Below are 55,675 nucleotides of genomic sequence, written 5' to 3'. Positions count from 1 at the left end.
CCTGCCGTGCGCCACGCAGAACGAGCTGGGCGCCGAAGACGCCCGCACCCTGCTGCGCAACGGCTGCATCTGCGTGGCCGAAGGCGCCAACATGCCGACCACCCTCGAAGCTGTGGATATCTTCCTGGACGCCGGCATCCTGTATGCCCCGGGCAAAGCCTCCAACGCCGGCGGCGTGGCTGTGTCGGGCCTGGAAATGTCGCAGAACGCCATGCGCCTGCTGTGGACTGCCGGGGAAGTGGACAGCAAGCTGCACAACATCATGCAGTCGATTCATCATGCTTGCGTGCACTACGGTGAAGAAGCGGATGGCCGTATCAACTACGTCAAAGGTGCGAACATCGCAGGCTTTGTGAAAGTGGCTGATGCGATGCTGGCCCAAGGCGTAGTCTGACCTGAAGTTTTTGGGGGCCGCACGGCGGCCTCCTCAGGGCTCACCCTCGATCCCGACCACTTCAATCACCTGATCCCCCACCGGCCGCCGCCAAACCACTTCATCCCCAGGCCCCGCGCCCAGCAACGCCCGCCCCAGCGGCGAACCCCAGTTGATCAACCCCCGCCCGGCATCCGCTTCGTCCTCGCCCACCAGTTGCACCACCTGCTCCTGGTCCTGCGCATCGACAAACCGCACCCGGCTACCAATCTGCACCTTGCTGTGTGAGGTGGCTGGCGGCACCACCTGGGCACTCTGCACTCGCGCATTGTAGTAACGCAGGTCCCGTTCGGTATCGGCCAGCCGCTGCTTGTCGCCCCGTTCGCCCTGCGCCTGCAGTTCGCTGCGCAAGGCATTCAGCTCGGCCACGCGGGCCTGGAGCTGGCGCAGGCCGTTGGCGGTGACGTAGTTGGGTTGTTCGCTGACGCGACGCTCGACCGGCTGGTCGGCCTGGGCGGCAGCCTGGTCTTCGTTGACGAATGCTCGGCTCATGCAGGGCCTCCTTGTGCAGGAGACCATCATGGCAGGCCGCCGGTTTCAAGGAATGTCCGTTTGCGACTCAGTTGTGGCGATAAGCCTTGGCGGCGTCACGGTCCTTTTCCTGCTCCCACTCGCGGTCGCGCTGGTCCCAGAAGCGTTCGTGGTACTCACGCTGTTCTTCACTGTTCTGCATGGCATGACACTGGCGGAAGCCGTCGTCCCAGCCGGTTTCGTACTGGCGTTCGTGCAGGTAGCGCGGCACGTTCTTGCTGAAGCCGCCCACCATCAGCCCGGCCGCCTGGCGGCCGCTGCTGCAGCCGTCCTGGAAGCCATCGGCATAGGCAGGGGGATAACCGTGGTTGAGCATTTGCTCGTGGGTGGTTTCGCAACCTGACAGCAATAACGCAATGCACACGCCGAACCAGTACCGCGACATGGCCACCAGACCCTCCCGTAGATAGTGGAAAGTCTAGGTGGCCATTTGTCGAGGAGCTGTCAAAACGGTGTCAAAGAGTCGATTGGATCACTCAGTAGTGGTACCACTTCAATTCGAGCATTACCTCGTTCTGTGCGGTAGCCAGGTGGCTGAACTCGCGCGAAGCGCTCAACCGCAGCCCCAGGTTCTGGCTGATCTCCCACTGCTGGTTCAGGCTCACGCTGCGCCGCACTTCGCCATTGGTGAAGTAATCACCCTTGGCCTCCAGCGTCAGGTTGCCCAAGCCGTTGCGCCACAGCAGGCCGCCATTGAACCCTGCCGCCGGGGCGATGAACTGGGCGAAGTCGTTGTGATGCTCGACCCGCACCGTACCGAGGGCAAAACCCAGCAACCCGTCGGCCAGTTGCCAGGTGCCACCGGCGCCGCCGTTCACATGGCTTACCAGCACCTCGTCATCATGTTTGCCCGGCACCCGCTCCAGGCCGCCAGCCACTTGCCACGACCACGGTTTGAGCAGCTCGTTGCGGGGTGTCAGCGAGCGAATGGTGGCCAGGTCCAGGCGCTGCACCTGCCAGTCATTACCCTCGTACTGGCGCACCTTCAGCTGCAGGATCTCGATTTGCGCACCCAGCGGGAAGCCGTAGGCATTGTCGTTCAGGTCGTGGTAAGCCATGCGCAGGCCGTACTCGGCGTAGGCGCGGTCTTCACGGGTGCCCACGCCCAGTTGCCAGGTGCGTGAGTCATGGCCGTCTTCAGGCAGGCCGGGGCGCTCGATCTGCAAGGGCGGCGGCGGGTTGCTGTTGATCGCCCGCAGCAGCTCGAAGCTGCGCTTGGCTTGGCCGGGGTCGCGTTCCTGGCCGTTGGCCCGGTAGCGCTCAAGGCGATACGCGGCATCTTGCACCAACGCCTGGCGTTCGCGGGGCAGGGCCTTGAATTCGGGGCTTTGCAGCTGTGCGGTGTTGGCACTCACGGCCAGCACCTGACGCTTTTCGCCATGGTCGAGGGGCTCCGCCCGGGCCAGCAACTCACGTTCGCGGGAAGGGCGGTAGACCTCGCTGGCGACCAGGCCGGACTGTTTCACGGCCTTGACCGTATCGGTCGGGATGGCGGTCAGCGGGAACTGCGAGGTCAGGTCCAGGCTTGGCCGAGCCACTTGCAGCAGTTCCAGCAGCCGATAGGAGCAGTTTTCGTCGAAGAAGAAGTAGTCGAACTGGATCTGCTTCAACTCCCACACATGCTCGACCATGCGCCCGGTTTCTTCGGGGGTGAGGTCCAGCTGGTATTCCCACAGGTCGCGGTTTTCCAGGCTGCGGTATTCGGACAGTTTTTCCTGGTAGGGCATCAGCGCGAACAGCCCTGGGTAGCCGCCCATCAGGCCCTTCCAGGCGTACAGGATGCTGTTGTCGCTGCCTTCGATGTAGGCGCCGAAGTTGATCGCGTAGCTCAGCAGCGTGGTGTCGTCGTTGCGGGTGCTGGACTGGTCGATGCGCAGCAGGGTGTGGCCGAACATTGACGAGGGGCTGTTAAGGTAGGCCGCCGGGAAGATCAACGCGGCGCTGTGCGGGTCGATGGACTGGTACCAGGTCTTGAACTCCTGGCAGTCCGGCTGCGGCAAGCCTTGCAGGTCGAGCTGCTCGCGCAGCCAGCGGGTACGCGCGGGGAACACACACTGCGCGTGCTTGTCGCCGAGGCTGGCCGGGGCATACAGCGCTTCGACCGTGGCTTGCAGCTCTTGGTCGGGGTGGTGCGCACCGTCCTCGGCGAGGAAGAAGGCATCATCATCCACATAGCTACGCCAGCCGCCGAGCTTGGCGGTTTCGTAGTGACCAATGGCGTGCCAGTAAGGGGTATTGGCCAGTTGCTGGAGACGGCCTTGATCCAGCACGGGCGCGGCATGAACAGGGGCGCAGGCACACAGCGCCAGGGAAGCGAGGCGTTTGAGCATATCGGGCAACTACTTCTTCACGATGCCGAAAAAGGCGAAACCCGCCCCCGTGGGGGGCGGGAACAGCAGTGCTTAGGCCTCGGTAGCGTATTTGGCCAGGCGTGGGTCGCTCTTCAGAACGGCCAGGGTGTTGGTGTGGACAGTTTCGGCAGTGACATCGGCGCTGCTGAAGATCTGGTTGAAGTGCTGGTGGGTAACCGAGTTGAAGTAGACGCGGTCTTCCGGGGCCACGCCAAGCACTACGGCATAGGTGGTCAGTGCTTCGCCCTGGCCCATGGCCATGTCTTCGGACAGCTCGTTCATCATGCCATTCATGGCAAACCAGGACTTGCCGCCGTAGGTCAGCGAAGCCTTGGTCGAGCAGCCGTTGGTGCCGGAGGTCATGCCGAAGGTGGCGTTACCGGATGTGCCGTTGGTGGTAGAAGCCAGGAAGTGTGCCGGAGTGCCACGCTGGCCTTCGAACAGCATGTTGCCCCAACCGCAGTTCGGGCCGCCTGGCGCTTCGGCCATGGCGTTCAGCGAGACCACGGTGAACAGAGTACCCAGAAGAATCCGTTTCATAGCATTTGTTCTCTTTGTCTTAACCAAGGGTCAGGGTTTCTGGCAACTCGGTTGCCAGGTCGGGAAAGCTTTTCACCCACCCGCGCAGCTTGGAGTTTAGGCACGATCTAAAGGTTGCGTTGTTGATTGCGAAAAATTTGCTGTGACATGACCTGCACCGGCTGCGACATAAAGTCCCATGGAGCCTTGCAAGGCGCGCGCGGGCAGCGCCAGAATGCTGCTCATCTGCCCCGCCGAAGTAAGGAAACCCAATGCCCGATCCTGTCGCTGCGCGCCTGCGTCTCGCGCCTGAAGCCCTGACCCGGCGTTTCTCCCCCGAGCAGTTTGCCTTTACCCATACCGACGATCTGGAGCCGTTTCGCGGAGTACTGGGCCAGGAACGTGCTGTCGAGGCCCTGCAGTTCGGCGTGGCCATGCCGCGCCCCGGTTACAATGTGTACGTGATGGGCGAGCCCGGCACTGGGCGCTTCTCGTTCGTCAAGCGCTACCTCAAGGCTGAGGGCAAGCGCCAGCAGACCCCGGCCGACTGGGTCTACGTCAACCACTTCGACGATACCCGGGAACCCCGCGCGCTGGAGCTGCCGTCTGGCAGCGCTGCCGAGTTCATCAGCGACATGGGCGGATTGATCGACAACCTGCTGTCCACCTTCCCGGCAGTGTTCGAGCACCCCTCGTACCAACAGAAGAAAGGCGCTATCGACCGTGCCTTCAACCAGCGCTACGACCGTGCCCTGGATGTAATCGAGCGGGCCTCGCTGGAAAAGGACGTGGCTTTGTACCGCGACGCCAGCAACGTCGCCTTCACGCCGATGGCCGATGGCAAGGCGTTGGATGAAGCCGAGTTCGCCCAGTTGCCGGAAGCGGTGCGCGAGCAGTTCCACCAAGACATTGCCTCGCTCGAGGAACAGCTGAACGAAGAGCTGGCCAGCCTGCCGCAATGGAAGCGCGAGTCGAACAACCAGCTGCGCCAGCTCAACGAAGAAACCATCACCCTGGCCTTGCAGCCGTTGCTCGCGCCGCTGTCGGAAAAGTACGCCGAGAACGCAGCGGTGTGCGCCTACCTGCAGTCGGTGCAGCTGAACCTGCTGCGCACCGTGGTCGAGCAACTGGTCGACGACAGCAAGACCGACGCCGCTGCGCGCAAGCTGCTTGAAGAGCAGTACGCTCCAAGCCTGGTGGTCGGCCACCATGCCGCCGGGGGCGCGCCGGTCGTGTTCGAGCCGCACCCGACGTACGACAACCTGTTCGGCCGTATCGAATACAGCACCGACCAGGGCGCGCTTTACACTTCGTACCGCCAGTTGCGCCCAGGCGCGTTGCACCGTGCCAACGGCGGCTTCCTGATTCTTGAAGCCGAGAAAATGCTCGGCGAGCCGTTCGTGTGGGATGCGCTCAAGCGTGCGCTGCAGTCGCGCAAGCTGAAGATGGAGTCACCCATCGGTGAACTGGGCCGTGTGGCCAGCGTCAGCCTTCAGCCGCAGATGATTCCGCTGAACGTGAAACTGGTGATCATCGGCTCACGCCAGCTGTACTACGCGCTGCAGGACCACGACCCGGACTTCCAGGAGATGTTCCGCGTGCTGGTGGACTTCGACGAAGACATGCCCATGGTCGACGAGAACCTGGAGCAGTTCGCCCAGCTGTTGCGCACCCGTACCAACGAAGAGGGCATGGCGCCGCTGACAAGTGACGCGGTAGCACGCCTGGCCACCTACAGCGCCCGCCTGGCAGAGAACCAGTCACGCCTGTCGGCGCGTATCGGCGACCTGTTCCAGCTGGTCAGCGAAGCCGATTTCATCCGTCAGCTGGCCAGTGACGAAATGACCGACGCCGGGCATATCGAACGTGCGCTCAAGGCCAAGGCCACCCGCACCGGGCGTGTTTCGCAGCGGGTGCTGGACGACATGCTGGCCGGCATCATCCTGATTGATACCGAAGGGGCGGCCATCGGCAAGTGCAACGGCCTGACCGTGCTGGAAGTGGGCGATTCGGCGTTCGGTATGCCGGCCCGTATCTCTGCCACCGTGTACCCGGGCGGCAGCGGCATTGTCGACATCGAACGCGAGGTCAACCTTGGCCAGCCGATCCACTCCAAGGGTGTGATGATCCTCACCGGATACCTGGGCAGCCGCTATGCCCAGGAGTTCCCGCTGGCGATTTCCGCGAGTATCGCCCTGGAGCAGTCCTACGGTTATGTGGACGGTGACAGCGCCTCGCTGGGCGAAGCGTGCACGCTGATCTCGGCCTTGTCGCGCACGCCGCTCAAGCAGTGCTTCGCCATCACCGGTTCCATCAACCAGTTCGGTGAAGTGCAGGCCGTGGGCGGGGTCAACGAGAAGATCGAGGGCTTCTTCCGCCTGTGTGAGGCGCGTGGCCTGACCGGCGAGCAGGGGGTGATCATTCCGCGTGCCAACGTAGCCACCCTCATGCTCGACGAGCGCGTGCTGCAGGCTGTGGAGAACGGCATGTTCCACGTTTACGCGGTCAGCCAGGCCGATGAGGCGCTGAGCCTGCTGGTGGGCGAGGAGGCCGGGGTACTTGATGACCAGGGCCTGTTTACCGAGGGCAGCGTCAACGCCCGGGTGGTGGAACGCCTGCGTGAAATCGCCGAAATGATCAGCGAGGAAGACATCGAGAAGGCAGAAAAAGAACGCCTGGAAGAGGTGATTGCCCAGGCCAAACCGGCCTGAGTCAATAAACCGGCGCTGGCGGCGATGTGCTACCGTTCAGCGCCGGTTTTCCATCTTTTTGTGCTGTTATTCTATGCTGGAACTTAAGGACGGTATCAGCGTTCAGGATGGAAACAGCCTGGTGTTCAGGCTGAACAAGGCTTATTGGAGGGGACGCGGCCATGCGCAACCTCAGCCTCACACGCCAGTGCCTGGGCCTGGTGACCCGCATCGAATGCAGCATTCGCCCACTGGCCGGGGATAACGGCATGTGGACGCTGCTGTTCGCCGCCGGCATGGCCGGTGAGCAACCTTCCGCGATCAAGGCTCAAGGGCCGTTTCATGGGCCGTTGGTGGCCGAATCGGTGCTTAACGCCATTGTCGACAGCCTGACCTTGCATGGCTACCAGGTATCCGAAGACCCGCAGATCTGGTGCTTGCACCTGCAGGCCCAGTTGCGCCGGATCAATGGCGAGCGGTGCCGGAATCTGGGGGATTATCAGTTTCATCCTGAGACCTGATTGATGCCGGGGGCCGCTTTGCGGCCCATTCGCAGCACAAGGCTGCTCCTACAGGAGATCGCGGTCGCTTGTAGGGGCCGCTTTTCGGCCCATTCGCAGCACAAGGCTGCTCCTACAGGAAATCGCGGTCGGTTGTAGGAGCAGCCTTGTGCTGCGAATGGGCTGCAAAGCAGCCCCCACTCACCGGGCTTTTGCTGTAACAGGTGGCTGGCTATACTCGCTGTCGTTTTTTTAGTCACCTGACGAGTCCCAAACCCTCCATGGAACGTATTCTCGAAAACGCGATGTATGCCTCGCGCTGGCTGCTCGCCCCCATCTACTTCGGCCTGTCCCTCGGCCTGCTGGCCCTGGCGCTGAAATTCTTTCAGGAAGTGGTCCACGTCCTGCCCAACGTCTTTGCCTTGAGCGAAGCTGACCTGATCCTGGTGATCCTCTCGCTGATCGACATGTCGCTAGTGGGTGGCCTGCTGGTGATGGTGATGATCTCCGGCTACGAGAACTTCGTCTCGCAACTGGACATCGACGACAGCAAGGAAAAGCTCAACTGGCTGGGCAAGATGGACTCCTCGTCGCTGAAGATGAAGGTGGCTGCGTCGATCGTGGCGATTTCGTCCATTCACCTGCTGCGGGTGTTCATGGATGCGCAGAACATCTCCACCGACTACCTGATGTGGTACGTGATCATCCACATGACCTTTGTGGTTTCGGCGTTCTGCATGGGCTACCTGGACAAGCTGACCAAGCACTGAGCCCCGTTGTTGCCTGCACCGCCCGTCTGTTGCAAAACGGACGGGCGGTGTCGTTTCTGGCTTGTGCTTTCGGCCCGCCTGTACGAAAAATGAGCACTCATGCGTGGTTCTCATCGCGAGGTGCTTACATGAACCTGCATCAGCTCAATCTCGAGGCCAGGGCTGGCCATGTCGACGAAGTGAACCTGATCGCCATCGAAGGCGGCGATTACCTCATTGAAGCCCGGCTCAAAGGCCGCGCCCACCCGCTGTCTGACACCCGTGGCGAGCGTTTGCGCGTGCACTCGGTGGAGGATGCCCGCAAGTTGCTGCAAACCATCCCCATGGTCTCGATGAACCTGGTGCACTGGTCGGTGCAGGATGAAATGTGCGGCATGGGTTCGCACCCGGAAGAAGACCTCAAGGTGCCGATTTCCCAGCGTTCGGCCTGGTAGCTGCTCGCAGCTCATCAGTGTGCTAGGCTGCTCGCCCTTTTCATCAAGGGCGCGGCTGCACTGCGCCCTGCAGTGGAGCACGACAATGTCCGAACTCAATCTGTCTACCGACGAAACGCGCGTCAGCTACGGTATCGGCCGTCAGCTGGGCGGCCAGCTGCGCGACAACCCGCCACCAGGCGTAAGCCTGGAAGCCATCCTGGCCGGCCTGACCGACGCCTTCAACGGCGCCGACAGCCGCGTCAGCGAAGCCGACCTGTCGGCCAGCTTCAAAGTGATCCGCGACATCATGCAAGCCGAAGCGGCTGCCAAGGCTGAAGCAGCTGCTGGCGCTGGCAAGGAATTCCTGGCTGAAAACGCCAAGCGTGAAGGCATCACCACCCTGGCTTCGGGCCTGCAGTTCGAAGTACTGACCGCAGGTGAAGGCGCCAAGCCGACTCGCGAAGACAACGTGCGTACGCACTACCACGGCACCCTGATCGACGGCACCGTGTTCGACAGCTCCTACGAGCGTGGCCAGCCGGCTGAATTCCCGGTTGGTGGCGTGATTGCTGGCTGGACCGAAGCCCTGCAGCTGATGAATGCCGGCAGCAAATGGCGCCTGTACGTGCCGAGCGAGCTGGCCTACGGCGCCCAAGGCGTTGGCAGCATCCCGCCGCACAGCGTGCTGGTGTTCGACGTCGAGCTGCTCGACGTTCTGTAATACCGCTTGGGGCCGCGTTGCGGCCCATTCGCGGCACAAGGCCGCTCCTGCAGGGGTACGCATGTCCATGGGAAAATGCGTACCCCTGCAGGAGCGGCCTTGTGCCGCGAACGAGGGCGAAGCCCTCGCCAGATCTGTCAGTTCCAGTCTGTTCCCATCGGGCGCAATGCCCGCGCATAGCAGAACAGAAACAGATTGCGCACCAGCTCCTTGAGCACCCCCGGTTCACTCGAATTCAGCCCGCTCATGTCCAGGTCGCCTTGGTCACGCAGTTCGTCCAGCGCTTCTTCTTCGAGCACCGCGCACACTTCGCCGGTTTCGCGATGAAGAATGCGCAGGTAGGGGTGAGGGCGGTCAAGCCAGGCGTCAATCAGATAAGTCATGGCTATTCTCCTTGGATATCAGTCCCAATGAGAATAATTCTTATTATCAGAATAGCAAGCGCCTATTGGCCTTTTTTTCTGTAATCAGACTTTGCGAACGAACTCGGACTTCAGTTTCATGGCGCCGATGCCATCGATCTTGCAGTCGATATCGTGGTCGCCGTCGCACAGGCGGATGTTCTTGACCTTTGTGCCGACCTTCACCACCAGGGACGAACCCTTGACCTTGAGGTCCTTGATCACGGTGACAGTGTCGCCATCCTGCAGGACGTTGCCGACCGAGTCTTTCTTCACCGCCTCGTCGCTGGCCGCTTCGGCGTCGCCACTGGCAGACCACTCGTGGGCGCATTCAGGGCAGATCAGCTGAGTGCCATCCTCATAGGTGTACTCGGAATTGCATTTTGGGCAGGGTGGCAGAGTGCTCACTTCGGTTCCTCAAACAAACAGACGGGCGGTTAAAAACCCACATTGTAAAAGGTATTTTTCCAGAAGTGATTATGTCCGGACAAAAAGCATCGCGGGCAAGTCCGCTCCTCCAGGTGACGCAATCCTGTAGGAGCGGGCTTGCCCGCGAATGAAGACGACTCGGTCTGTCAGTGAGTACGCGCGACCGCAAACTCGCTCAGCTCGACCAGGGCATCCCGGTATTCACTGGCCGGCAGCACTTCGAGGCATGCAATGGCGCGCTTCACATAGTCGCGCGCCAGCTCTGCTGTGTACTTAAGCGCGCCCGACGCTTCGACCGCCACGCGGATCTGTTCCAGATCCTCAAGGCCACCTTTCTGGATCGCCTGGCGTACCAGCGCAGCCTGCTCGGCAGTGCCTTCGCGCATGGTGTAGATCAGCGGCAGGGTAGGCTTGCCCTCGGCCAGGTCGTCACCGACGTTCTTGCCCAGGGTTTGCGAGTCGCCCTTGTAGTCCAGCAGGTCGTCGACCAGCTGGAAGGCCACGCCCAAGTGGTCACCGAAGGTGCGCAAGGCTTCGCGCTGCTCGTCGGTGGCTTCGGCCAGCGCGGCGGCGCTGTGGGTCGAGGCTTCGAACAGCATCGCGGTCTTGCCGCGGATGACCTCCATGTAGATTTCCTCGGTGGTGCTGGCATCGCGTACCCGCGACAACTGCAGCACTTCACCTTCGGCAATCACACGGGTGGCCTTGGACAGGATCTGCATGACCGGCATCGAACCCAGTTCGACCATCATTTCGAACGAGCGCGAATAAAGGAAGTCGCCCACCAGCACGCTCGGCGCGTTGCCCCACAGGGCGTTGGCGGTGGAGCGGCCGCGGCGCATGCCGGACATGTCGACCACGTCGTCGTGCAGCAGGGTGGCGGTGTGCAGGAATTCGATGGTGGCAGCCAGCAGGCGCAGGTCGTCGCCTTCGCGGCCCAGGGCCTTGCCACACAGCAGTACCAGCAGGGGACGCAGGCGCTTGCCACCGGCCGACGTGATATAGTCGCCGATCTTCGATACCAGCGGCACGCGCGAGGTCAGCTGCTTCTTGATGATCTCGTCGACGGCGCTGAAATCATCAGCCACCGCGCGGTAGAAGGTTTGGGGTTGCATCGGCTGCTCCAGTGAGGTTGCGCGGCATGCTAGGTCGCGGGTACCGGTGTGTCAAGGCGCGGTGCCAGCGGGCCGGGGGCGGCACTTGCAAGCAAAACCAGGGTTGCGTACAATCGCGCACCCTAACTTCCTGGGCAGCACCTGCCTTACGCAATTGCGCCGGGCCGTTCCAGCCTTGTGCAGCCATGCCAGCCAATACTCATCATATAAAGCGCTGGGTGAGCAGGATTATCGGAGAAATACCATGTCTTACGCAGTAATCGTTACCGGCGGCAAGCAGTACAAAGTCGCTGAAGGTGAATTCCTCAAGATCGAAAAACTGGAAGTCGCCACTGGCGAATCCGTGACTTTCGATCGCGTTCTGCTGGTCGCCAACGGTGAAGAAGTCACCATCGGTGCTCCAGTTGTTGCTGGCGCTAAAGTAGTGGCCGAAGTCGTTTCGCAAGGCCGCCACGACAAGGTTCGCATCATCAAGTTCCGTCGTCGTAAGCACCACATGAAGCGTATGGGCCACCGCCAGTGGTTCACCGAGATCAAAATCACCGGCATCCAGGCTTAATCCCCTAGATCCCCTGAATTTATTTGGAGAATTGAACCATGGCTCACAAGAAGGCTGGTGGTAGTACTCGTAACGGTCGCGACTCAGAATCTAAACGCCTTGGCGTGAAGATGTATGGCGGCCAGGTTATCAAGCCAGGCAACATCATCGTCCGTCAGCGCGGCACTGAATTCCACGCTGGCTACGGCGTTGGCATGGGCAAGGACCACACCTTGTTCGCCAAGATCGAAGGCGTGATCAAGTTCGAGAAGAAAGGCGAGTTCATGCGCCGTTACGTGAGCATCGTCGCCGCTTAATCGCGACGTCGCTCCAGAAGCCCCGTCATGCGACGGGGCTTTTTCGTTTGTGGTGAGCCTCTTGCAAAGCTGTTTGTCTGGGTTGCCGGCGTTGGTTTCTACGGTCGTACGGGGCCGCCGCGCTCATTTTTGCAAGAGCCTCATGTTTTTGATTCATTCAACTCGTCTACCGACGAGAGGCGGTTTTAATGAAGTTTGTTGACGAAGTATCGATTCGGGTCAAGGCCGGTGACGGCGGCAACGGTTGCATGAGCTTCCGTCGCGAGAAGTTCATCGAGAACGGTGGCCCTAACGGCGGTGACGGCGGTGACGGCGGCTCGGTGTACATGGTCGCCGACGAAAACCTGAACACCCTGGTCGACTACCGCTACACCCGTCACCACGAAGCCCAGCGCGGCTCCAATGGCGGCAGCACCGACTGCACCGGCAAGAAGGGTGAAGACCTGTTCCTGCGCGTGCCGGTCGGTACCACCGTGATTGACGCTTCCACCCAGGAAGTGATCGGTGACCTGGTCACCCCTGGCCAGAAGCTGATGGTCGCCCAAGGCGGCTGGCACGGCCTGGGCAACACCCGTTTCAAGTCCAGCACCAACCGTGCACCGCGCCAGACCACGCCAGGCAAGCCGGGTGACCAGCGCGACCTGAAGATGGAAATGAAGGTGTTGGCTGACGTTGGCCTGCTGGGCCTGCCCAACGCCGGCAAGAGTACCTTCATCCGCTCGGTCTCGGCCGCCAAGCCGAAAGTGGCCGACTACCCGTTCACCACCCTGGTGCCAAACCTGGGCGTGGTCAGCGTCGACCGCTGGAAGAGCTTCGTCATCGCCGACATCCCCGGCCTGATCGAAGGTGCTTCCGACGGTGCCGGCCTGGGTATCCGCTTCCTCAAGCACCTGGCGCGCACCCGCGTGCTGCTGCACCTGGTGGACATTGCGCCGCTGGACGAAAGCAGCCCGGCCGATGCTGCCGAAGTGATCGTCAACGAGCTGACCCGCTTCAGCCCGTCGCTGGCCGAGCGTGAGCGTTGGCTGGTACTGAACAAGTCGGACATGGTCATGGACGACGAGCGCGATGAGCGTGTTCAGGAGGTGATCGATCGCCTGGAGTGGGAAGGCCCGGTCTACGTGATCTCGGCGATCTCCAAGCAGGGTACCGACAAGCTCAGCCACGACCTGATGCGCTACCTCGAAGACCGCGCCGACCGCCTGGCCAACGACCCGGCCTACGCCGCCGAGCTGGCCGACCTCGACCAGCGCATTGAAGACGAAGCCCGTGCCCAGCTGCAGGCCCTGGACGACGCGCGTACCCTGCGCCGTACTGGCGTCAAGAGCGTGCACGACATCGGTGACGATGACGCTTGGGACGATGATTTCGAGGACGACGAAGACGGTCCGGAAATCATTTACGTGCGCGACTGACCGGTTGCAGTACACTAAACGCCGCTCTCTGGAGCGGCGTTTTTGTATCCACGGTATCTACAGATTCGACATAGGTTGGAAGAAGATGCGAAGCAAGGTGACGGGCGCCAAGCGCTGGGTCGTGAAGATTGGCAGTGCTCTGCTGACCGCCGATGGCAAGGGCCTCGACCGCGGTGCCATGGCCGTTTGGGTCGAGCAGATGGTCGCGCTGCGTGAGGCAGGCGTGGAGTTGGTACTGGTCTCCTCCGGGGCCGTGGCTGCCGGCATGAGCCAGCTGGGTTGGACTACGCGACCGAGCGCGATGAACGAGCTGCAGGCCGCTGCCGCGCTCGGCCAGATGCGCCTGGTGCAGGCCTGGGAGTCGAGCTTCGGCGAACACGGCAAGCACACCGCGCAAATCCTGCTGACCCATGACGACCTGTCCGACCGCAAGCGTTACCTGAACGCCCGCAGCACCCTGCGCACCTTGGTCGACCTGGGCGTGGTGCCGGTGATCAACGAAAACGACACCGTGGTCACCGACGAAATCCGCTTCGGCGACAACGACACCCTGGCAGCGCTGGTGGCCAACCTGGTCGAGGCCGACCTGCTGGTGATCCTCACCGACCGCGATGGCATGTTCGACGCCGACCCGCGCAACAACCCCGAAGCCCAGCTGATCTACGAAGCCCGTGCCGACGACCCGACGCTGGATGCCGTGGCCGGTGGTACCGGTGGTGCCCTGGGCCGTGGCGGCATGCAGACTAAACTGCGCGCCGCGCGCCTGGCCGCCCGTTCCGGTGCCCACACCATCATCATCGGTGGCCGCATCGAGCGCGTGCTGGACCGCCTCAAGGCGGGCGAGCGCCTGGGTACCTTGCTTTCGCCCGAGCGCGGCATGCTCGCTGCGCGCAAGCAGTGGCTGGCTGGCCACCTGCAGACCCGTGGCACCCTGGTGCTGGATGCCGGCGCCGTGCAGGCGCTGCGCCAGGCCAACAAGAGCCTGTTGCCGGTTGGCGTGAAGACCGTGCAGGGCAGCTTCCGCCGTGGCGAGATGGTGGTGTGCGTTGGCCCGGACGGTGTTGAAGTGGCCCGTGGGTTGGCCAACTACAGCGCCCTGGAGGCGCAGAAGATCATCGGTCAGTCGTCCGATGGTATCGAGTCGATCCTTGGCTATAGCGCTGAGCCCGAGCTGGTACACCGTGACAATCTGGTGCTGGTATGAGCCTGTTCAAGCGAGTGATTACCGTAGTGGCGCTGGCGCTGCCAATGCTGGCCGGGGCCGAGGAAGTCGGCCAGGTGTCCACTGTCTTCAAGTTCCTGGGGCCGAACGACCGCATCGTGGTCGAAGCGTTTGACGACCCCAAGGTGGAGGGCGTGACCTGCTACCTGTCGCGGGCCAAGACTGGCGGCATGAAGGGTGGCCTGGGGCTGGCGGAGGACCGTGCGGAGGCGTCGATTGCCTGCCGTCAGGTCGGGCCGATCAACTTCAAGGGTGAGTTGAAAGACGGCGAGGAAGTGTTCAAGGAACGCACCTCGCTGGTGTTCAAGACCATGCAGGTGGTGCGCTTCCTGGACAAGAAGCGCAATACGCTGGTGTACCTGGTGTACAGCGACCGCATGATCGAAGGCAGCCCGCAGAACGCGGTGACCGCGATTCCGATCTTGCCTTGGGCGCATTGATAGCCTGGTAGATTGCCGGGAGGCCTTCGGCCTCCATTCGCGGCACAAGGCCGCTCCTACAGGGATATGCGTCCCCTTGTGCCGCGAATGGGCCGCAACGCGGCCCCATACACAAATGTCAGGCCAGTTCCTCGGCCTTATCCTCGCGCACAACCGCCTTCACCTCATCCAGCCGGCTGATGAACTTCCAGTCCGCCTCGTCGATGTAGATGCCGTTCGGGCCGCTGCCGCCTTCCAGGTCGATCGCCACGTGCGCGGATACCTGGGGCTTCACACTCGCCAGAATCGGTACGAAGCCCAGCTGCAAACTGGTCTCCAGCAGTGCGGCCTGGTTGCGTTCGTCGATGTCCGCTGCTTCGTCCAGGTAGTACGGCAGGCGAATGCGCCCGGCCAGGTCGCGGTCCATCAGGTGCAGCAACAAGTACATGTTGGTCAGCGCCTTGATGGTCATGGTGGTGCCGTTGGACGCAGCGCCGTCGATGTCGGCGTGGATGATCGGCTGGCCGTTGACCTTGGTGATCTCGAACGCCAGCTCGAACAGGTCTTTCAAGCCCAGCTGGTTGTGGTTGGCTGCCACAAGGCGTGCCAGGTATTCCTTGGCCTCTTCGTTCTTGTTGTCCTGCTCGGCGCTTTGGGTCAGGTCGAACACCGACAAGGTTTCGCCTTCTTCGTACTGGCCGGCACTGTGGATGATCTGGTCGATGTGCTTGAGCGCTTCCTTGTTCGGCGCCAGCACCACGCGGAAGCTCTCCAGGTTGGAAACCTGGCGCTTGTTGATCTCGCGGTTGAACAGCGCCAGCTGGTGCTCGAGGCTGTCGTAGTCACTGCGGATGTTGCGCAGGGTCCGGGCGATGTCGGTGACCGCGGCGCGGCGTGCCTTGGCGAGGGTCAGGGCTTCTTCGGTACGGTGCGCATAGGCGTTCACCAGCAGCTGCAGACGGCGCTCCATGTCGTCTTCGCTGTCGAATTTGGCCACGCCTTTCAGGCGCACCTGGGCATACAGCGCCTCGATCTGGTTGTCTACCCGTTGCAGGCCTTGCCAGCTGTCCTGGTAATCGTTGAGCAGGGGCAGCAGGTTGTCCATCGAGTCGTCGATGGCTTCCATGAACGGGGTGCCGTAAGGCAGGTCGGCCGGCAGCAGCTGGCGACGGCGCAGGGCGTCTTCCAGGGTGCGCTGCTTGGACTCGAGGTCGCCGATCTGGCGGCCGACCAGCTGCAGCTTGGCCGACAGCTGCTGGACGCGCTCGGTGAAGGCATCACTGGAGCGCTTGAGTTCGTCCTGGGCGGCTTCCAGTTGCGACAGCTGTTCCAGCTTCTCGGGCTCTTCGGCTGCCAGGGTTTCGCTGCGGCGGAAGTCTTCCAGCGCCTTCTGCGCGTCCAGCACTTGCTGGTACAGGGTTTCGGTCTGCGCCTTCGAGGCGGTGCGGTCGGCGGTTACAGCCTGCTGGGTCTTGAGCTGTTTCAGCTCCTTTTCCAGGCGCTCTTTCTGGTCGCGCAGGGCGGCGCGGTCGGCCAGGGCCTGCAGCGCCGGTGGGTCGATGTGGGTGAGGTCGATGGACAGGCCCGGGGCTTCGAAACGCTCGCCCTTGAAACCGTCCAACACCGCTTCCAGCGATTTTACCCAGAGGGCGCTGTCGTCCAGCTCGATGCCACGGTCGCCCAGCGGCAGGCTGAACAGTGCACCGTTGAACAGGCGCATCAGGCGGTCGACGTCCTGCTGCGAGAACTCCTCGCGCAGGCGGGCGTAGCTGTTGTTGTCAGCGTGGTCCAGTTGCTGCTTGACCTGCTTCAGGCGTTTTTCCAGGTCGCGTACGCGCTCGTCCAGGTCTTCGGCACTGAACTGGCGCGACTGCGCCAAGGCGCCGGCCAGTTCGTCGTGGGCGTCCTTGGCCGCCAGCAGCTGCTGCTCCAGTACCTTGACGTCATCGACCAGGGCAAAGCGGTGCTTGAGCACCGACAGCTCGCCCAGCCAGCGCTGGATGCCGGTGATTTCACGCTCCAGGCGCATCAGCTCCTGGGTGCCGCCGCGCTGGTCGTTCTGCAGGCGGTCCTGCTCGCCACGGTAGTGCTCGGACTGGATGACCAGCTCTTCCTTGCGCGCCATGGCGTATTCCTGCCAGGTGCCCAGCAGGGTGTCGAGCACTGGCGAAATGCGGTGCAGCTTGCCACGCAGGATGTCGCGCTGGGCTACACCACCGGCCAGGGCCTCGACCAGCGGGCCGGCGGCGACCAGGGCGTTGTAGTCCTGCTCCATGCGGCGCACGTCGCGGAAGGCTTCCTCGCACGCGGCGATGTAGTCGACGCTGCCCGAACGCAGGCTGTGCTCGAAGGCGTCAAGGAACAGTTGCTTGAGCTTGGCCGCAGTGATTTCGCGCATGTGCAGCAGGTTGATGAACAGCGCGCGGAAGGTTTTCAGGCTTTGCTCGCTGGTGGAGCGCAGCGGGATCATGGTCAGGTCCAGCGGCACCGAGGTGTGGCCGCCAACCAGCAGGCGGCGCAGTTCGTCCGGCTTCAGCTCGTAGGCTTTGATGCCCAGCCGCTCCAGGTTGGTGAACAGCTCTTTCTGGCGCAGGCAGGTGTCGTTCTTCTGGTAATGGGCCAGGTCCAATTCGCCTTTGTAGGCGAAGAACTGGTGACCGAAACCGCCGCCCGGGCCGCGGCCGACCACGCCGATCACGTGCGGGCCGTGGGGCAGGCTCAGCTCACAGAGAATGTACGAGGTGTCGCTGGCGAAGTAGAAGCGGCGCGACTGCTCGAGGCTGTACTTGCCGAAACTCATGTCTGACATGCGTGCCAGGATCGGGAACTGCAGGGCGTTGATCGACGCCGACTTACCCAGGTTGTTGGCACCGTAGACCGACAGCGGGTGTTCCAGCGGGAACAGGCCAAGGCTGTAGCCGGCGGTGTTGAGCAATGCAAAGCGGCGGATGCCGTAGCGTTCCTGGCTCATGCGTCAATCTCCTGTTGCTCTTCGCGGATGGCCTGGGCCAGGGCGTCCTCTTCGCTTTCCTCGCCCTCGAAGGGCGTGAGGTCGAGCGGATCGTCGGTGCGGTTGAGTTCTTCGGGGCTTTCTTCCTCGACCAGCACCGGGGTCGGCAGCGGCAGCACGCTATGCAGGGTGGCGGCCAGGTCGCGGTCCTGCTGCACCGAAAGGCACACATCGAGGAAGCGGTGCATCGGCGGCAGGAAGCGGTAGATGCCGCCTTCTTCATGGGCGAAGCCAAGTTGGGTCATGCGGCGCAGGATTTTTTCTTCCAGCTCGTCCACGGTTTGCACTTCGGCCTGCAGGAACAGGTCGCGGTACTTGTCCAGCAGCGAGGGGAGTTCGTCGCGGCCGATGCTGCCGCCGTCCAGCACGGCCATCGGGTCACGGCCCTGGTCGGCCAGGTGCTCGACCAGGATGAAGGTGAACAGCGACAGGCGCTGCGCGGTCTTGTTGACCTGCGCGGCGGTCATGTCCGGCACGAAGTAATAGAAACCGCGGGTGTCGCACACCAGCTCGAAGCCCAGGGCCTTGAACAGAGTGCGGTACTGGTCCTGGAAGTTTGACAGCTGCGCGTACAACTCGGGATCGCGGCGGCTGACGTGGAAGCCTTTGAACAGCTCGCGGAAGATCGGCGCGAGCTGGGACAGTTCGGAAAGATCAAGATGCATGGGCTGGGCTCGCGTTGGGTTCGGTAGTCGCGCTGGTGGCGTCTTCGCGGCTGGAGGTCAGGGCGTACGAGCGCAGGCTGACCAGGTGTTCCTGGGTGGTGTATTCGCGGCGGTCGAGGCGTTCGCGCTTGAAGCGCTTTTCCCGCGACAGGCGTGAGAACCAGTACAGCAGTTCGTCGGTGGCGCCTTCGGGTTCCTGCTCCAGCAGCCAGACCATCAGGTCGGGCAGCGGCAGGGCCTGTTCGCAGCGTTCGGCCATTTCCTTGACCGTGCGCGGTGCACGGGGCAGGGCGCCGGACTGGGTCTTGTGGGCCTTGGGGAAGCGCGCCGGCTTGGGCTCGAAGCGCGCCAGGGCGTACACATAGGCTTCGACCTGGCTGGCACTGCCGAGGAAGGTGCTCTGCGGGCGGGTGAACATCGGCATGGCCGCCTGCGGCACGGCGTCGATGCCCTTGCGCCGGATCACCGACAGGGCCAGCGCGGCGCCACGGGTCACGGCGTTGTGACGGCGGGCTTCTTCGCGCAGCGGCAGCAGCAGTTCACGGGCGTGGCGCAGGGTCAGCTGGGCGCTGGTCTGCATTTCCAGGATACGTGCGTGGGTGCGCAGCAGCATGTCGTCGTCGACCAGGTGGCCCAGGCGCGCCTGTTCGCCCAGCAGCTTCAGCAGCACGGTCTCGACCTTGCGCACGCCTTGTTCGAAGGCGCCGTCGGCGTTCACCAGCTGGATCATCGGCTCGACGTATTCGTCCCAGGTGGCCAGTACTTCGGCATAACGCTGGCGCAGCGGGATCTGGCGGTTGCTGGTCTTGGCCCGCTCGGCCACGGCGACCAGTGCCTGTTCGTCGTTATCGAGCTTTTTCAGCACATCGCGCACGCGCATGTCGAGCAGGCGCAGCTGGCGCGCCAGGTCGTCGCTGTCGCGGTTGTCGAAGGCGTCCTGGATATGGCCGGCGAGGCGTTCGAGGTGGCGCAGGTAGGCTTCGATCTCCAGGCACAGGCCCAGGCGGTGTTCGCGGCGCAGGTACGCAAGAAAGTCGTGGATCTGCGCGTTGAGCTCGAAGCGGTTCGGGCTCTTGGCCACCGGGACCAGGATGTCCAGGCGGATCCATACGTCGAGTAGCTGGGTGATGTCCTGCGGGGTGCTTTCGAGCTGCTGGCGGCCCACATGCTGGCGCAACTCGACCAGGCTCAGGGTGCCCTGGTCGAAACGCTCGCACAGCGGCTCGATCAGGGCCCAGTGTTCGGCTAGGGCGCGCAGGACGCGCTTGGGTTCGATCATTGGCTTCGACTCGTTGCCAAGAAAAAGGGGGCGATTGTACTGCATCCGGGGGGGAGGTTTTCACCCCTTGGTCTGTAATGAGAGATAACCTTATGGCCAGTAGGTGTATGGCGTTGTTTTTGGGGTGGTTTTGAAATCGAGCGCCGCCCGCGCGGCGCTTCGCAGCACAAGGCTGCTCCTACATCTGTTTCAGGCCAGTGACGCCTGTACCCATGCGCGCGACCGCCTGGTTTGTTCGACACGATGTCCAGGTGAACACCAGGGGGCGCGCGCCTTTGTCTCAGGAATAACTGGCCCGAAACAGATGTAGGAGCAGCCTTGTGCTGCGAAGCGCCGCGCGGGCGGCGCTCGGTCTGATAGGCGCTGCAAAAACCACGGCGTACACGTTAGAATGCCCAACTGTCTTGAGCCCCCCGGATACCCGCCCCTTGCTGACCGAACCCCGTCGCCGCGCCTACCTTTCCGCCATGCAAGTGGTGCACTGGCTGCCGCGCGCCGAACTGCCGTTCGCCGCACCGTCGCGCCCCGAGCTGCTATTGCCGGTGGTGCCGGTCGAGGACATCGATTTCGAGGTCAGGCCGGCACCGGCTGCAAACGAAACGCCCGCCAGCCCCCAGGCCCGCTCCGGTGAGCGGCCGAAAATCGAGATCCCGCGCCCGGGTAGCGTGCCCAAGCCTGCCGCCAAGCCCGTCGAGGCCGAAGAGCAGCCCGCACCGCCACGGCCGGCCCCGGTGCCGCCACCGCGCTTCTCGCTGCAGTTGCTGCGCGCTGGCAGCTGCCTGCTGCTGGTAGAACTGGCCACCGGCCAGCCGTTCCAGAGTCGCGACCCGTCCTACCTGCTGCTAAAGGACATGCTGCGCGCCGCCGGCCTGCCTGACGCCCCGCAGATCATCGGCGAACCGGTGCGCTGGCCGTTGCTGGTACGCGGCAACATGGACCAGGGCCCCGAAGCCGCGCGCGACTTCGTCCAGGGCTTTGTCCAGGCGCGCCTGGAAGACGCCCCGAGTACCTGCCTGTGGCTGATCGGCTTGCCGGCACTGCGCTTTGCCGCCAATGCTGATGCCGAGGCCTATTACCAAACCCTTGAGCTGGACGGCCTGGGCGATGCCTGGGCGCTGCCGGGCCTTGAATTGTTGATGGACGAGCCGCAGCGCAAGGCGGACGTCTGGAAAGCCATGCGCCAGCTGATGGCGCGCTGGAAGAGCGTTGAATGAGTGAATCGATCAGTTTTCGCCCGATGACCGAGGCGGATCTGGATGCCGTACTTAAGATCGAATATGCCGCGTTCAGTCACCCCTGGACCCGCGGGATCTTTCAGGATGCGCTCAAGTCGTACGAAGTCTGGCTGATGTTCGATGGCCAGCAGCAGGTTGGCCATGGGGTGATCAACGTGATCATCGACGAGGCGCACCTGCTCAATATCACCGTCAAACCGGAAAACCAGGGGCGCGGCCTGGGCCTGCGCCTGCTGGAGCACCTGATGGCCCGGGCTTACCAGCTCAATGGCCGCGAATGCTTCCTGGAAGTACGCGCCAGCAACCAGTCGGCCTATCGTTTGTACGAGCGCTACGGTTTCAACGAAATCGGCCGCCGTCGCGACTATTATCCGATTGCCGGGGGCCGTGAAGATGCCCTGGTGATGGCCTGCACGCTGCTTGAAGACTGACCTCGCACAGTCGGCGCCATCCACCGCGTAGCTTTCTTTGTTCTCTATGCAGGGATGGATAAAGAATGAAAAAACTGCTTCTGGCGGCAGGCCTGCTGATAGCGGGTACTGCCCACGCCGACCAACGCGACCTGTGGATGTTCGCCCAGTGGGCCGGCGACCATCAAACCCGTCCCTTCCGTGAAATGCTGGTGGATGCCCGTCTTTACGGTGTGGTGCCTATCCACCAACTGCTGCGTTCGGCCTCGGACTGGAAGCTGTGCCACGCGTCTCCCTTCGCCGTGCCGCCTGTGAGCAACTGGCCGGCTGTACGCTCGACCCTCTCGCTGATCAAGGTGCTCGACGGCCAAGGCATCCTGCGTCAGTTCGAGGTGGTTTCGGCCTATCGCGACCCTCGTCTGAATGCGTGCGCAGGCGGTGCTGCCGACAGTGCCCATACCCGCGCCTTCGCCGTCGATATTCTGTTGCCGGCCTGGGCTGACCCTAACCCGCTGTGCCGTTTCTGGCAGCAGCATGGCCAGGCGTGGAGCATGGGCCTGGGGCGCTACCCGTCGGGGCGCATCCATCTGGATACCGCGGGCTATCGCACCTGGGGCGGCGATGGCAGCGCGGGGTCGTCGTTCTGCGTCAAACCCAGGTGAGCCAGGCAGCGCTGGCACTCGCCCATTACCCACTCTGCGAAGCGCTGGCGCTTGCCGCTGTCGTCCAGGGGCTGTGGGCTAAGCAGGTGATAAGCCGAGCCATCGCGCACAAAACCGAACGGTGCCTGCAGCTGCCCGCTGTCGAGTTCGTCGCGCACCATCAGGGCTGAGGCCATGGCCAGGCCCAGGCCGGCGCTGGCGGCCTGGATCGTCAGGTAGAAGTGTTCGTAGTCGCTGCGTTCGTTGTGCCGCGCCTGCTGGCCGCTGAGGCGCAGCCAGGTGGGCCAGGCAGCGGCGCGGGTGGTGCTGTGCAGCAGGCGTTGGCCGTCGAGCTGGGTGGGGGAGGTGGGGTGGCACACCGGGCCGATCCATTCGTCGCAGATTTTTTGATTGAACAGCTGGTTGTCCCAGTGGAAGTCGTCGCGGCGGATGGCCAGGTCGACACCGCTGCGGGCGAAGTCCAGCGGCCCGCCGGCGGCCACCAGGTGCAACTGCAGGTCGGGGTGGTCAGCATGGAAGCGGGGCAGGCGCGGGATCAGCCAGCGCATGGCGATGGTCGGCTCGCAGGACAGCACCAGCACATTGTCGCGGGCCTGTTGTTGCAAGCGCTGCACGGCGCCTTCGAGCTGTTCGAAAATCGCCTGGGTGGTGCCTTGCAGGGCACGGCCGGCGGAGGTGAGGAAAATGGACCGGTTACGGCGCTCGAACAGTGCCACGCCAAGGCTTTCTTCAAGCAGGCGTATTTGGCGGCTGACCGCGCCGTGGGTGACGTGCATGTGCTCGGCGGCGCGCACGAAGCTCTCGGTCTGGGCGGCGATGTCGAAGTAGCGGAAGGCGTTGAGCGGCGGCAGTTTCATGGCATCCCTTTTTGCCTGTGCCGGCCTCTTCGCGGGTTCACCCGCGAAGAGGCCGGTACAGGGTCTAAATATCTGTGAGTAAAACTATCAGATATGCCTCACTATAAATCGATTTTTCCTGGTTCATAAGCCCTCGATAATCCCCAAGTCTGTGCATTTTCATCGCCTATCGAGAGCCATCAGCATGACCGAAATTATCGCCGTCGCCCTGTTCACCTTGCTCGCCGTCATCAGCCCTGGCGCCGATTTCGCCATGGTCACCCGCAGCAGTTATGCACAAGGCCGCAAGGCCGGGCTGGCCGCCGCGATCGGCATCGCGTTGGGGGTGCAGGTGCACGTGCTGTACACGGTGCTGGGCATTGCCGTGATCATCAGCCAGAGCCCGGCGCTGTTCCTGGTCATGAAAGTGCTCGGTGCGGGTTACCTGATCTACCTGGGCTACAAGTCGCTGACCAACACTCAGCGCATCCACCTCGAGGGCGGCAGTCAACCCGCTGCCAGCGTGCTGAACGCCCTGCGCACGGGCTTTCTGACCAATGCCCTGAACCCCAAGACCATGTTGTTCGTTATCAGCGCTTTCACCCAGGTGGTGCAGCCGGGCAGCCCGCTGGCGCTGGATTTCGCCTACGGCGCGTTCATGTCCTTTGCCCATTGGCTGTGGTTCAGCCTGGTTGCAGTGTTTTTCTCCAGTACTGCGTTGCGCAAGGCGATGATCGACCGGCAAGTGCTGGTGGACCGCGTCATCGGGCTGGCGCTGATCGGCCTTGGGCTGGCAGTGGCGGTGACGGGGATTCGTTGAGGGGCGATTGCATGTTAGGGGTAGCTGCTTGCTCAAATTGAAAGCGTGCAGCTTTTTCGCAGGCAAAGAAAAAGGGCTTACCTTGCGGTAAGCCCTTCGTCTTGTTTGGTGGCTACACAGGGACTTGAACCCCGGACCCCAGCATTATGAATGCTATGCTCTAACCAACTGAGCTATGTAGCCGATGGCGCGCATTATTCTCTTGAACGGACCCTCTGTCAACACTCATTTCAAAAAAAATTTGCACGCTTTCAAAAACTTAGCGGCCGGGCTTGGTTTCAGTGCACCACAAGCCAGTGCCCGAGCACGCCCTGAAGCTGCAGATGCTGGGCCGCCGCCAGGGATTGCAGGCTTTCGCGAGGGTGGTCAAGGTTGAAATCACCGCTCACGCGCCGATGGGCCATTTGTTCATCCACCATCCACACGCGCTGCCCTTGGTAGCTGGCCAGGCGCTCCAGCACCTGGCCCAATGGCATGTCGGTGGCTTTCAGACGGCCGTTGCGCCAGCTGTCTGAGGTTTTCAGGTCAGCCTTCTGCACCGGGTCGATGCGTGTGTCATTGAAGGTGACCCGCTCGCCCGCAGAGACCATGCGCTGTTCACCCCCCTGGGTGACCATGGCCTTGCCACTGAGTACGACAAGTTCATCATGACCGGCATGGCGGGCTACCTGCAGGCGGGTGCCGAACACCTGGATGCGTGCGTTGCCCACGTCCACTTCCATGGCCCGGCCGTCGAGCACGACTTCCAGGTACACCTGGCCCTGCACCAAATGCAGTTGGCGGGTGCGGCCGCGCAGGTCGATGTTCATTGCGCTGGCGCTGTCCAGGTTCAGGGTCGTGCCATCCGCCAGGCGTGTGCTACGCCGCTCGCCCACGTCGGTGTGCAGCTCGCTGGCCAGGCGCTGCAGCAGCGGCCAGTACAGGTAGGCTGCGGCGCCCAACCCGACCAGGAACACCAGCGCCAGCCATTTACCCAGGTGGCTGCGGCGTACCGTGACGTGCCGTGGGCGAGGGCGGGCGGGTGGTGGCTGCAGTTGTTGCCAGAACGTTTCCAGCTCGGCGTAGGCCTGGGCGTTTTCGGGTGCCTGGCACCAGGCTGCGAATGCCTGGCGCTGGGTTTCGTCGCAACCGGGCTGGCGCAACAGCGAAAACCATTCCAGCGCTTCCTGCTGTGGGTCGGGCTGCTGCAGCTGCTTGGCGGGCATCGGGCTCATGGGTTCAGTCTGCTCACGATAGGGGCCGTTTCGCCCAACGATGACAGGGGTATGGGCCGAGGATGCTAATTATATTGAGAACCATTTTCAAGTACGTTGCGACGGAGGGATAAAAAAGGTAGCTATGTATCTATTTGTTTCCCGATAATCGGATCCCAAACTGAGGACGGAGATTCAGGCACATGGCCACCAGTAGCGCCTCCACGGCATCCACCAGCGCAGCGGCGAGCCAAGCGACGCCGCTGGTAATGCGCATCATCGGCTTCTGCGCCCTGGCGCACTTGATCAACGACCTGATCCAGTCGGTGCTGCCGGCGATCTACCCGATGCTCAAGGCCAATTACGACCTGAGCTTCGCCCAGATCGGCCTGATCACCCTGACGTTCCAGATCACCGCTTCGCTGCTGCAACCCTGGGTCGGCTTTTTTACTGACCGCCGGCCAGCGCCGAACCTGTTGCCGATGGGCACCCTGTGCACGCTGGTGGGGATCGTGATGCTGGCCTTCGTCGGCAGCTTCCCGATGATTCTGCTGGCTTCGGCGCTGGTGGGCATCGGCTCGTCGACGTTCCACCCGGAAACCTCGCGTATAGCGCGCCTGGCCTCTGGCGGGCGCTTCGGCCTGGCCCAGTCGACCTTCCAGGTGGGCGGCAACACCGGCTCCGCACTGGGCCCACTGCTGGCGGCGGCCATCGTCATTCCGTTCGGCCAGACCCACGTGGCCTGGTTCGGCCTGGCCGCGTTGTTCTTCCTCGGTGTAACCCTGATGCTGCGCGGCTGGTACAAGGAACACCTCAACCAGGCCAAGGCGCGCAAGGCGGTGCAGGCCACCCATGGCATTTCACGGAATCGGGTGATCGCGGCGCTGATCGTGCTGGGCCTGCTGGTGTTCTCCAAGTACTTCTACATGGCCAGCTTCACCAGCTACTTCACCTTCTACCTGATCGAGAAGTTCGATGTGTCGGTGGCCAGCTCGCAGTTGCACCTGTTCCTGTTCCTGGGTGCAGTGGCGGCGGGCACGTTCTTTGGCGGCCCGATCGGGGACCGCATCGGGCGCAAGGCCGTGATCTGGTTCTCGATCCTGGGGGTGACGCCGTTCACCCTGGCGCTGCCGTATGCCGACCTGTTCTGGACCACCGTGCTGAGCGTGGTGATCGGCTTTATCCTGGCCTCGGCGTTTTCCGCGATCGTGGTGTATGCGCAGGAACTGGTGCCGGGTAGCGTGGGCATGATCGCCGGCATCTTCTTCGGGCTGATGTTCGGCTTTGGCGGCATTGGCGCGGCGCTGCTGGGGTATGTGGCGGACCTGCGCGGTATCGAGTATGTGTACGGGCTGTGCTCGTTCCTGCCGTTGTTCGGGTTATTGGCGGTGTTCTTGCCGTCTACAGGTAAACGCTGAAATCGCTGGGGGCTGCTTTGCAGCTCATTCGCAGCACAAGGCTGCTCCTACAGGCAGCACGCGCTCGTTGTAGGAGCAGCCTTGTGCTGCGAATGGGCCTCGTAGAGGCCCCAGGGCGGTTGACTACCCTCCTTCAGGTGGCTAGAGTGCCGCCTCTTTTTACCCACCACCTGCGTAGTAGCCAAAGCAATGCGCCGTAACCCGTCCCTCCCACATGCCCGCCAGCCTGCCCTCCAGGCCTTGCGTCGTGCCTGGCCGAGAGACACGGTGCTCAAGCGTCGCCGCAGCGTGCTGTTCGCCTTCACCTTCTCGCCACACCTCGCCTGAACTGATCTGCGCTTTTGCGTCGCTCGCCCCCCCGGCGAGCGCGCCTGTGTCTGCACGTCTTTCTGGTTTGCAAGGAGTGGTACATGAACATGCGTTTGCTGGCGGGCCTGTTGTTCGCCGTTTCCGTCGTGGGTTTCAGCCTGGGGGCCAGCCTGCCGCTGGTGTCGTTGCGCCTGCATGAGGCCGGCGCCAGTACCCTGGAGATCGGCATCATCTCGGCCATCCCCGCTGCGGGCATGATGCTCTCGGCGTTTCTGGTCGACGCCTGCTGCCGCCACCTCACCCGGCGCACCATCTACCTGCTGAGTTTCAGCCTGTGCACCGTCAGCATCGCCCTCCTCGAATCGGCCTTCGGCTCGCTGTGGTTGCTGGCCCTGCTGCGCCTGGGCCTGGGGCTGGGCATGGGTATCGCGATCATCCTCGGCGAGTCGTGGGTCAACGAGCTGTGCCCTGAGCACAATCGCGGCAAGATCATGGCCCTTTATGCCACCAGCTTTACCGGCTTCCAGGTGCTGGGCCCGGCCATGCTCGCGGTGCTGGGCGCCAACAGCCCGTGGATCACCGGAGTGGTCACCGTCTGCTATGGCCTGGCGTTGCTGTGCATCGTGCTGACCGTTCCCAATGACCATGTCGAACATGAAGAGGGCGACAAGAGCTTCGGCCTGGCCGGCTTCTTCCGCGTGGCACCGGCGTTGTGCGTGGCGGTGCTGTTCTTCTCGTTCTTCGATGCCGTGGTGCTGTCGCTGTTGCCGGTGTACGCCACCAGCCATGGCTTTGCCGTGGGCGTGGCGGCGCTGATGGTGACGGTGGTGTTTGCCGGCGACATGCTGTTCCAGCTGCCGTTGGGTTGGCTGGCCGACCGAGTGGAGCGCACCGGGCTGCACCTGGTGTGCGGGTTGATGGCGATGTCGATTGGCATCGGCCTGCCGTGGCTGCTGAACATGACCTGGCTGCTGTGGCCGCTGCTGGTGGTGCTGGGCGCGGTTGCGGGGGGCATTTATACCCTGGCGCTGGTGCTGATCGGGCAACGTTTCAAAGGCCAGGATCTGGTCACTGCCAATGCCAGTGTGGGGTTGTTGTGGGGCGTTGGTAGCCTGATCGGCCCGCTGGTGAGTGGTGCGGCGATGGATGTGGCCCCGCACGGCCTGCCTATGGCGCTGGCGCTGATGGCCGGGTTGTTCGTGTGTTTTGCCCGGCAATCGTACCGACGCGCGGGCCGGATGCGCGCCGTGGCGGAGTGAAGTGCTTTTCAGGCTGCGCCAATGCTTACCCAGTAGCGCGTTTTGTAGTCGACACGCACCGGCAGGCTGCGGGTGAGCAACTGCAGGATCTGAGCGGTATCGGCCAACTGATAGGTGCCTGACACCTTCAAGTTCGCCACCTCAGGGGCGCAGCGCAACAGGCCCGGGCGGTAGCGGGCGAGCTCTGCGACAAACTCGCCCAGTGGCATCTGCTGCACGCTGAGCACGCCGTCGGTCCAGCCCCAAGGGTCGCTGTGCAGCGCCACCGCGTGGACACTGCCATTGGCCCCAACCTGTACCGTTTCGCCCGAATGCACCTGACGCGGTGAGGCCGACGTGGGAAACAGCGTAACTTCACCACGTCGCACTGCCAGCAGCAGGCCTTGGTTGTTTTCACGCAGCAGCAACTGGCCGTTGAGGGTGGTCAGCGGGCCGATGCGGGTGTCGATGTAGAACGGGCGGGTATCGTTGGGGTTGCTGTCCAGGCTGACCTCGCCACGTACCAGTTCCAACTGGCGTTGCTCGGCGCTGTAATGCAGGTCGATGGCGCTGGCAGTGTTTAGCAATATGTGGCTGCCATCGCTGACTTGCCACTGGCGCCGTTCACCCGTGGCGGTGCTGCTGTCGGCCAGCAGTTGCGGCAGGCCCAGAGGTTCGCGCGTGGCCCAACCCAGGCTGCCACCCACGGCCAGCAGGGCCAGTAGCTTGAGGTGGTCACGCCGGCTGCTGCGCTGGCGCTGGCTGCCGTCCAGGGTGCGCCGGCTCAGGTCCTTGGGCAGCCCGGCCAGTTCGTCGCCGAGTTGACTGACCCGTTGCCAGGCCAGCGGGTTGTGCGGGTGGCTGGCCAGCCAGTGCTGGAATTGCTGCTCGGTACGTGGGCTGGGGCGGTCGAAGCGCAGCTTCACCAGCCAGTCGATGGCCTGGTCGACCTGCGACTGCGCTGGCGCGGGCTCATGCATCGGCATAACGTAACCGGTAGCAGACGCCCAAGGCTTTGGCCAGGTCGCGCTCGACGGTGGCCCGCGACACTTCCAGCTGCTGAGCGATCTGCACGATGCTCAAGCCGTCCAGTTGAGCCAGCAGAAACGCCTGGCGAACACGCGGCTTGAGCTGGTGCAGGGCACGGTCGAGGCGGCCCAGGGCATCGAGAATGACCAGGCGGTGCTCTTCGCTGGGTACCTCGGCTTCGGGCAGGTGGGCCAGGCTTTGCTGGTAGGCGTGCTCCAGTGCGCGACGGCGGAACTGGTCGATCATCAGGCCACGGGCGATGCTGCTGAGATAAGCGCGTGGCTCTTTCAGCGGTGAAACCTGGCGGGCCCGCAGCAGCCGCACGAAGGTATCCTGGGCCAGGTCGGCGGCATGCTCGCTGCAACCTACCCGGTTGCGCAACCAGCCGCGAAGCCAGCTATGGTGGGCCTGGTAGAGCAGAGCGACCTCGGTCGGCTTGAGCGTGTCGTTGATCTGCATCGTAGCGAAGGCCCGGCCCTGTGAACTGTGCGATTGTGAATAGTTCTCAATTCTATGCGGGGAAAGCGGCGCAGGGCAATGGTATGCCAGGAATTCGCCGCGCAAGAACCGGCGTTTACCCGATGAACGGCTGAGCTAAGCTGGGCCTGCGTTCAACCTGTTGGAGGCGTCATGATCCTGGCCGACCTTTCGCCCGAGGCCTACTGCGAGGCCACTGAATACCTGGCAGCACTCGACTCGGACTGGTCGCGGCACATTGCTGCAATCGGGCCTTGCCTGCACCAGGCCACGCCCGGGCGTGAGCCCTACGAGGCATTGGTGCGGGCCATCGCCTACCAGCAACTGCATGCCCGTGCTGCCGAAGCAATCCTTGGCCGGTTGCTGGCGTTGTTCCCGGAGGTTGCGTTCCCGACGCCACAGCAGTTGCTGTCGGTCAGCCCGCAAACCTTGCGCGCCTGTGGGTTCTCGGCAAGCAAGATGGCCACGGTGCAAGGCATTGCCCAAGCACGGCTGGAAGGCCTGGTGCCGACGCGGGAAGAGGCATTGGCCATGGCCGACGAGGCACTGATCGAACGCCTGGTGGCCTTGCGTGGGGTAGGGCGATGGACGGTGGAGATGCTGCTGATCTATAGCCTGGAGCGTTCGGACATTCTGCCGGTGGACGATTTTGGCGTGCGCGAGGGGTACCGACGGCTGAAGGGGCTGGACAAGGCGCCGACACCTGCGCAGATGCGCTCGCTGGGCGGCGGCTGGCGGCCGTTTCGAACCGTGGCGGCCTGGTACCTGTGGCGGGCCTGAGGTTTTTGCATCGCCTGAACGGGCCCCCTTCGCGGGCATGCCCGCGAAGGGGGCCCGTTCAGGCGACAACTTATCTGGATGCTAACCCATGAATCTCTACACCACCCCCGACCAACGCTGGCAAGCCGTGGAGTCCCGTGACTCCACCGCCACGGGCCACTTCGTCTACGCCGTACGCACCACCGGCGTCTACTGCCACCCCGGCTGCAAATCACGCATGGCCAAGCGCACCAATGTCGAGTTCTACGACACCCCTGCTGGTGCCGAAGCTGCGGGCTACCGTGCCTGCAAGCGCTGTATCAGCAAGGCCAGCACCACCCGCCGCAGCCAACTGGTCACCCGCGCCTGCCGCCTGATCGAAACCAGCGACCCCGCCCCCAGCCTCGACCAGCTCGGTGCGCAACTCGCCGTCAGCCCCTTCCACCTGCACCGCCTGTTCAAGGCCGAAACCGGCGTTACCCCCAAGGCCTATGCCACCGCCTTCCGTGCCCGGCGCCTGCGTGAGCACCTGGAAGACGGGCAGCGTTCAGTCACCGACGCCATCTACGATGCCGGCTTCAACTCCAACAGCCGCTTCTACGAAAGCGCCGATCAGCGCCTGGGCATGCGCCCCCGCCAGTACCGCGCCGGTGGCGCAGGGGCCACCATCCACTTCGCCCTCGGCCAGTGTTCGCTGGGGGCGATCCTGGTGGCCCAGAGCGAGAAGGGCATTTGCGCGATTTTGCTGGGCGACGACCCTGAAGGCCTTCTGCACGACCTGCAGGACCAGTTCCCCAAGGCCCGCCTGATTGGTGGCGATAGCGCCTACGAACAGTTGGTCGCCGAAGTGGTGGGCTTTGTCGAAGCCCCGGCGTTGGGCCTCGCGCTGCCGCTGGATGTGCAAGGTACGGCGTTTCAGGAGCGGGTGTGGCAGGCGTTGCGCGAGGTGCCGGCCGGCAGCCGGGTCAGCTACACCGATATTGCCGAGCGTATCGGTGCGCCCAAAGCGGTACGCGCGGTGGCCAAGGCCTGCGCGGCCAACCACATCGCGGTGGCCATCCCCTGCCATCGGGTGGTGCGCCGGGACGGCGACATCAGTGGCTACCGTTGGGGTGTCGAGCGCAAACAGCAACTCCTCAAGCGAGAGACGGCACTCTCCTGATTGCCTGAAGCCGCGTAGAATCCCCCGCCAAATCGAGTTGTGAAGAGGAAACTTCGATGAGGCGTGTCAGCCTTGCCCGTTATTGCCCAGGCCTGATGGCCCTGCTGGCCCTGATGCTGGTTATTGCCAGCCCGGCCTGGTCGGCCCCGGCCACGCCATTGTCTAATCTGGCGGCTGCCGAAGCGCCAGCGCTGGATGAAAACGCCAGCATCGAACAGCTGAGCGACCGGCTGGACCTGATCCGCCAGGGCGTCACCAGTGAGGCCAACGACGACTTGCTGTCGCAGTTGCGCCTGGCGGCGATGCAGGTTCAGCGCCAGGCTGATGCATTGAGTGCACAGCGCACCGCCGACCTGGAAAAGCTCGAGGACAAGCTCAAGGTCATCGGCCCGGTGCAGCCGGACGAGGCCGCCACCCTGACCCAGCAGCGCAAAGCGCTGGAGGCCGAGAAAAAAGCGCTGGTAGCGCAGCAGGACCAGGCCACCAAGCTGAATCAGTCGGCCCGCGACCTTTCCACGCAAATCGTCAACCTGCGCCGTAGCCAGTTCAACTCGCAAATTACCAGCCGTGCGGCCTCGCCACTGACCCCGGCGTTCTGGCAGAGCATCATCCGCCCCACCCAGGACGACGTGGCGCGTCTGCGTGACCTGCGCGGCGAGGCGGCCGACGCCATCGGCAGTGCCTTCAGCGCCGAAAACCGCTGGCTGTTCATTACCAGCCTGGTGGCGGCGATTCTGGTCTGGACCTTGGTGCGGCGCGTGCTCGAGCGCCTGCTGGCCAGTGCCATGGTCGGCTGGTTGCCCGAGGGCCGCTTGCGCCGCAGCGCCCTGGCCCTGGGCGTCAGCCTGGCAACCCTGGGTACCATTGCCGGCTCTGTATCGCTGCTGCGCTGGGGGCTGGAGAGCAGCGCCGAGTTGGGCTCGGATATCGCCAGCCTGGTCAACCACATTCTCACCCTGGTGGTGTTCAGCGCCTTCATCACCGGCCTGGGCCGCGCCATGCTGATGCTGCAGCGCCCGTCCTGGCGCCTGCCGCCGATGCATGACGAAGTGGCCAGTGCGCTCGGTTGGTTCCCCAAGGTACTGGCCTTGGCGCTGATGGTGATGATGACCATGGAGCGCATCAACAGCGTCATCGGCGCCAGCCTGGCGTTGACCGTGGCGGTCAATGGCCTCACCGCGCTGGTCGTGGCGTTGATCTTTGCCGGCGCGCTGCTGCGTTATCGCCGAACCCTGCGCAAGCATGACCTGGAGCGCCCCACCGGTCTGGTCGGGCTGATCCCGTTCGTGATGGTCGTCTGGCTGACACTGATCTTGCTGGCACTGCTTACCGGCTACCTGACGCTCGCCTATTTCCTCACCGCCAAATTGCTGTGGGTCAGCCTGGTGGTCACCTGTGCGTACTTGCTGACCACCTTCTTCGGTGACCTGTGCGAAACCTTGCTGTCGCCACGTCAGCCAGGTGGTTTGGCGCTGGCCTCCACCTTGGGCCTGGCGCCTCGCCACCAGGCGCAGGCCAGCACCATCCTGGCCGGCATCGGCCGTACCATCGTGCTGTTCCTGGCACTATTGCTGGCGCTGATGCCGTCGGGCACCAGCCCCAGCGAGCTGCTGATGAGCCTGGGCGACTGGGACGGCACCGGCGGCAAGCTGCTTGGCAATCTCAACATCGTGCCGCAGGACATCCTGCTGGCCTTGGCGATTTTCTTCGGTGGCCTGTTCGCCATTCGCGTAGTCAAGCGCTGGCTGAGTGAACGCCTGCTGCCGGAAACCGATATGGACGCCGGCATGCGCGCCTCGCTGGTGACCCTGGTCGGTTACCTGGGCTTCCTGTTCCTGGCCATGCTGGTCATGTCGACCCTGCGCATCAACCTCACCAGCCTCACCTGGGTAGTCAGTGCCCTGTCGGTAGGTATCGGTTTTGGTCTGCAGCAGATCGTGCAGAACTTCATCTCCGGCCTGATCCTGCTCACCGAGCGCCCCGTCAAGGTGGGCGACTGGGTCAGCCTGGCGGGCGTCGAGGGTGATATCCGGCGCATCAATGTGCGTGCCACCGAAATCCAGATGTCCGACCGCTCGACGGTGATCGTGCCCAATTCGCAGTTCATTTCGCAGAACGTGCGCAACGTGACCATGGGCAATGCGCTGGGCGTGGTCGGCATTACCCTGACCCTGCCACTGGAGACCGATGCCAACCGGGTACGCGAGTTGCTGCTGACGGCGTACCACGAGCATGAGGCGATTCTGGATGCGCCCGCCACTTCGGTGTCGTTCAAGGACCTGACGGCCAGTGGCATGGTGATTGGCGTCAGTGGTTACGTGGCGGGGCCGCGGCAGGTGTCAGGCACCCGTAGCGACCTGCTGTTCACCATTCTTGGTCGCCTGCGTGATGAAGGCATTCCGCTGTCTTCGCCGCAGAGCATGGTGCTGGTGCAAGAGGGTACGCGCCCCGCTGACGAGTCGGTGTAAAGCGCGGGGCTGCTGCGCAGCCCTTTCGCGGCACAAGGCCGCTCCTACAGGGAATGCGAACGCTATCAGGGCACGCGATCCCTTGCAGGAGCGGCCTCGTGCCGCGAAAGGGGCGCATAGCGCCCCCGAATTCAATGCTGCTTGGCCTGCTTGATCCTCAGCAGAATCACCAACAATACCAGCAGCACCGGCGGCGCCATGGCCAGCAACCCATCCCGCGCCGTCAGCCCCAACCCCAGCACATTCAGCCCGCCATACAGCAGCTTGAACAAATTCAGCAGGTAGTAGGTGATGGCAATGATCGACAGCCCCTCCACCGCCCGCTGGATCTTCACCTGGGCATCGGCCCGGGCATTGAGGCTGCGCAGGATCTCGGCGTTCTGTTCTTCCATTTCTACCTGCACCCGCGCCTGCAACAGGTCGCCCAGGTTTGCCACGTTCTTCGCCAGTTGCTCCAGCCGCTGCTCGGTCGCCGCGCAGTAGCGCACAGTCGGCTTGAACCGACGCTCGATGAACACTCCCAGGCGCTGGCAGTCGCCCACATGGCTTTCCCGCAGCTCGCCCAGGCGTTCGAACACCAGTTGCGCATAGGCCTGGGTGGCGCCGAAGCGGTGGCGGGTTTTTACCGTGTGGCTGACCACCTGGCGTGACAAGTGGGCAATGGCGTCCAGCAGCCCTTTGGAGTCATGGCCGTCCCCCCCGGCACTGCGCTCCGAGAGGCTGACCAAAGTCTTGTCGAAAGTGTCCAGTTCTTGGCTCAGGGCCTTGGCCGTGGCCAGGGTCAGCGAGGCCATCATGCGGTACGTCTCGATTTCCAGCAGACGGCGGATCATGCGGCCCTGGCGGTAGGCATTGAGGCGGCGGTTGATGAACAGGAAACGGTTGGTGCCATCTTCGGTCAGGCGGAAATCGCTCCACACCACCGCATCGCCCCCGCCAACGCACGAGCCGCACGGGTCTTTGAAACCGTAGCGAGGCAGCTCAAGCCCCTGTTCGTCACGCACCAGCACCTGCACGGCGTTGATCACCTGCGCCGCCTGCGGGGCGATGGCTTCGGCCAGCACGGGAGGCAGGGGGCGCCATTCGGTGTCGGTGGCAGCGCACGGCACCACCAGTGTCAGGGTGAAGAACTCGGTGTGCCGTTCCCACTTGAACGGGTGGCCATCCAGGCGGGTAATGCCTTGGGCGGCAGCGGTGTCCAGGGCCTCCGGGCAGCAGCGTTGCAGCAGCGCTGCACAGGCAGCATCACCGCCGAGCAAGGCCAGGTGGAAGACATGCGCAGGGCCGTCGAAGTACAGCGACGGGCGGGCGTGCAATTCGTTGTGCAAGGCGGTGCGTTGAGGGTGCATGGGTGGTCCGGCCTGGTGTTGTGATTGTTGGGGTACCAGGAGGTGGGACTTTGCAGCGGGCGGGGAAAGTCACGCGGGGCGGAGTTTTGTTCCACCTGTGACGGCCTCTTCGCGGGCACGCCCGCTCCCACAGGGGAGCACACAGCTTGAGGTATATGCGGTCGAGGTGGGAGCTGGCTTGCCTGCGAAAGGGCCGCAAAGCGGCCCCTGATAATTCAGCCCAGACACCGGGTCACATGCTTGACCGATTGGTAGGCGGACAAGCCCCAAGGCCCCAGCTCGCGGCCGATGCCACTACCCTTGGTACCGCCCCACGAGGTTTCGACGAACACCGCCTGCACCGAGTTGATCCACACATGGCCAACCTCCAGCGCATCGGCCACGCGCTCGGCGCGCGCCAGGTCGGCAGAGCAAACCGTCGCCACCAGCCCGAAGCGGCTGTCGTTGGCCTCGGCAATCGCCTGCTCTTCACTGGCAAACCGGCGTGCGCACAGCACCGGGCCAAAGATTTCCTCGGTCCACAAGCGGCTGTGTTTCGGCACATCGGTATACAGCGTAGGGCTGACGAACCAGCCGTCGCGGTCCAACGCCTTGCCACCGGCCAGGCACTGCAAGCCTTCTTCCCGCGCCGTGGCAAAGTAGCTGGCCACCTTCAGCCACTGGGCCTGGCTGGTCAGCGGGCCCATGTCGACCTCTTCGGTCAACGGGTTGCCAACCCGCAGGTTTTCCAGTGCCGCCTGCAAGCGTGGCAGCAGCGCATCGGCAATACCGTCCTGCACCAGCAGCCGCGAGGTGGCCGAACACATCTGCCCCGCGTTCCAGCTGATACCAGCGACAATCCACTCGACCGCCTGATCGACATCGCAATCGTCAAACACCACGATGGCCGACTTGCCGCCCAGCTCCAGCGTCACCGGCCGGCACTGTGCCGACGCGCTGCGCATTACCTGGCTGCCGACGCTGTTGCTGCCGGTGAACGACAGTTTGTCCAGGCCATTGTGATTGCTCAGCGCGGCGCCGGTCTCGGCCTTGCCGTTGACGATGTTCAGCACCCCGGCCGGCAGGCCCAGGGCGTCGGCGATGTGGCCGTAGGCCTGTTCGATCAGCGGGGTGACTTCCGATGGCTTGAGCACCACGGTGCAGCCGGCAGCCAGCGCCGGGGCTAGCTTCCAGGCGCTGGTCACCAGCGGGAAGTTCCATGGCACGATCAGGCCGACTACACCCACCGGCTCAAGGCGAGTGCGCGCGGTGAAGCCTGGGGCGGCCAGTGGCACGTCGCGATTCTTCGCAGGCAGTTGCTCGGCCAGCTCGGCGTAGTAGCCGAAGGTGGCGATGGCGTCGTCCAGGTCGATCTCGGCTTCGTGGCGCGGCTTGCCGTTGTTGCGCATTTGCAAGGTGATCAACGCTTCGCGGCGTTGCCCGAGCTGTTCGGCAAAGCCGCGCAGGTAGGCCGCGCGTTCGCTGGCGCTGGTAGTTTTCCAGGCGGGCAGGGCGCTGCGGGCAGCGGTTACGGCCTGGTCGACCTGGGCCACGCTGGCAGCCATGAACTCGGCGAACGGTTGCCCCAGCGCAGGGTCGTTGACGCTGATGCAGTCGCTGCCTTGCCCTTCGACCCAGCGGCCGGCGATGTAGTGGGAATTGGTCATGGTCGGTTTCCAGTCAGGCCATTTCGGCAGTGGTCACAGGCGTGTGCGCGGTGCTTTTGCAACGCACCCAACGCGGGCCCCGGGGGCCATACACGCCAGCAGGTTCAGGGAACAGGTTGAGCAGCAGCAGGTACAGCACGCCAGCCAGCCCCAGGGTGACCGGCAGGCTCAGGTCGATGCCGCCAGCCAGGTCGCCCAGCGGGCCGACGAACTGCCCCGGCAGATTGACGAAACACAGGCCGACCGCCGCGCTGGGCAGCCACGCCCCCATGCCGCGCCAGTTCCAGCCATGCAGGAACCAGTAATGGCCGCCACGCTGGCCGCGGGTGAATACCTGCAGGTCATCGGCGTGGTAGAAGCCGCGGCGAGTGATCAGGCCGAGGATCATGATCACCATCCACGGGCTGGTGCAGGTGATGATGAGTACCGCAAAGGTCGACACGCTCTGCACCAGGTTGAAGGTGAAACGGCCGACGAAGATGAAGCCGATCGCCAGCACACCGATCAGCAGCGTGGCGCCGGCGCGGCTGAGCAGGCGCGGGAACACGCTGGACATGTCCAGGCCGGTGCCATACAGCGCAGTGGTGCCGGTGGACATGCCGCCGATCACCGCAATCAGGCACACCGGCAGGAAGAACCAGCTTGGCGCCACCGCCAGCAGGCCACCCACATAGTTGTTGGCGGCGATGTAGTCCGGTGCCTGGGTCGCTACCAAGGTGGCGGTGCACAGGCCGAACAGGAACGGAATCAGCGTTGCGCCCTGGGCGGCAATTACCGCCAGCATGATGCGCGTCTTGGGTGTTGCACGCGGGATATAGCGCGACCAGTCGCCCAGGAAGGCGCCGAACGACACCGGGTTGCTCATGGCCAGGATCGCTGCGCCGACGAACGCCGCCCAGAAGCCCGCCTGGCCGTGGTTGACGCTACCTGCGTAGCTGGCGTCGAACGGCCCGGCAAAGGCAACGATGCCCAGCAGGAACAGCAGGCTTGAAGCCCACACGGCAATCTTGTTGACCCACAGCATGAAGCGGAAGCCGAAGATGCACACCACCAGTACCAGCACCGCGAACAGGCCGTAGGCCAGGCCCAGGGTGAGGTCGGTTTCCGGCAGGCCGGCCAGGCGCTTGGCGCCGCCGACCAGGGCATCGCCCGAGCTCCACACCGACAGCGAGAAGAACGCCACCGCCGTGAGCAGCGACAGGAACGAGCCGACGATACGCCCGTGCACGCCAAAGTGTGCGCCCGACGACACGGCGTTGTTGGTGCCGTTAAGCGCACCAAACAACCCCATTGGCGCAAGAATCAGCGCGCCCACGCCAACGCCGAGCAGAATGGCCCACACGCCCGCCTGGAACGACAGCCCGAACAGCACGGGGAAGCTGCCCAGCACGGCGGTGGCGAAGGTATTGGCCCCGCCGAAAATCAGGCGGAACAGGTCCAGCGGGGAGGCGTCGCGTTGATCGTCGGGGATCTGTTCGACGCCGTTGGTCTCGATACCGGTCGAGTGGCTCATGGTGATGCTCCAGCGCGGTTGTTGTGGGCCTGCGCGTGCGCGGGCCTTCTTGTGGGTGCGATGGCAGGGCGGCAGGGCCGCGTAAAAAGGTGATCAGGCCGGCGAGACGACCGACAGGTGCTCATGGCAGGCCAGCCACTGGTCACCCTGGCGGCGGAAGACGATGGTCTCGCGTTCGCTCAACTGGTGTTCTTCGCCGGCGATGCGGATATGCGTGGCCACATCGTGCATGAAGATCGCTACGTCACCTTGCAGGCTCACGTGGGCATTGCCCGACTCGCAGGCGAGCACGGCAAAACCTTCGGCCTGCCACTGCGCCCAGAGGTCTTCGTAGGCACGGCGCGACAGCAGCGGTTGCGGCAAGGTGTGGAAAAGGAACGTGGCGTCTTCGCTGAAGCAGGCGAAATAGCGGGCGGTGTCGTTGCTGGCGAACGCGGCAACGAGGTCGGCGGCGGCTTGGCGCACCTGAAGGGTCTGGTCCACGGGAGTGGCCTCACGGTTTTTGTGATTATGGTGAAGCGATTCTGGTGATGGTTGGCGAGGGAACAAATCGCTGGAGGCAAATAATCAGTTCAGGAATTTGTGAAGTGATGTCAGGGTGCAGATGCTATACGGCCTGCACTCTATGAGAGCGGGCTTGCGCGGTGCCCAAGCAAGACACAGTACCTTGTGGGAGCTGGCTTGCCGGCGATGAGGCCGGTACACGCAGCAACAAGCGAACCGACTGACGGTCTGTCCCACCCTTGATCCTTGCCTACGCTGATACTCCCAACCCGCTGAAGCAAGGAGTTCACCGTGGCCTTCCAATACAAGCGTCTGGACAAGAACAACGTCGCCGTGCTGCTGGTCGATCACCAGACCGGTCTGCTATCGCTGGTAAGGGACATCGACCCCGACCGCTTCAAGAACAACGTGCTGGCCCTGTCCGACCTGGCCAAGTATTTCAAGCTGCCAACCATCCTCACCACCAGCTTCGAGACCGGCCCCAACGGCCCGCTGGTGCCGGAGCTGAAAGAGCAGTTCCCTGACGCCCCCTACATCGCACGCCCCGGCAACATCAACGCCTGGGACAACGAAGATTTCGTCAAAGCGGTAAAAGCCACTGGCAAGAAGCAGCTGCTGATCGCTGGTGTGGTCACCGAGGTGTGCGTGGCCTTCCCGGCCTTGTCGGCGCTGGAGGAAGGCTTTGAGGTGTTCGTCGTCACCGACGCCTCCGGCACCTTCAACGAACTGACCCGTGATTCGGCCTGGCGGCGCATGGAGGCGGCCGGGGCGCAGTTGATGACCTGGTTTGGCGTGGCCTGCGAGCTGCACCGCGACTGGCGCAATGACATCGAAGGGTTGGGGACGCTGTTCTCCAACCATATCCCGGACTATCGCAACCTGATGACCAGTTATAACAAGTTGGCCAAATAGCGCCTCGTGGGGGCTGCAAGGCAGCCCCTCACCAATCTGCAAGCGAAGCGGCAAACCGTCATGAATCGACCATACTGACTCTTCATTCGCCTTCAGGAGAGTGTCATGTCGAAGCCGTCCAGGAAGAAACCCACCCAGGAACAGCCAGAGAAACTGGGCGGCAAGGCGTACGAGAAAGCGCTCAAGCACCTGCATGTGGAGCTGGTGAAGTTGCAGGAGTGGGTGGTGGCCAAGGGGCTGAAGGTATGCATCGTCTTCGAAGGCCGCGATGGCGCCGGCAAGGGCGGCACCATCAAGGCCATTACAGAGCGCGTCAGCCCGCGGGTGTTTCGCGTGGTGGCGCTGCCGGCACCGACCGAGCGGGAAAAAACCCAGATGTACCTGCAGCGCTACCTGGGGCATTTGCCCGCCGCGGGCGAGGTGGTGATCTTCGATCGCAGCTGGTACAACCGTGCGGGCGTCGAGCGGGTAATGGGCTTTTGCTCCGACGAACTCGTCGACAAGTTCCTCACCGGTGTGCCCGTGTTCGAAAAGGTCATGGTCGAGTCGGGGATCATCCTCATCAAGTACTGGCTCGAGGTCAGCGCCGAGGAGCAGACCCTGCGCCTGCAGGATCGCATCAACGATGGCCGCAAGCTGTGGAAGCTTTCGCCCATGGACCTCAAGTCGTATACCCGCTGGGATGACTACACCCAGGCGCGTGACGACATGTTCACCGCGTCGGATACCGCCTGGGCGCCGTGGTTCATGGCCCATTCCAACGATAAACGCCGCGCCCGCCTGAACATCATCAGCCATCTGCTCAGCCGGATTCCGTACAAGGACATCACCCGTGACCAGGTGGTGAAGCTGCCCAAGCGCGGCAAGATCGGCAAGTACAAGGCTGTGGCCTACCCGTTCAAGGTCGTCGAAGAACGCTTCTGAACCCCTCCCTGCGGGGAGCTGCGAGGGTAAGAGCTCATGCCACATGACGGCAGCCTGTTGCAGGCGACGGTGGTGTTCCTGCTGGCCGTGGTGCTTCTGGTGCCACTGGCGCAGCGTTTGCGGATGGGCGCTGTGCCTGGGTATCTGCTGGCAGGCATGCTTATCGGTCCATCAGTGTTCGGCCTGCTGAACAACCCCGACAACGTGGCGCGTCTGTCGGAGATGGGCGTGGTGATGCTGTTGTTCGTCATTGGTCTGGAGCTGTCGCCCCGGCGGTTGTGGACCATGCGCCGGGCGCTGTTCGGTGTAGGTACCCTGCAAGTGGGGCTGACCGCCGTGGTGCTTGGGCTGCTGGCCTATTGGCTGTTCGACCAGTCCAGGCCGGCCGCCATCGTGCTGGGCGTGGGCCTGGCGCTGTCTTCCACTGCCTTTGGTTTGCAGGTACTGGCCGAGCGCAAGGACCTGGGCAAACCGCACGGCCGCCTGGCTGTGGCCATCCTGCTGTTTCAGGACATCGCCGCCATTCCCTTGATTGCCGTGGTGCCGCTGCTCGGTGGCAATGTCAGCACCGCCGACGAAGGGGCCTGGCCGCTGCTGGCTGTGGCTGTGGGCATTGGTTTGCTGATTATCTTTGGTCGCTATCTGTTGACCCCGGTGTTCAAGTGGACGGTGGGTTCGGGCCTGCCCGAGCTGTCCACCGCCACGGCCTTGCTGGTGGTGCTGGGCACTGCCTGGTTGATGGAGCACGTGGGCGTATCGATGGCGCTAGGGGCATTTCTGGCCGGCGTGCTGATGGCCGAGTCGCCGTTTCGCCACGAGCTGGAAACCCAGATCGAACCGATCAAGGGCTTGCTGCTGGGGCTGTTCTTCGTGGGCGTGGGGATGAGCGCCGACCTGCACCTGCTGTTGGGCATGCCGCTGGCGGTGTTGGGGCTGACGCTACTGCTGGTGAGCATCAAGCTGCCGTTGCTGTATGGCCTCGGGCGCATGGCCGGTGGCCTGAACCCGTCCCAGGCGTTGTGCCTGGGCGTGGTGCTGGCCTCCGGTGGCGAGTTTGCCTTCGTGGTGTTCAAGCTGGCGCGGGACCACCAGGTGTTATCGCCCCAGGTGCATGACTTGCTGGTACTGGCCATCACCCTGTCGATGGCCGTGGTGCCGTTGGTGATGATGGCCTTGGCGCGGCGGCTGCGCGACGTCCCCCCCGCGCAGGCAACCCCGGGAACGGACCCCTGAATCGAAACACACGGCGAACGGAATGTTCGGAGGTGCAGCATGCAACCGGGTATCAAGCTGGACAGCGCGCTGTCGCGTGGCTTGCTCGATGTGTTGATCAAGGCTGGCCTGGTGGCCGCCTTGGTGATATTCGCCTTCCAGGTGTTCCAGCCGTTCCTTGAGCTGATGCTGTGGGGGGTGATCCTGGCGGTTACCTTGTACCCGTTGCATTGCCGCCTCCAGCGCCGTACCGGGTTCAGGCAAGGGTATGCGGCAACGCTGGTCGTGCTGCTGGTACTGCTCGTGCTGCTGGTGCCGATATACCTGGTGGTGATGTCGATCGGCGAATCGGTGGACAGCCTGGTGGCATTGCTCAAGAGCGGTGCCTGGAGCGTGCCTGCACCTGCCGAGTCCGTGCAGGCTTGGCCATTGATCGGGCCAAAGGTATACGCGCTGTGGTTGGCGGCTTCCGAAAACATGGCCAGTGTGCTGAACCAGTGGATGCCCCAGCTCAAGGGCGCCGGGCGCACCCTGTTGGGGGCGGCAGCCAGCGCTGGTGCGGCCTTCCTGCTGTTTATCGGCGCGATCATTGTCTCCGGGGTGATCATGGCCTTTGGTGACCGCGGCCAGGTCGCGGCGCAGCGGATCGCCATGCGGGTATCGGGCGAAGAGCGGGGCAAGCCACTGGCCAGGCTGTGCACCGCGACCATTCGCGCGGTGGCGCAGGGCGTGATCGGCATCGCCTTCATCCAGATGCTGCTGATCGGCGTCGGTTTTGTGGTCAAAGGGGTGCCCGGGGCCGGCATGCTGGCCATCGTCATCCTCATGCTGGGGATTGCCCAGGCACCCGCTACCCTGGTCACGGTGCCGGTGATCATCTACGTGTTCAACGTCGAAGGCTTCACTGTGGCGACCATCATCTTCGCCATCTACACTTTTGTCGCCGGGCTGGCCGACAACGTGCTCAAGCCGCTGCTGCTGGGGCGCGGTGTGGACGTACCCATGCCGGTGGTGCTGATCGGGGCACTGGGCGGCATGGTGGTCAAAGGCATCATCGGCTTGTTCATCGGCCCGGTGATCCTTGGCGTAACTTACGTGTTGTTCTGGCAATGGGTTGCGCTGCAGGTGCCGGAGCAACCGGCACCACCTGCTGCCTGAGCCATGCCCAACCGCCGCTGTGGCCTGGGCCTGCTGATGGTGCTGGCCGGCTGCACCCAGGTCGGCCCGGATTTCGAAAAGCCCCAGGCGCCGTGGCTGGACGGCTGGAGCACGCCATTGCTGGAACAGGCAGGGCATAGCGCCGCAACACCCGACCTGCGCCAGTGGTGGGCGGTGTTTGCCGACCCGATGCTGGACGCGCTGATTGCCGAGGCCGACGCCAACAACACCAACCTGCGCCTGGCTGGCCTGCGCATCGCTGAAGCCCGCGCCCAGTTGGCCATCGTGCAGACCGGGCGTTATCCACAGCTGCAGCAGCTGAGTGCGCAGAGCCTGTACCTGAAGCAGAACCAGTCCGGCACTGCCACTGCGCGCGACTCGGTGTTCTGGCAATCCAGTGTCGGCTTCGACATTGGCTGGGAAATCGACTTCTGGGGCCGCTTCAGTCGCGCCATCGAAAGCGCCGATGCTCTGTACTTCGCCTCTGAGGCCAACTATGCCGACGCCATGCTGCTGCTGCGTGCCCAAGTGGCCGACACCTACTTTGCCCTGCGTACTGCCGAGGCGCGGCTGGATATCGCGCAAGAGAACGGCAAGCGCCAGGCGCGCAGCCTGGAGATCACCGAACGGTTGTTCCGCCATGGCGAAAATGACGAACTCGACTGGCAGCAAGCGCGTACTCAATATCTGGCAACCCTGGCCACCATCCCCGAATTCGAGAACCAGCTCAACGCCCTGCGTAATGTGTTGTGCACGTTGCTGGGCCGCCCACCCGGGCCGCTGCCGCAGCTGGATGGCGGCCATGGCCAGCTGCCGTTGCCAGACCGCGCCGTGCTGCAGGACGTACCTGCCAGCCTGCTGCAGCGTCGCCCGGATATCCGCGCCGCCGAGCAGGCAGTGGCGGCGCAGTCGGCGTTGGTCGGCGTGGCCGAGGCGGATCTTTATCCACAGCTGAGCCTGCTGGGCAGCATCGGCTGGAGCTTTGTCTCGGCCAGCCACCTGCCCAATACCTTCGACATCGCCGCCGGGCCCAGCCTGATCTGGAACCCGTTCGACTATGGCCGGCGCAAGAACGCTGTGCGCGTAGAAGATGCCCGCTTGCAGCAACTGATCGAGTTGTACCACCTGAGCGTGCGCGAAGCCGCCCGTGAGGCCGACGATGCCGCCAGCGGGCTGGTGCGCTCGCTGCAGAGTGCAACCATTCGCGACCAGGCCTCCCAGGCTGCGCAACGCTCGCTGAACCTGGCCAGCTCGCAGTACCGCGAAGGCTTCGCCGACTTCCAGCGCGTGCTCGACGCCCAGCAACTGCTATTGCAACAACAGGACGGCTACCTGGTCAGCCGCGGTAATGCCGTAAGCAGCCTGGTGACCTTGTACAAGGCCTTGGGCGGTGGCTGGGACACCAGCCGCGCACCAATCGACCCAGCCACGCGTCAGCAGATGCAACAACGTACCGACTGGGGCGACCTGCTCGACCCGCCAGCCCCCACCGCACATGCAAAAGGTGAAAGCCAATGAGCGACGCCACGCCCCCGCCAGCCCCTGATCGCGGCATGCGCTGGGTACTGCTGCTGATCGCCGTGAGCCTGCTCTGGTACCTGCTGGCCGACCGCTTCACGCCTTACACCCAGCAGGCGCGCCTGCAGGCCTACGTGGTGCCGGTGGCCGCCGAGGTGGCAGGGCAGATCAAGCGGGTGGCAGTAGGCAACAACCAGGACGTGCGCCAGGGCGATGTGCTGTTCGAACTCGACCAGCAGCAGTACCGCATTGCCTTAGCCCGCGCCGAAGCAGACCTTGATACGGTGCGCCGGCAGATCGGCGCCAGTACCGCCGGCATCGATTCGGCGCAGGCGGCGCTGGTGGCAGCCCAGGCCAACGAGCGCAAGGCGCGGCAGGATGCCGAGCGGCTCAAGCGCCTGATCGATGAGGACCCAGGCACGGTATCGGTGCGCCGCCTGGAAGGCGCCCAGGCCACCCGCGACCAGGCCATCAGCCAAGTGGCAGCGGCCCGTGCCGAAGTGGAGCGCGCCCGTGAGCAGCAGGGCGGGGCGCAAGATGACAACGCCCAGTTGCGCAGTGCCGCAGCTAACGTGGAAAAGGCTCGCCTGGACCTTGCCCGTACCGTGGTGCGCGCCGACGCCAACGGCCTGATCACCGATTTGCGTACCGACGTTGGCCACTATGTCGGGGCTGGCAGCCCGATGATGACCCTGATCACAATCCATGACGTGTGGATAAGTGCCGACATGACCGAGAACAACCTCGGCCGCCTGCGCCCCGACACCCCGGTGCTGGTAGTGCTTGATGCGCTGCCCGGCACCGTGCTGAAGGGGCGTATCCGCAGCATCGGCTACGGCGTGAGCGTGGGCCAGAGCACCCCGCCGGGCACATTGCCCACCGTGCAGAACAGCCGCGAGTGGCTGCGTTCGGCCCAGCGCTTTCCGGTAATTGTCGAGCTGGAGCGTGATCAGCTGCCGGACAAGCGCGGGCTGCGGGTAGGCGGGCAGGCGGAGGTCATGGCGCTGCCCAGCGAAGGTAACCCGCTGAACCTGCTGGGCCGGCTGTTCATGTGGTTGATGAGCTGGTTGTCCTATGCCTATTGAGTTGCGCCGCCTGCGCGCCCTGCGCCTGGCCTGGGGTGTGGCGCTGTGCCTGGCGGTGAGTTTTGGCATTGGCTTGCCGGTGCCGATCCTGGCACCGGTGTTCGCTGTGCTGTTGCTGGCCATGCGCAGCCACCCACTGCCCCTGCGAGCGGCGCCGGCCCTGGCGGTGCTGGTACTGCTCGCCTGTGGCAGCGGGCTGTTGCTGATTCCGCTGTTGCGCCACGCACCGCTGAGCGGGGTGTTGCTGGTGGGCGTAGGTGTTTTCCTCACCTTGCGCTACGCCCTTGAGGGCGGCAACGGCCTGCTGGCCAACTTGCTGGTGGTCGGCCTGACCATGATCGCCGCCGCCGGCACCAGCGACTTCACCTTGGCGCTGTCGGTGGTCGAAGCGCTGGCCAAAGGCATGCTGCTGGCAGTGCTGGGCACGGCGCTGGCGCATATGCTGTTTCCCGAACCTGCTGGTGCATCGGCGCAACCGGTACCACCGCTGCCGGGCACCGAGCATGTCAGCTGGGTGGCATTGCGCGCCACGCTGATCGTGATGCCTGCGTTTCTGCTGGCGTTGATTGCCCCGGACCAGTACATGCCGCTGATCATGAAGGCGGTAAGCCTGGGGCAGCAGGCCGGGGAAACCCGCGCACGGCATGCCAGCCGAGAGCTGATTGGTTCGACCTTGCTTGCCGGCCTGCTGGCGATACTGATGTGGGGCGCGTTGAGCCTGTTCGTGCACCTGTGGATGTTCTTCCTCTGGGTGCTGCTGTTCGTCCTGTGGCAGGCGCGGCGGCTGTATCAAGCCGTGCCGAGTCGGCAGGGCCCGGCGTACTGGGTCAGTTGCCTGACGACCCTGCTGATCTTGCTTGGGCAGTCGGTGCAGGACAGTGCGGGTGGGCAGGATGTGTACAAGGCCTTTGCGGTGCGCATGGCCTTGTTTCTGGCGGTCTCGGTGTATGCCAGTGCCATGTTGATCTGGATTGACCGGCTTCGTGCTCGGCGTGCGCTGCTTCGCGGGTGAGTTCGCGAAGCAGCCAGCACAGGGAACCTAGGGCTGCCAATCAACCCCACTTTCTTCCAGATAGGCATCCACAGCGGCACCCACCGTGGGGTGAAAGGCCTTTTCCCCCATATGCTGAAACAACCCGAACCGCCGCATCTTGTCCTTCACCGGATCTTTCATCTCGGCAAACTGCAATTCCACCCCTCGTGCCTCCAGTGCACGGTCCAGCTCGGCCAGCATATCTGCCGAGGTGATGTCGATACTGGTCACCGGTTCCGCGGCGATTAGCAGCCGCTGCACCGGCGTCGGCGACTCGTCTACAGCCGCCATCACTGTGCTCTGGAACTGCTCGGCATTGGCAAAGAACAGCGGCGCGTCCCAACGCAGCAACACCAGCCCCGGAATGCGTCGTGCCTGTGGATAACGCTGCACATCGTGGTACCCCCGGGTGCCATCCACCCGGCCCAGCACTGCATGGTGTGGCCGCCAGCCGTCCCACAGAAACTCGATCACCGCTATTGCCACCGCAATGCAGATACCGGGAATGGCGCCAAACACCGCCACGCCGACGAAGCAGGTGAACGACAGCCAGAACTCCCACTGCTGCATGCGGAATATACGTTTGAGGTCGGCGAACTCGAACAGCCCCACTGCTGCGGCAATCACCACAGCCGCCAGGGCGCTGTTGGGCAGGTGCTGCATCAGGTTGGGCGCCACCAGCAGCAACAGGGTGACCGCCAGCGCACCGATAATGCCGGTGAGCTGGGTTTGCGAACCGGCAGCTTCGGCCACCGGTGTGCGCGACGAGCTGCTGCTGATGGGGATGCCCTGAAACAGCCCTGAGGCGAGATTGGCTACGCCCAGGCCAAACATTTCCTGGTTCGGGTTGACCGGCATTTTCAGGCGTGCGGCATAGGAACGTGACAGCACACTGGTATCGGCGAACGACACCAGCGCCACCGCGATGCCGCCAAGCAGCACCTCCACCAGGTCGATATCGCTGACCCAGGGCAAGGCAAAGCTGGGCAGCCCTTGCGGCAACTTGCCGAGCACTTTCACGCCTTGCTGGTCGAGCCCCAGCAGGCTCACCGCCAGCGTGGCCAGTACCACGGCAATGAGGATGCCTGGCAGGCGCTTGAATGGCTTGAGCAGCAGGATCAGCGCCAAACTGGCGCCACCGACCATGAAGCTTGGCCAATGACCCTGGCCGGCGAGCAAGGCCTGGATCAGGTTCCAGATATCCCGCAGTGGGCCTTGGCTGTCCACGGACAGGCCGAACAGTTTGGGCAGTTGGCTGATCAACACCGTCAGGGCGATGCCGTTCATGTAGCCATAGCGGATCGGCTTGGACAGCAACTCGGTGATGAAGCCCAGGCGCAGCAGTCCGGCAATCACACAGAACGCCCCGGCGACCAGCGCCATCATGCTGGCGATGGCGATTGCCCGCTGCGGGTCGCTCGCAGCGTACTGCACCACCACCGCCAGGATCGGCGCGGCCAGTGCCGAGTCCGGGCCCAGCACAAGGATGCGGCTAGGGCCGAACAGGGCGTAGGCCAGCAACGGGATGATGGTGGCGTACAGGCCGTAGATACCGGGTACGCCGGACGCTTCGGCGTAGGCGATGCCCACGGGGACCAGCATGGTTGTCAGCACCAGGCCGGCGGCGATGTCCTTGGCTAGCCAGGCGCGTTGATAGTGGAGCAGGGTGACCAGGCCGGGCAGCCAGCGTTGCCAGTCGACGCGAGGTGGTTCGGGCATGGCGCAGGCTCTGGGGGAGGAGGGTGCTCCATCACAGCTTAGATGCTGACATCGGGGGCCGCTTTGCGGCCCATCGCTGACCAAGCAACATCCTGGCCCCGGCTTTTTCTCGGCCGGTGCTGCAAATGCATGGCCCTTAAACACAAAACCCCCGTATCGCTTGGCGATTACGGGGGTTTTGAAGTCTTTCAAGTACCGTGGAGTTCCACGGCACCCATCAGACGTTGAAGCGGAAGTGCATCACGTCGCCGTCTTTGACGATGTAATCCTTGCCTTCCAGGCGCCATTTACCGGCTTCCTTGGCACCGCTTTCACCCTTGAACTGGATGAAGTCGTCATAGGCCACCACTTCAGCGCGGATGAAGCCTTTTTCGAAGTCGGTGTGGATAACCCCGGCCGCTTGCGGTGCGGTGGCACCGATGCGAACGGTCCAGGCACGCACTTCCTGCACGCCGGCAGTGAAGTAGGTTTGCAGGTTCAGCAGCTCGTAACCGGCGCGGATCACGCGGTTCAGGCCAGGCTCTTCCAGGCCCAGGGCCTCGAGGAACATGTCTTTCTCTTCACCGTCGTCCAGCTCGGCGATTTCTGCTTCGATCTTGTTGCACACCGGCACCACTACCGCGCCTTCTTCCTCGGCGATGGCCTTGACCACGTCCAGGTGCGGGTTGTTGTCGAAGCCGTCTTCGGCGACGTTGGCGATGTACATCACCGGCTTGCTGGTCAGCAGGTGGAAGCCACGGATGACGGCTTTTTCGTCGTCAGCCATGTTCTTCATCAGGCTGCGCGCAGGCTTGCCTTCGGTGAAGTGCGGGATCAGCTTTTCCAGAATGGCCTTTTGCGCCAAGGCTTCCTTGTCGCCGCCTTTGGCGTTGCGGGTAACCTTCTGCAGTTGCTTCTCGCAGCTATCGAGGTCGGCGAAGATCAGTTCGAGGTCGATGATCTCGATGTCACGCTTGGGGCCGACGCTGTTGGAAACGTGAATCACGTTCTCGTCTTCGAAGCAGCGCACCACGTGGGCAATGGCGTCGGTCTCGCGGATGTTGGCGAGGAACTTGTTACCCAGGCCTTCGCCTTTCGAGGCACCGGCAACCAGGCCGGCGATGTCGACGAATTCCATGGTGGTCGGCAGGATGCGGTTTGGCTTGACGATTTCAGCCAGCGCAGCCAGACGAGCGTCGGGCATCGGCACGATGCCGCTGTTTGGCTCGATGGTGCAGAAAGGGAAGTTCTCCGCCGCGATGCCAGACTTGGTCAGGGCGTTGAACAGGGTGGACTTGCCGACGTTGGGCAGGCCGACGATGCCGCAATTGAAACCCATGGGTATTCCCCTCTCTAAAGGAAATCAGGCCTTCTGGCTGTGCAGTTCGCGCATCGCCTTGGCAAAGTCGCCGGCAAGCACGTCCGGCAGCACGCCGAGGGCAAAATCGATGCTGGCGTCGAGCTTCTCCTGCTCGGCGCGCGGCGCGCGGCCCAGGACGAAGTTGGAGACCAGTTTGGCGTCGCCCGGGTGGCCAATGCCAAGCCGCAGGCGGTGGAAGTCGTTCTGGTTGCCGAGCTGCGCGATGATGTCGCGCAGGCCGTTGTGCCCACCATGGCCGCCGCCGCGCTTGAGCTTGGCAACGCCCGGAGGCAGGTCGAGTTCGTCGTGTGCCACCAGGATTGCTTCCGGCTTGATGCGGAAGAAATTGGCCAAGGCCGCTACGGACTGGCCGCTGCGGTTCATGTAGGTGGTGGGGATCAACAAACGAACGTCGTTGCCCTGATGGCTGAATTTAGCCGTCAGGCCGAAATACTTTTTGTCAGCGGTAAGCGAAATACGCTGGGCGCTGGCAATGCGTTCAACGAAAAGAGCCCCTGCGTTATGCCGGGTCTGTTCGTATTCGGGGCCGGGGTTACCCAGGCCAACGATCAACTGGATGGCGGTCACGTCAGGGGCTCTTCCTTGGAGTTGGTGGGTTACAGTGCGCGCGGCACTGTAACCCGATCAACGCCGGCGTGCGAGTGGATTACTCGGCAGCGCCTTCTGCTTCTGGAGCAACGCGTGGAGCGTGAACGTTGGCAACAGCTTTGTCATCACCGTGGGCCAGAGCTACGAACTCTACGCCTTTCGGAGCTTTCAGGTCCGACAGGTGGATGATGGTGCCGACTTCGGCGTTGGCCAGGTCAACTTCGATGAACTCAGGCAGGTCTTTGGCTTCGCAGGAAACTTCGATCTCGGCAACAACGTGGGAGATCTCGCCGCCTTTCTTGACCGGTGCTTCTTCGTTGATGAAGTGCACTGGAACAACAGCGGTCAGTTTCTGGCCAGCAACAACGCGAACGAAGTCGGCGTGCATGATGAACTGCTTGGCTGGGTGGCGCTGCATGGCCTTGATGATGACGTTCTGCTTGACGCCGTCAACATTCAGTTCGATAACGTGGCTGAAAGCAGCTTCGTTTTCGAACAGCTTGGTGATTTCCTTGGCCACGATGGTCAGGGATTGAGCTTCTTTATCACCACCGTAGACAACGGCCGGGATGCTCAGCGCATGACGCAGGCGGCGGCTCGCACCTTTCCCCAGGTCAGTACGCGCTTGGGCGTTCAGAATAAAATCAGTCATTTTGTTTCTCCAAAATAGCCCCCCGAAGGCGTTTGCGACCAGCGCCAACGGGGATGGCAAAAAAGCCCCGCCCCAACACATGTTGGGGCGGGGCGCTTCACATCAACACGCGTTCCGCTTAGCGGAACATCGCGCTGATCGATTCTTCGTTGCTGATGCGGCGGACCGCTTCAGCTACAACCGGTGCGATATCCAGCTGGCGGATACGGTCACAGGCTTGAGCAGCGGCGGACAGCGGAACGGTGTTGGTCACCACCAGCTCGTCCAGTACCGACTTCTCGATGTTCTCGATCGCGCGGCCCGACAGAACAGGGTGCGTGCAGTAGGCGTAAACCTTGGCAGCGCCGTGCTCTTTCAGGGCTTTGGCCGCGTGGCACAGGGTGCCGGCGGTGTCGACCATGTCGTCTACCAGGATGCAGGTGCGCCCTTCGACGTCGCCGATGATGTGCATAACCTCGGAGTGGTTAGCCTTCTCGCGGCGTTTGTCGATGATACCCAGGTCGACGCCCAGGGACTTGGCAACGGCACGTGCGCGCACGACACCACCAATGTCCGGGGAGACGATCATCAGGTTCTCGAAACGCTGGTCTTCGATGTCATCGACAAGTACGGGCGAGCCGTAGATGTTGTCGACGGGGATATCGAAGAAGCCTTGGATCTGGTCAGCGTGCAGGTCGACGGTGAGTACACGGTCGATACCTACGACAGTGAGCATGTCAGCGACAACTTTGGCGCTGATGGCTACACGTGCCGAACGCGGACGGCGGTCCTGGCGGGCATATCCGAAGTAAGGAATCACGGCGGTGATTCGGGATGCTGAGGAGCGGCGGAAGGCGTCGGCCATCACTACCAGTTCCATCAGGTTATCGTTGGTCGGGGCACAAGTCGGCTGAATAATGAAAACGTCTTTACCGCGAACATTTTCATTGATCTCAGTGCTGATCTCGCCGTCGGAGAATTTACCGACAGAGACGTCACCGAGAGGGATATGCAGCTGACGTACGACACGCCGAGCCAGATCGGGGTTAGCGTTCCCCGTAAAGACCATCATCTTGGACACGCGCAGTACCTGAAGGCTGAGGGTATACCTGGATGAGTATAGGAAAATGGCAGGGGCGGCTGGATTCGAACCAACGCATGGCAGGATCAAAACCTGCTGCCTTACCGCTTGGCGACGCCCCTGTATCTGTTGCTGCGAACGCTTATGCGCTCGACTTCTTGACCAGACTTTGCAGCTTGCGATGCAACATCGAAATATTGCTTCCTTTCGCCACAAACCCTGTTTGGGTCGCTGAAAGAAGGGCCAGAACTTTATCAGCTTCGGCTTTGTTTGGGAAGGCCCCAAACACACAACTTCCAGTGCCGGTTAGTCGAGCCTCAGTGAATTTACCCAGTGAATTCAACGCATTGCGAACTTCTGGATAACTCTGCTCTACCACCGGTTGGCAGTCATTTCGACTGTTTCCCTCGGGAACGGGGCGCATATTAAGGGGGAGGGAATCACGTGTCAACTGTGGATGTGAAAAAATTTCTACTGTGCTGACAGACACTTGCGGCACCAGCACGACATACCAAGGCTCGTGCGGGTCGACCGGGGTCAGTTGCTCGCCCACGCCCTGGGCGAACGCCGCATGGCCGCGCACGAATACCGGTACGTCGGCGCCCAGGCTCAGGCCCAATGCGGCCAGGCGGTCTTCGTCCCAGTCCAGTTGCCACAGGTGGGCGAGGGCCAGCAGGGTGGTAGCGGCGTCCGAACTGCCGCCGCCGATGCCGCCACCCATGGGCAGCACCTTGGTCAGCCAGATGTCGGCGCCCAGTGGGCTGCCGGACTGTTCCTGCAACTTGCGGGCGGCACGCACGATCAGGTTGCTGTCGTGCGGCACGGCCTCGATCTCGGTGTGCAGGCGGATCACGCCATCGTCACGAACGGCGAAACTCAGTTCGTCGCCATGGTCGAGAAACTGGAACACGGTTTCCAGCTCGTGATAACCATCCGCGCGACGGCCGATGATATGCAGCCACAGGTTGAGCTTGGCCGGGGCGGGCAGGGTGATTTTCTGCATGTGATCAGTGCCCCAGCTGGCGTGGCTGCCAGTCCTTGACCACCAGGGTCACGTCCAGGTCCTTGCCGTGCAGTTTCAGGCGCTCGGGCAACCAGTAGCCATTCTGCTCGGTGTAGCTCAGGTACTGTACCTGCCAGCCATCCTGCTCGAGGCTGGCCAGGCGGCTGTCGCCGTCCAGGGTCAGCTTGCTCTTGCTGTCGGGAGCGGGCAGGCCGCGGACCCACCAGACCAGGTGCGACACGGGCAACTGCCAGCCAAGCTGCTCTTCCAGCAGGGCTTCCGGGCTGGTGGCCTCGAAGCGGCCTTGGTTGGCCACTTCCAGCACCACGCCGCCGGGTCGGCCGGTCAGGCGTGCGGCACCACGGCCGAGCGGCCCAGCCAGGCGAATGTCGTAATAGTCCTGGCGCTGCAGCCAGAACAGCGTGCCGCTGCCGGAGTCGCGCGGGGCGCGGATCCCGACCTTGCCGTTGATCTGCCAGCCATCAAGGCTGCTCAGCTGCTCTTTATGGGCCCGCCACTGTTGTGGGTCGCCGTGACCTTGCAGGGCTTCGCGGCTACCGAAGCCGGCACAGCCGGCCAGCAGGGCGATCAGGGTGAAGGTGATGCAATGGCGCAAAAACATGGCGTTAAAGGGTCTCGGATCCGGTCAGGCGCAGGAGGGTCTTGCGCAGGATGGGGCTGTCGGCCTGGGCTTCGAAGCCCTTGGCCCATACCTGGCGGGCTTCGCGGCGCTTGCCGTTGGCCCACAGCACTTCGCCCAGGTGGGCGGCCACTTCGTGGTCGGGGAAGTTGGCAAAGGCTTGGCGCAGGTAGGTTTCAGCCTCGTCGAGGTTGCCCAGGCGGTAGTTGACCCAGCCCAGGCTGTCGAGTACCGCCGGGTCGTCCGGGGTCAGCTGGTGGGCCTTGTCGATCAGCGCCTTGGCTTCGGCGTAGCGCGTGGTGCGGTCGGCCAGGGTGTAGCCCAGGGCGTTCAACGCCATGGCGTTTTCCGGTTCGCGGGCGATGATGGCGCGCAGGTCTTTTTCCAGCTGCACCATGTCGTCGCGTTTTTCGGCCAGCATGGCGCGGGTGTACAGCAGGTTGAGGTCGTCGGGGTAGCGCTGGATGGCTTGTTGCAATACCTGGCTGGCCTGGGCGTCCTTGTTGTTGTTGCTGTAGCTTTCCGATTCGATCAGGAACAGCTGGATGGCATAGTCCGGCTGGGCTTCGCGGGCCTCGGCGAGCAGGCGCGAGGCCTCGGTGCCGCGGCCGTTGGCAATCAGGATGTCTGCCTGGCGCAGCTGCGCCGGCAGGTAGTCGGGGCCAGGGCCGACCAGGGCGTATTCGCGCAGGGCGCCAGCGGGGTCGTGGCGTTCCTCGCGGATGCGGCCCAGGTTCAGGTGCGCGGCGTCGACGTTGCTGTCACGCTCGACCAGTTCCTGCAGGTAGCCTTCGGCTTCATCCCAGTCTTTGTTCTCCAGGCACACCAGGGCCAGGGAATAGCGCAGTTCGTCATCGTCCGGGTATTGCTGGACCAGGCTGAGGAACTCGCCCTTGGCATCAGCGATGCGGTCCTGCTCGACCAGGGTGCGGGCGTAGGTCAGGCGCAGGCGCTTGTCATCCGGGTTGTCGCGAATTGCACCGCGCAGCAGGGGCAGTGCCTCGGAGCCGCGGTCCAGGGCTTGCAACAGGCGGGCGCGCAGCAAGATCGGGGCAATTTCGCCGTTGTGCGCCGGGTGGGATTCGAGCAGTTCCAGCGCCTCTTCGGCCTTGCCGTCCTGGTTCAGCAACAGGGCCTTGCCGAACACCAGCTGGCCGTTGTCCGGGTATTTCACCAGCAGGCGCTCGAAGCTTTGCAGCAGGCCGTCGCGGGTGCTCTGGTCGGTTTCGGCGGCGGACAGGGCGAGGAAGTCGAAGTGGGTGTCGCCCTGGCCCTGTAGCACCTTTTCCATGTAGGCCATGGAGTCGTCATAGCGGCCGGCGCGGGCCAGCTGGATGGCGGCGGCGCGCTGGGCGTCGAGGTTCTGCGGGTCGTTGCGGGCCCAGACCAGTGCGTTGTCCAGTGACGGCTCGTCGGCGCCGAGGTATTCAGCGATGCGGTAGGCGCGTTCGGAAACCGCGGGGTCCTGGGTTTTTGCTGCCTGGTCGGTGTAGTTGGCCAGGGCAATGTCGAAGCGGTTGCGCTGGCCGGCCAGCTCCGCGACCAGCAGGCTATACAGCGTGTCCTGCTTGAACGAGCCATACACCACGGGCTTCTGGGCCTCGCCCTTGCCGGCTTCGGCGACGGGAGGCTCGGCCTTTTGCGGGGCCAGGCTCTGGCAGCCCTGGAGCAGGGCGAAGGCAAGCAGCAATGCGTATGGTTTGTTCATAGAAGGCTTTAGGAGGACTCACCGGCGGTCGGAGCATGATGACACAAGCGCGGGGGCAAAACCCACCTGCGAAGGTATGAAGCATATGCTTAGCACATGCAGACCGCGCAGCGCGCGCAGGGTTCGCCCCAGGCTTGCCACAATGCCCAGGGCTCCGGCTCCGGCTCCGGCTCCGGCTCTTGCTCTTGCTCTTGCTCTTGCTCTTGCTTCTAAGCGCGCGATAGCTCAGGCGACGCGGATTGCGACTTCAGGAGGCGGAGCGCAGGGCTTGCGGAGGGAGGTGACGGGCATGGATGCCCGTCAAGCGCTGGGCCCCAGGATGGGGCCTGCAGCG

General features: G+C 63.4%; 54 protein-coding genes and 2 tRNA genes (1 of these 56 cut by a window edge). 28 read left to right on the top strand and 28 right to left on the bottom strand.

Features of this window, described 5'->3' with window-relative positions; all coding sequences use genetic code 11:
• Positions 1–394, top strand: the end of a protein-coding gene (gdhA, locus tag SB765_RS26270) for an NADP-specific glutamate dehydrogenase (RefSeq protein WP_410932157.1). The gene continues 947 nt to the left of window position 1, outside the view; only the last 394 of its 1,341 coding nucleotides appear in the window; its start codon lies beyond the left edge, outside the window; it ends in the stop codon at positions 392–394.
• A 33-nt stretch (positions 395–427) separates the two neighbouring features.
• Here gdhA and SB765_RS26265 read toward each other — a convergent pair whose 3' ends face one another.
• From SB765_RS26265 to SB765_RS26250, 4 genes are all read right to left on the bottom strand, one after another.
• Positions 428–925, bottom strand: a complete 498-nt coding sequence (locus SB765_RS26265) for a GreA/GreB family elongation factor (protein ID WP_410932156.1) — start codon at positions 923–925, stop codon at positions 428–430.
• Positions 926–992: 67 nt separating this feature from the next.
• Complete coding sequence (locus tag SB765_RS26260; protein ID WP_410932189.1) at positions 993–1,349, bottom strand: hypothetical protein; 357 nt, start codon at positions 1,347–1,349, stop codon at positions 993–995.
• Positions 1,350–1,440: 91 nt separating this feature from the next.
• Positions 1,441–3,294, bottom strand: a complete 1,854-nt coding sequence (locus SB765_RS26255) for a DUF4105 domain-containing protein (RefSeq protein ID WP_410910740.1) — start codon at positions 3,292–3,294, stop codon at positions 1,441–1,443.
• A 72-nt stretch (positions 3,295–3,366) separates the two neighbouring features.
• The gene (locus SB765_RS26250) at positions 3,367–3,855 is read right to left on the bottom strand and encodes a DUF3015 domain-containing protein (RefSeq protein WP_016501548.1); all 489 of its coding nucleotides are present in this window, start codon (positions 3,853–3,855) and stop codon (positions 3,367–3,369) included.
• 251 nt (positions 3,856–4,106) lie between these two features.
• On the opposite strand from SB765_RS26250, the gene SB765_RS26245 reads away from it, so the two are divergent.
• From SB765_RS26245 to SB765_RS26225, 5 genes are all read left to right on the top strand, one after another.
• The gene (locus SB765_RS26245; RefSeq protein WP_341797522.1) at positions 4,107–6,545 is read left to right on the top strand and encodes a Lon protease family protein; all 2,439 of its coding nucleotides are present in this window, start codon (positions 4,107–4,109) and stop codon (positions 6,543–6,545) included.
• A 161-nt stretch (positions 6,546–6,706) separates the two neighbouring features.
• Positions 6,707–7,045 (top strand): hypothetical protein, encoded by a 339-nt coding sequence (locus tag SB765_RS26240; RefSeq protein ID WP_016484826.1) that lies wholly within the window; start codon positions 6,707–6,709, stop codon positions 7,043–7,045.
• Positions 7,046–7,305: 260 nt separating this feature from the next.
• The gene (locus tag SB765_RS26235; RefSeq protein ID WP_016501546.1) at positions 7,306–7,794 is read left to right on the top strand and encodes a TIGR00645 family protein; all 489 of its coding nucleotides are present in this window, start codon (positions 7,306–7,308) and stop codon (positions 7,792–7,794) included.
• Positions 7,795–7,922: 128 nt separating this feature from the next.
• Positions 7,923–8,228 (top strand): DUF6482 family protein, encoded by a 306-nt coding sequence (locus SB765_RS26230; protein ID WP_016501545.1) that lies wholly within the window; start codon positions 7,923–7,925, stop codon positions 8,226–8,228.
• 85 nt (positions 8,229–8,313) lie between these two features.
• Positions 8,314–8,931, top strand: coding sequence for an FKBP-type peptidyl-prolyl cis-trans isomerase (locus tag SB765_RS26225; protein WP_132846719.1), 618 nt, complete (start codon positions 8,314–8,316; stop codon positions 8,929–8,931).
• A 137-nt stretch (positions 8,932–9,068) separates the two neighbouring features.
• On the opposite strand, the gene SB765_RS26220 is transcribed toward SB765_RS26225, so the two are convergent.
• From SB765_RS26220 to SB765_RS26210, 3 genes are all read right to left on the bottom strand, one after another.
• Positions 9,069–9,314, bottom strand: a complete 246-nt coding sequence (locus SB765_RS26220; RefSeq protein WP_016484829.1) for a hypothetical protein — start codon at positions 9,312–9,314, stop codon at positions 9,069–9,071.
• Between the two features lie 84 nt (positions 9,315–9,398).
• On the bottom strand, positions 9,399–9,740 hold the full coding sequence (locus SB765_RS26215) for a zinc ribbon domain-containing protein YjdM (RefSeq protein ID WP_019470643.1): 342 nt from the start codon (positions 9,738–9,740) through the stop codon (positions 9,399–9,401).
• Positions 9,741–9,907: 167 nt separating this feature from the next.
• Positions 9,908–10,876, bottom strand: coding sequence for a polyprenyl synthetase family protein (locus SB765_RS26210; protein WP_016501544.1), 969 nt, complete (start codon positions 10,874–10,876; stop codon positions 9,908–9,910).
• A gap of 244 nt (positions 10,877–11,120) precedes the next feature.
• Between SB765_RS26210 and rplU the strand changes: the two genes are divergently transcribed.
• From rplU to SB765_RS26185, 5 genes are all read left to right on the top strand, one after another.
• Positions 11,121–11,435 (top strand): 50S ribosomal protein L21, encoded by a 315-nt coding sequence (gene rplU, locus SB765_RS26205; protein WP_003247466.1) that lies wholly within the window; start codon positions 11,121–11,123, stop codon positions 11,433–11,435.
• Between the two features lie 38 nt (positions 11,436–11,473).
• Positions 11,474–11,731 (top strand): 50S ribosomal protein L27, encoded by a 258-nt coding sequence (rpmA, locus tag SB765_RS26200; RefSeq protein WP_003247464.1) that lies wholly within the window; start codon positions 11,474–11,476, stop codon positions 11,729–11,731.
• A gap of 188 nt (positions 11,732–11,919) precedes the next feature.
• On the top strand, positions 11,920–13,146 hold the full coding sequence (gene cgtA / locus SB765_RS26195) for an Obg family GTPase CgtA (RefSeq protein WP_016501543.1): 1,227 nt from the start codon (positions 11,920–11,922) through the stop codon (positions 13,144–13,146).
• An 85-nt stretch (positions 13,147–13,231) separates the two neighbouring features.
• Complete coding sequence (gene proB / locus SB765_RS26190) at positions 13,232–14,350, top strand: glutamate 5-kinase (RefSeq protein WP_410932155.1); 1,119 nt, start codon at positions 13,232–13,234, stop codon at positions 14,348–14,350.
• Positions 14,347–14,808 carry a CreA family protein gene (locus tag SB765_RS26185; protein ID WP_016501541.1) on the top strand — a complete coding sequence of 154 codons (462 nt, stop codon included), beginning with the start codon at positions 14,347–14,349 and terminating at the stop codon, positions 14,806–14,808. The genes proB and SB765_RS26185 overlap by 4 nt, the downstream gene beginning before the upstream one ends.
• A gap of 118 nt (positions 14,809–14,926) precedes the next feature.
• On the opposite strand, the gene mksF is transcribed toward SB765_RS26185, so the two are convergent.
• From mksF to mksB, 3 genes are read right to left on the bottom strand one after another with little or no spacing between them, the layout of a single operon-like run.
• Positions 14,927–17,758, bottom strand: a complete 2,832-nt coding sequence (mksF, locus tag SB765_RS26180) for an Mks condensin complex protein MksF (RefSeq protein ID WP_341797523.1) — start codon at positions 17,756–17,758, stop codon at positions 14,927–14,929.
• The gene (gene mksE / locus SB765_RS26175) at positions 17,755–18,462 is read right to left on the bottom strand and encodes an Mks condensin complex protein MksE (RefSeq protein ID WP_410932154.1); all 708 of its coding nucleotides are present in this window, start codon (positions 18,460–18,462) and stop codon (positions 17,755–17,757) included. Before mksE ends, mksF begins: the two co-directional genes overlap by 4 nt.
• Complete coding sequence (gene mksB, locus SB765_RS26170) at positions 18,452–19,741, bottom strand: Mks condensin complex protein MksB (RefSeq protein ID WP_341797524.1); 1,290 nt, start codon at positions 19,739–19,741, stop codon at positions 18,452–18,454. The genes mksE and mksB overlap by 11 nt, the downstream gene beginning before the upstream one ends.
• 428 nt (positions 19,742–20,169) lie before the next feature.
• Between mksB and SB765_RS26165 the strand changes: the two genes are divergently transcribed.
• From SB765_RS26165 to SB765_RS26155, 3 genes are all read left to right on the top strand, one after another.
• Positions 20,170–20,955 carry an energy transducer TonB gene (locus SB765_RS26165; RefSeq protein ID WP_341797525.1) on the top strand — a complete coding sequence of 262 codons (786 nt, stop codon included), beginning with the start codon at positions 20,170–20,172 and terminating at the stop codon, positions 20,953–20,955.
• On the top strand, positions 20,952–21,407 hold the full coding sequence (rimI, locus tag SB765_RS26160) for a ribosomal protein S18-alanine N-acetyltransferase (protein WP_341797526.1): 456 nt from the start codon (positions 20,952–20,954) through the stop codon (positions 21,405–21,407). Before SB765_RS26165 ends, rimI begins: the two co-directional genes overlap by 4 nt.
• A 65-nt stretch (positions 21,408–21,472) precedes the next feature.
• Positions 21,473–22,048, top strand: coding sequence for a D-Ala-D-Ala carboxypeptidase family metallohydrolase (locus SB765_RS26155; protein WP_341797527.1), 576 nt, complete (start codon positions 21,473–21,475; stop codon positions 22,046–22,048).
• Here the strand turns inward: SB765_RS26155 and SB765_RS26150 are convergent.
• Positions 21,988–22,905 (bottom strand): LysR substrate-binding domain-containing protein, encoded by a 918-nt coding sequence (locus tag SB765_RS26150; RefSeq protein WP_410932153.1) that lies wholly within the window; start codon positions 22,903–22,905, stop codon positions 21,988–21,990. The genes SB765_RS26155 and SB765_RS26150 overlap by 61 nt on opposite strands.
• A 184-nt stretch (positions 22,906–23,089) precedes the next feature.
• Here SB765_RS26150 and SB765_RS26145 point away from each other — a divergent pair, with 184 nt between their 5' ends.
• Entirely contained in the window at positions 23,090–23,704 is a 615-nt protein-coding gene (locus tag SB765_RS26145) for a LysE family translocator (RefSeq protein ID WP_341797529.1), read from the top strand.
• Positions 23,705–23,810: 106 nt separating this feature from the next.
• Here the strand turns inward: SB765_RS26145 and SB765_RS26140 are convergent.
• Positions 23,811–23,887 (bottom strand) — tRNA-Met (locus SB765_RS26140).
• A gap of 95 nt (positions 23,888–23,982) precedes the next feature.
• The gene (locus tag SB765_RS26135) at positions 23,983–24,909 is read right to left on the bottom strand and encodes a FecR family protein (RefSeq protein ID WP_410932188.1); all 927 of its coding nucleotides are present in this window, start codon (positions 24,907–24,909) and stop codon (positions 23,983–23,985) included.
• A 191-nt stretch (positions 24,910–25,100) separates the two neighbouring features.
• Here SB765_RS26135 and SB765_RS26130 point away from each other — a divergent pair, with 191 nt between their 5' ends.
• The 3 genes from SB765_RS26130 to SB765_RS26120 all read left to right on the top strand — a co-directional run bounded on the left by SB765_RS26130 (position 25,101) and on the right by SB765_RS26120 (position 27,883).
• The gene (locus tag SB765_RS26130; RefSeq protein WP_061202950.1) at positions 25,101–26,315 is read left to right on the top strand and encodes an MFS transporter; all 1,215 of its coding nucleotides are present in this window, start codon (positions 25,101–25,103) and stop codon (positions 26,313–26,315) included.
• A gap of 189 nt (positions 26,316–26,504) precedes the next feature.
• Complete coding sequence (locus SB765_RS26125) at positions 26,505–26,642, top strand: hypothetical protein (RefSeq protein ID WP_341797531.1); 138 nt, start codon at positions 26,505–26,507, stop codon at positions 26,640–26,642.
• An 83-nt stretch (positions 26,643–26,725) separates the two neighbouring features.
• Positions 26,726–27,883, top strand: a complete 1,158-nt coding sequence (locus SB765_RS26120; protein ID WP_341797532.1) for an MFS transporter — start codon at positions 26,726–26,728, stop codon at positions 27,881–27,883.
• 8 nt (positions 27,884–27,891) lie between these two features.
• Here SB765_RS26120 and SB765_RS26115 read toward each other — a convergent pair whose 3' ends face one another.
• Entirely contained in the window at positions 27,892–28,848 is a 957-nt protein-coding gene (locus tag SB765_RS26115) for a FecR domain-containing protein (protein ID WP_341797533.1), read from the bottom strand.
• Positions 28,835–29,350: a sigma-70 family RNA polymerase sigma factor gene (locus tag SB765_RS26110; protein WP_059396029.1), complete on the bottom strand. Its 516-nt coding sequence runs from the start codon at positions 29,348–29,350 to the stop codon at positions 28,835–28,837. Before SB765_RS26110 ends, SB765_RS26115 begins: the two co-directional genes overlap by 14 nt.
• A gap of 171 nt (positions 29,351–29,521) precedes the next feature.
• Between SB765_RS26110 and SB765_RS26105 the strand changes: the two genes are divergently transcribed.
• From SB765_RS26105 to SB765_RS26095, 3 genes are all read left to right on the top strand, one after another.
• A complete protein-coding gene (locus SB765_RS26105; RefSeq protein WP_341797534.1) occupies positions 29,522–30,148 on the top strand; it encodes a DNA-3-methyladenine glycosylase family protein in 627 nt (208 codons plus the stop codon).
• An 88-nt stretch (positions 30,149–30,236) separates the two neighbouring features.
• Positions 30,237–31,289: a bifunctional DNA-binding transcriptional regulator/O6-methylguanine-DNA methyltransferase Ada gene (ada, locus tag SB765_RS26100; protein WP_341797535.1), complete on the top strand. Its 1,053-nt coding sequence runs from the start codon at positions 30,237–30,239 to the stop codon at positions 31,287–31,289.
• Positions 31,290–31,345: 56 nt separating this feature from the next.
• A complete protein-coding gene (locus tag SB765_RS26095; RefSeq protein ID WP_341797536.1) occupies positions 31,346–33,757 on the top strand; it encodes a DUF3772 domain-containing protein in 2,412 nt (803 codons plus the stop codon).
• 131 nt (positions 33,758–33,888) lie between these two features.
• Here SB765_RS26095 and SB765_RS26090 read toward each other — a convergent pair whose 3' ends face one another.
• The 4 genes from SB765_RS26090 to SB765_RS26075 all read right to left on the bottom strand — a co-directional run bounded on the left by SB765_RS26090 (position 33,889) and on the right by SB765_RS26075 (position 38,748).
• Complete coding sequence (locus SB765_RS26090; RefSeq protein ID WP_049278074.1) at positions 33,889–35,106, bottom strand: DUF3422 domain-containing protein; 1,218 nt, start codon at positions 35,104–35,106, stop codon at positions 33,889–33,891.
• 215 nt (positions 35,107–35,321) lie between these two features.
• Positions 35,322–36,752, bottom strand: a complete 1,431-nt coding sequence (locus SB765_RS26085; protein WP_410910743.1) for an aldehyde dehydrogenase family protein — start codon at positions 36,750–36,752, stop codon at positions 35,322–35,324.
• 13 nt (positions 36,753–36,765) lie between these two features.
• Positions 36,766–38,265 carry a purine-cytosine permease family protein gene (locus SB765_RS26080; RefSeq protein WP_341797539.1) on the bottom strand — a complete coding sequence of 500 codons (1,500 nt, stop codon included), beginning with the start codon at positions 38,263–38,265 and terminating at the stop codon, positions 36,766–36,768.
• Positions 38,266–38,358: 93 nt separating this feature from the next.
• The gene (locus tag SB765_RS26075) at positions 38,359–38,748 is read right to left on the bottom strand and encodes a YybH family protein (RefSeq protein ID WP_341797540.1); all 390 of its coding nucleotides are present in this window, start codon (positions 38,746–38,748) and stop codon (positions 38,359–38,361) included.
• A 312-nt stretch (positions 38,749–39,060) separates the two neighbouring features.
• Here SB765_RS26075 and ycaC point away from each other — a divergent pair, with 312 nt between their 5' ends.
• From ycaC to SB765_RS26040, 7 genes are all read left to right on the top strand, one after another.
• Positions 39,061–39,681, top strand: coding sequence for an isochorismate family cysteine hydrolase YcaC (gene ycaC, locus SB765_RS26070; RefSeq protein ID WP_016501520.1), 621 nt, complete (start codon positions 39,061–39,063; stop codon positions 39,679–39,681).
• 105 nt (positions 39,682–39,786) lie between these two features.
• Entirely contained in the window at positions 39,787–40,605 is an 819-nt protein-coding gene (gene ppk2 / locus SB765_RS26065) for a polyphosphate kinase 2 (protein ID WP_341797542.1), read from the top strand.
• A gap of 36 nt (positions 40,606–40,641) precedes the next feature.
• Positions 40,642–41,838 (top strand): monovalent cation:proton antiporter-2 (CPA2) family protein, encoded by a 1,197-nt coding sequence (locus SB765_RS26060; protein WP_410932152.1) that lies wholly within the window; start codon positions 40,642–40,644, stop codon positions 41,836–41,838.
• Positions 41,839–41,877: 39 nt separating this feature from the next.
• The gene (locus SB765_RS26055) at positions 41,878–42,975 is read left to right on the top strand and encodes an AI-2E family transporter (protein WP_341797544.1); all 1,098 of its coding nucleotides are present in this window, start codon (positions 41,878–41,880) and stop codon (positions 42,973–42,975) included.
• 3 nt (positions 42,976–42,978) lie between these two features.
• A complete protein-coding gene (locus SB765_RS26050; RefSeq protein WP_410932151.1) occupies positions 42,979–44,493 on the top strand; it encodes an efflux transporter outer membrane subunit in 1,515 nt (504 codons plus the stop codon).
• Positions 44,490–45,578 (top strand): HlyD family secretion protein, encoded by a 1,089-nt coding sequence (locus SB765_RS26045; protein WP_410932150.1) that lies wholly within the window; start codon positions 44,490–44,492, stop codon positions 45,576–45,578. Before SB765_RS26050 ends, SB765_RS26045 begins: the two co-directional genes overlap by 4 nt.
• On the top strand, positions 45,568–46,590 hold the full coding sequence (locus SB765_RS26040; RefSeq protein WP_410910748.1) for a DUF2955 domain-containing protein: 1,023 nt from the start codon (positions 45,568–45,570) through the stop codon (positions 46,588–46,590). The genes SB765_RS26045 and SB765_RS26040 overlap by 11 nt, the downstream gene beginning before the upstream one ends.
• 27 nt (positions 46,591–46,617) lie before the next feature.
• On the opposite strand, the gene SB765_RS26035 is transcribed toward SB765_RS26040, so the two are convergent.
• The 9 genes from SB765_RS26035 to SB765_RS25995 all read right to left on the bottom strand — a co-directional run bounded on the left by SB765_RS26035 (position 46,618) and on the right by SB765_RS25995 (position 55,341).
• On the bottom strand, positions 46,618–48,330 hold the full coding sequence (locus tag SB765_RS26035; protein ID WP_341797548.1) for a SulP family inorganic anion transporter: 1,713 nt from the start codon (positions 48,328–48,330) through the stop codon (positions 46,618–46,620).
• 217 nt (positions 48,331–48,547) lie between these two features.
• Entirely contained in the window at positions 48,548–49,648 is a 1,101-nt protein-coding gene (gene ychF / locus SB765_RS26030) for a redox-regulated ATPase YchF (protein ID WP_410932149.1), read from the bottom strand.
• Between the two features lie 24 nt (positions 49,649–49,672).
• Positions 49,673–50,257: an aminoacyl-tRNA hydrolase gene (pth, locus tag SB765_RS26025; RefSeq protein ID WP_016501511.1), complete on the bottom strand. Its 585-nt coding sequence runs from the start codon at positions 50,255–50,257 to the stop codon at positions 49,673–49,675.
• Positions 50,258–50,336: 79 nt separating this feature from the next.
• Entirely contained in the window at positions 50,337–50,930 is a 594-nt protein-coding gene (locus SB765_RS26020) for a 50S ribosomal protein L25/general stress protein Ctc (protein ID WP_041167868.1), read from the bottom strand.
• Positions 50,931–51,048: 118 nt separating this feature from the next.
• Positions 51,049–51,990, bottom strand: coding sequence for a ribose-phosphate pyrophosphokinase (locus SB765_RS26015; RefSeq protein ID WP_003247410.1), 942 nt, complete (start codon positions 51,988–51,990; stop codon positions 51,049–51,051).
• A 47-nt stretch (positions 51,991–52,037) separates the two neighbouring features.
• Positions 52,038–52,112, bottom strand: a tRNA-Gln gene (locus tag SB765_RS26010).
• A gap of 20 nt (positions 52,113–52,132) precedes the next feature.
• Entirely contained in the window at positions 52,133–52,993 is an 861-nt protein-coding gene (ispE, locus tag SB765_RS26005) for a 4-(cytidine 5'-diphospho)-2-C-methyl-D-erythritol kinase (protein ID WP_016501509.1), read from the bottom strand.
• Between the two features lie 4 nt (positions 52,994–52,997).
• A complete protein-coding gene (gene lolB, locus SB765_RS26000) occupies positions 52,998–53,615 on the bottom strand; it encodes a lipoprotein insertase outer membrane protein LolB (protein ID WP_176512172.1) in 618 nt (205 codons plus the stop codon).
• 4 nt (positions 53,616–53,619) lie between these two features.
• The gene (locus SB765_RS25995; RefSeq protein WP_410910749.1) at positions 53,620–55,341 is read right to left on the bottom strand and encodes a tetratricopeptide repeat protein; all 1,722 of its coding nucleotides are present in this window, start codon (positions 55,339–55,341) and stop codon (positions 53,620–53,622) included.
• Positions 55,342–55,675: the final 334 nt, after the last annotated feature.

The organism is Pseudomonas sp. SIMBA_067 (assembly GCF_046534675.1).
Classification (GTDB): domain Bacteria; phylum Pseudomonadota; class Gammaproteobacteria; order Pseudomonadales; family Pseudomonadaceae; genus Aquipseudomonas; species Aquipseudomonas putida.
Note: the sequence above shows the minus strand (reverse complement) of the source record. Positions and strands in the feature narration are given on the sequence as shown.

Excerpts from the sequence above, each read along its gene's own strand:
- SB765_RS26265 (WP_410932156.1), bottom strand. The coding sequence starts at position 925 with ATGAGCCGAGCATTCGTCAACGAAGACCAGGCTGCCGCCCAGGCCGAC.
- SB765_RS26260 (WP_410932189.1), bottom strand. The coding sequence starts at position 1,349 with ATGTCGCGGTACTGGTTCGGCGTGTGCATTGCGTTATTGCTGTCAGGT.
- SB765_RS26255 (WP_410910740.1), bottom strand. The coding sequence starts at position 3,294 with ATGCTCAAACGCCTCGCTTCCCTGGCGCTGTGTGCCTGCGCCCCTGTT.
- SB765_RS26250 (WP_016501548.1), bottom strand. The coding sequence starts at position 3,855 with ATGAAACGGATTCTTCTGGGTACTCTGTTCACCGTGGTCTCGCTGAAC.
- SB765_RS26245 (WP_341797522.1), top strand. The coding sequence starts at position 4,107 with ATGCCCGATCCTGTCGCTGCGCGCCTGCGTCTCGCGCCTGAAGCCCTG.
- SB765_RS26240 (WP_016484826.1), top strand. The coding sequence starts at position 6,707 with ATGCGCAACCTCAGCCTCACACGCCAGTGCCTGGGCCTGGTGACCCGC.
- SB765_RS26235 (WP_016501546.1), top strand. The coding sequence starts at position 7,306 with ATGGAACGTATTCTCGAAAACGCGATGTATGCCTCGCGCTGGCTGCTC.
- SB765_RS26230 (WP_016501545.1), top strand. The coding sequence starts at position 7,923 with ATGAACCTGCATCAGCTCAATCTCGAGGCCAGGGCTGGCCATGTCGAC.
- SB765_RS26225 (WP_132846719.1), top strand. The coding sequence starts at position 8,314 with ATGTCCGAACTCAATCTGTCTACCGACGAAACGCGCGTCAGCTACGGT.
- SB765_RS26220 (WP_016484829.1), bottom strand. The coding sequence starts at position 9,314 with ATGACTTATCTGATTGACGCCTGGCTTGACCGCCCTCACCCCTACCTG.
- SB765_RS26210 (WP_016501544.1), bottom strand. The coding sequence starts at position 10,876 with ATGCAACCCCAAACCTTCTACCGCGCGGTGGCTGATGATTTCAGCGCC.
- rplU (WP_003247466.1), top strand. The coding sequence starts at position 11,121 with ATGTCTTACGCAGTAATCGTTACCGGCGGCAAGCAGTACAAAGTCGCT.
- rpmA (WP_003247464.1), top strand. The coding sequence starts at position 11,474 with ATGGCTCACAAGAAGGCTGGTGGTAGTACTCGTAACGGTCGCGACTCA.
- cgtA (WP_016501543.1), top strand. The coding sequence starts at position 11,920 with ATGAAGTTTGTTGACGAAGTATCGATTCGGGTCAAGGCCGGTGACGGC.
- proB (WP_410932155.1), top strand. The coding sequence starts at position 13,232 with ATGCGAAGCAAGGTGACGGGCGCCAAGCGCTGGGTCGTGAAGATTGGC.
- SB765_RS26185 (WP_016501541.1), top strand. The coding sequence starts at position 14,347 with ATGAGCCTGTTCAAGCGAGTGATTACCGTAGTGGCGCTGGCGCTGCCA.
- mksF (WP_341797523.1), bottom strand. The coding sequence starts at position 17,758 with ATGAGCCAGGAACGCTACGGCATCCGCCGCTTTGCATTGCTCAACACC.
- mksE (WP_410932154.1), bottom strand. The coding sequence starts at position 18,462 with ATGCATCTTGATCTTTCCGAACTGTCCCAGCTCGCGCCGATCTTCCGC.
- mksB (WP_341797524.1), bottom strand. The coding sequence starts at position 19,741 with ATGATCGAACCCAAGCGCGTCCTGCGCGCCCTAGCCGAACACTGGGCC.
- rimI (WP_341797526.1), top strand. The coding sequence starts at position 20,952 with ATGAGTGAATCGATCAGTTTTCGCCCGATGACCGAGGCGGATCTGGAT.
- SB765_RS26155 (WP_341797527.1), top strand. The coding sequence starts at position 21,473 with ATGAAAAAACTGCTTCTGGCGGCAGGCCTGCTGATAGCGGGTACTGCC.
- SB765_RS26150 (WP_410932153.1), bottom strand. The coding sequence starts at position 22,905 with ATGAAACTGCCGCCGCTCAACGCCTTCCGCTACTTCGACATCGCCGCC.
- SB765_RS26145 (WP_341797529.1), top strand. The coding sequence starts at position 23,090 with ATGACCGAAATTATCGCCGTCGCCCTGTTCACCTTGCTCGCCGTCATC.
- SB765_RS26135 (WP_410932188.1), bottom strand. The coding sequence starts at position 24,909 with ATGCCCGCCAAGCAGCTGCAGCAGCCCGACCCACAGCAGGAAGCGCTG.
- SB765_RS26130 (WP_061202950.1), top strand. The coding sequence starts at position 25,101 with ATGGCCACCAGTAGCGCCTCCACGGCATCCACCAGCGCAGCGGCGAGC.
- SB765_RS26125 (WP_341797531.1), top strand. The coding sequence starts at position 26,505 with ATGCGCCGTAACCCGTCCCTCCCACATGCCCGCCAGCCTGCCCTCCAG.
- SB765_RS26120 (WP_341797532.1), top strand. The coding sequence starts at position 26,726 with ATGAACATGCGTTTGCTGGCGGGCCTGTTGTTCGCCGTTTCCGTCGTG.
- SB765_RS26115 (WP_341797533.1), bottom strand. The coding sequence starts at position 28,848 with ATGCCGATGCATGAGCCCGCGCCAGCGCAGTCGCAGGTCGACCAGGCC.
- SB765_RS26110 (WP_059396029.1), bottom strand. The coding sequence starts at position 29,350 with ATGCAGATCAACGACACGCTCAAGCCGACCGAGGTCGCTCTGCTCTAC.
- SB765_RS26105 (WP_341797534.1), top strand. The coding sequence starts at position 29,522 with ATGATCCTGGCCGACCTTTCGCCCGAGGCCTACTGCGAGGCCACTGAA.
- ada (WP_341797535.1), top strand. The coding sequence starts at position 30,237 with ATGAATCTCTACACCACCCCCGACCAACGCTGGCAAGCCGTGGAGTCC.
- SB765_RS26095 (WP_341797536.1), top strand. The coding sequence starts at position 31,346 with ATGAGGCGTGTCAGCCTTGCCCGTTATTGCCCAGGCCTGATGGCCCTG.
- SB765_RS26090 (WP_049278074.1), bottom strand. The coding sequence starts at position 35,106 with ATGCACCCTCAACGCACCGCCTTGCACAACGAATTGCACGCCCGCCCG.
- SB765_RS26085 (WP_410910743.1), bottom strand. The coding sequence starts at position 36,752 with ATGACCAATTCCCACTACATCGCCGGCCGCTGGGTCGAAGGGCAAGGC.
- SB765_RS26080 (WP_341797539.1), bottom strand. The coding sequence starts at position 38,265 with ATGAGCCACTCGACCGGTATCGAGACCAACGGCGTCGAACAGATCCCC.
- ppk2 (WP_341797542.1), top strand. The coding sequence starts at position 39,787 with ATGTCGAAGCCGTCCAGGAAGAAACCCACCCAGGAACAGCCAGAGAAA.
- SB765_RS26060 (WP_410932152.1), top strand. The coding sequence starts at position 40,642 with ATGCCACATGACGGCAGCCTGTTGCAGGCGACGGTGGTGTTCCTGCTG.
- SB765_RS26055 (WP_341797544.1), top strand. The coding sequence starts at position 41,878 with ATGCAACCGGGTATCAAGCTGGACAGCGCGCTGTCGCGTGGCTTGCTC.
- SB765_RS26050 (WP_410932151.1), top strand. The coding sequence starts at position 42,979 with ATGCCCAACCGCCGCTGTGGCCTGGGCCTGCTGATGGTGCTGGCCGGC.
- SB765_RS26045 (WP_410932150.1), top strand. The coding sequence starts at position 44,490 with ATGAGCGACGCCACGCCCCCGCCAGCCCCTGATCGCGGCATGCGCTGG.
- SB765_RS26040 (WP_410910748.1), top strand. The coding sequence starts at position 45,568 with ATGCCTATTGAGTTGCGCCGCCTGCGCGCCCTGCGCCTGGCCTGGGGT.
- SB765_RS26035 (WP_341797548.1), bottom strand. The coding sequence starts at position 48,330 with ATGCCCGAACCACCTCGCGTCGACTGGCAACGCTGGCTGCCCGGCCTG.
- ychF (WP_410932149.1), bottom strand. The coding sequence starts at position 49,648 with ATGGGTTTCAATTGCGGCATCGTCGGCCTGCCCAACGTCGGCAAGTCC.
- SB765_RS26020 (WP_041167868.1), bottom strand. The coding sequence starts at position 50,930 with ATGACTGATTTTATTCTGAACGCCCAAGCGCGTACTGACCTGGGGAAA.
- ispE (WP_016501509.1), bottom strand. The coding sequence starts at position 52,993 with ATGCAGAAAATCACCCTGCCCGCCCCGGCCAAGCTCAACCTGTGGCTG.
- lolB (WP_176512172.1), bottom strand. The coding sequence starts at position 53,615 with ATGTTTTTGCGCCATTGCATCACCTTCACCCTGATCGCCCTGCTGGCC.
- SB765_RS25995 (WP_410910749.1), bottom strand. The coding sequence starts at position 55,341 with ATGAACAAACCATACGCATTGCTGCTTGCCTTCGCCCTGCTCCAGGGC.